This window comes from Halolactibacillus sp. JCM 19043 (assembly GCF_001310395.1).
Lineage (GTDB): Bacteria > Bacillota > Bacilli > Bacillales > Amphibacillaceae > Halolactibacillus > Halolactibacillus miurensis.
This window is the reverse complement of record NZ_BAXD01000003.1, coordinates 115,343-165,652: the sequence shown is the minus strand read 5'-3', so window position 1 is coordinate 165,652 and position 50,310 is coordinate 115,343. Positions and strand designations below refer to the sequence as shown.

The window sequence follows — 50,310 nt, the reverse complement described above, 5'->3', positions numbered from 1 at the left end:
CCAACGCTCAGGATGAGCGTGATAAGACTTCTGTGTTAACCGGCCGCGTGCGAGTTTTTTACTACCGAACACACACCCGTCACTTTGTTTGTCAGTTGTGTCTGTTGTTCTTCGTATCGGTCTTTCTTAAAGTTCAATTGGCCCAAGCGAGACTTTAGGTGTTTGATCTCAACATCAAGGTGTTGATGTTCAAAATCATAGGCGCAGTAAAATAAGCGGGTGGAATGCTTATATGTCACAACAAAAAAGGCCCCTTTTTGTTGTTCACGTGATGTCTTGTTGAACATCGGTGTTCCTTTGACAAAAGAGCCTTTTATTTTTTGAAGTGTCGTCAAGCGCGCCTTCGTCGCTTTTATTTTTCTTTTAACGGCGCTGATTTGTTCTTTTTTATTATGCATGTACACGTTCTTTAATTCTTTTTGTGCAGATAGAAGCGCGCGTCCTTCTTGAACAGCGCTGTTCGCATAATAATCATTTAATCCGTAACGTTGCTTTAACCGTTGATGGATGGAAACAGAACTTTTTGCTTTCGAGCCCCTAAGCTCCCGGACATCCGCTTGATAGCGAAAATGTTTGGCTTGATTAAACACCCGAAGGGTGTGAGTCATGGACATAACAAAATCAGGGTCGATTTTATGCTTATATAAGCGATGTGAAAAAATGGCCTTCATACCCATGATACCCATCCTCCCTTTGTTTTGTGACGGTCACTGTTAGTGCTTTAATTATACCATGTGGAATATATGTTTGTCACTTCAAAAATATTCAAAACAAGCGATTCATCACCCACCTAGTGCTGACGCACTTGAGGAAGGTGTCTTCTCACTCTAAAACGATAAATCTAACTGATTAACCTTTCAGACAGTCAATCTCAGCAACTCTCAACGACACCTAAGTGCCGTGACCTGAAGTTCTTTATCGGTGGTAAACAAATAACGTGTGACCTAGTTAAGTGGTGCATTAACTAAGTCACACGTATCGGTTGTCTCCCTATAAATTTAAACGATAAATAATGAGATGATGACACCAATAACACCAATAAAGCTAATGGCGTGGACAGTTTTAATTGGCATGAGACCATCGTCTTTCATTGCTTTACCAAACATAAAAAAGACAACAGGGTGAACGAGAAACGGCATGGAAAAGATAAACGGAATTAAACTTGCAGACTCGGCACCGAACATACCACCTTGAACGGCCGCAAACAGACCAAAGTGAGAAATCGCACTAGCTTGCGCCATCCCGGTAAATAGAAATGGGATTTGACTAAAACTGAGAAGTAACAGCCCACCAAATACCGCCACTAGCTGCCAGCCAAATGAAAATTGCATTAACGCCTTCACTTCTTTGTTACTTTCATCATTTGCTTTCTTAAGTTGCTTTAAGCTTATTATTGTAAATAACACACCGATAGCAACAATTACTATTGATGGCAATATCCAAAGCGCTCCTCTTTCAGCACTAATGGCTAATACAGAAAAAACGAAGATATGAGCAAAAAACGGGATATTAATCATAATTGGTGCACGTCGGGCAGCTTCTTTGCCTAAATCCCCCGCCGTACAAGCACCCGTCAAACCCGAGTGGGATAGAGCACCGGCCATACCTGGCGCTAAGTTTCTTACATGATTATTTTTCGCAAAATACATGATCAAACTGATACCACCGAACATAAAGAATAGCTGACCAAAGAATCCATAGAGTATTAAACTATTAACCCCCTCAATAGTAAAAGCTTCACTAATCCGCGATCCTCCTACCATAAAATTACTTGCAAGTACGACAGGAATCCCTGCAAAAAGCATGATTTGATTGTGGGACCGAAAGACCATCGGTATAAAAGTGCTCCTAACGATGCCGAGATAATCATCGCAAAGAAAATTTGTGGTAAGGCAATGATTGACTCAATGCCCCCCGCAATCAATGAAGATAAATATAAAATACCGATAATAGCAATAATTTCAATGATTCCTTTGCGGATGTATAACGACTTATTAGTGATTGTAGCTCGATTATCAATGAAGATAACCGCTCCAACGATGCCTATGTAAGCAATCAGTGGATACACATTATTTAACGCACTCGTTGAACCACCAATTAACATTCTACTCGCACTTTCAATTCCAATTAATAAGAAGAAAGATCGAATAATCATTACAATTTGCGTACGTGTTGTCCCTAGCACAGCTTCCTCCTGACTCGGGATCACCATCTCTTCATTTTTTAAAGGCTTATCGGAAAAGATTTTACGCAATTCCTGTCCGCCGACAAAAAATGAAACAACTAAGGCAATAATGGTAGCTGATGCAACCATATTGACCATCGGAAATGCTCCGATACCAGGTTCAGCAACACCTGTTTCTACTAAAATATATCCCATCGACAAACCGAAGATAACAATAATTAAAATCGGTGAGTAACGTGTTCCTGCCACCACAGTTCTTGCGATTAAAACCATCGGAATAATTAAAAAAAGCGTGATCCAGAACTGATTTAGCAAGTTTAAGCTCATAAATTGTTCTAACATAAGTTCCATAACTTACCTCCCTGCATTTGATAAGAAAATACTTATGTAAGCACTTTCTTCGTAAGCATACGAAAAAATGCTGACTTTGTAAACAGAAAATTATAAAAAATGCTAAAAAACTTAAAATTAACTTATTTCAATATATTTAAACATGAAAATAACCCCCTGATACCAGAGGTATCAAGGTGGTTAAATGATTAATATTGTTGCATATATTGTTCACGTTCCCAAGTGTGAACTTGTGTACTCACATATTTCTAAGTATATCGATCAAACATCAATGTCTAAATATGAGGTGCATTTTTATGAAATGACAGATGTTAAAAAATGAGTGATTTTTTTGCGATAATTTGTGGGTGTTTCGTGGGTGCGCCGAAATGATACAAAATATGAGCAAAAAGAAAAACCCTCAATACCAGTGGTATCAAGGGTTTCGTCTGATTAATATTGTTGCATATATTGTTCGCGTTCCCAAGGGTGAACTTGTGTACGGAACATATCCCATTCAATTTCTTTTGATTCAATAAAGTGCTCATAAGAGTGGGCACCTAATGCGTCAACAATGATTTGGTCTTTTTGCAATTCTTCTAAAGCAGCATACAAGGTAGCCGGTAGATCATCGACACCATTTGCGACACGCTCTTCTTTGTCCATCACATAAATGTTACGATCAACTGCTTTTGGTGCTGGTAATTGATTTTCAATACCATCTAAGCCAGCCGCAAGTAAAGCTGCTAACGCTAAGTAAGGGTTAGCTGCAGGGTCAACACTACGTACTTCTACACGTGTACTTAAACCGCGTGAAGCCGGAATACGTACAAGCGGTGAACGGTTAGAACCACTCCAAGCCACGTAACATGGCGCTTCAAAACCAGGCACAAGACGCTTATAAGAGTTTACAGTTGGATTAGTTACCGCTGTAAAACCTTGTGCATGCTTTAGAATACCAGCAATAAATTGATACGCGGTTTCACTTAACTGCATAGGACCATTCTCATCAAGGAAAGCATTCTCTTTCCCTTTGAAAAGAGACATGTTACAGTGCATACCTGAACCGTTTACGCCAAATAATGGTTTTGGCATGAAGGTTGCATGTAAACCGTGTTTCCGTGCAATTGTTTTAACAACAAGTTTAAATGTTTGAATATCATCCGCGTGCTTCACTGCGTCAGAGTATTTAAAGTCAATCTCATGTTGGCCAGGGGCAACCTCGTGGTGTGATGCTTCGATTTCAAAGCCCATTTCTTCAAGCTCTAAAACGATATCACGACGACAGTTTTCACCAAGATCGGTTGGCGCTAAATCAAAATAGCCACCTTTATCATTTAATTCAAGTGTTGGCTCGCCTCTTTCATCGAGTTTGAATAAGAAGAATTCTGGTTCTGCACCAATGTTGAATGTAGAAAAGCCCATCTCTTCCATCTTCTTAAGGTTACGCTTTAAGTTTGCACGTGGGCAACCTAAGAATGGTGTCCCATCTGTATTATAGATATCACAAATGAAACGCGCCACTTTACCTTTTTCTGATGTCCAAGGGAAGATAACAAATGTATTTAAATCTGGATACAACTTCATATCAGATTCTTCAATACGTACGAATCCTTCAATTGATGATCCATCAAATACCATTTCGTTATCTAACGCTTTGTTAATTTGGCTGACCGGAATCTCTACGTTCTTAATCGCACCTAAAAGGTCAGTAAACTGTAATCGAATAAACTTAACGTTTTCTTCTTCAACTTTTTGTAAAATCTCTTCTCTTGTAAAACTCTTTGCCATGGTTGTCCCTCTCCTTTAATTGATCTTTATTGACGGAAGAACCTTGATAGCTCTCCCTGACGCAATGAGGCTTTTCCATATCGACCGGTATGTAACAGTTCTTGACGTAAGTACTTACGCAATTCTTTATCAGATAAATCCGCTTGGTCTTTGACCGGCTGATCAATCTGATCTGTTACTGGAAGTTCTTTCAATTGAAGCACCTGCTTAATCCCCGCTAAATTAATGCCTTTTTCAATTAATTCTTTTATCTCTAATAATCGATCAACATCATTAAACGAGAATAGACGTTGGTTCCCTTCTGTCCGCGCCGGGTGAATCAACTGATGTTCTTCATAATAACGAATTTGTCTTGCGGTAAGTCCCGTTAAGTCCTTTACGATACCAATGGAAAATAAGGGTTGCGAACGGCGATCAACTTGACCCATCTACAACACTCCCCTTCCTCTTGCTTTCCATACTTCTATTATACACACGAGAATATAGTTGTCAATCCATGTTAGGTTATTTAACATAAAAATTTTCAGAAAATATTAAACTTTTACTCTTATCCTTATTATTACACTATCTTTTCCTTATTTTCTCGTATCAGTAGGACTTAACACACTAGATTGTCAGATCTCCCGACTCGACAAACCGCATAACCGCCTCACTGACCGCTAACTTCACGTGACTGTATGTGAGCCCCCCTTGCACAAAGGCAGTATAAGGCGCACGAAGTGGGCCATCAGCGGTGAGTTCTAAACTAGCACCTTGAATAAAGGTACCTGCTGCCATGATCACATCACTTTCATAACCGGGCATTGGCGCAGGGTACGGCGTGACATAAGCATTAATCGGTGAGGCATGTTGAATGGCTTGGCAAAACTTCACCATTTGATCGGCTGTTTCAAAAGTAACGGATTGAATTAAATCCGTGCGTTTATCTGTGTATTTAGGTGTTGTTTTAAATCCAGCCAGTTCAAGTAGACGAGACGTAAACACTGCGCCTTGTAACGCCTCACCGACGACATGAGGTGCTAGGAAGAACCCTTGGAACATTTCTTGCAAGACACCGAGCGTGGCCCCTGTTTCCTTACCTAGACCTGGGGCAGTTAGACGATTGGCTGCTTTTTCAATCAGATCTTTTCTACCAGCAATGTAACCACCGATGCGGCTAATGCCTCCCCCAGGGTTTTTGATTAATGAACCCGCAATCAAATCAGCATCGACTTCTGTCGGTTCCATTGTTTCAACGAACTCACCGTAACAGTTATCAACGAAAACAATGATCTCTTCATTTATAGCTTTAACAAATTGAATCATTTCTTTAATCGCCTCAATTGTAAACGATGGACGCTCCGCATAGCCTCTGGAGCGTTGAATGGCTACGACTTTTGTCTGCGGTTTAATCGCATATTTAAGCGCCTCATAATCAATCGCATGAGACGACGTTAAGGGAATGGATTGATAATGGACACCAAAGTCCATAAGGGAACCCGTATCTTGTCCACGCGTCCCAATCACTTCTTCTAACGTATCATAAGGATCCCCCGTCATATAAATGAGTTCATCCCCTGGTCGTAAGATGCCGAACAATGCCGTTGTAATCGCATGGGTACCAGAGATTAGCTGAGGTCTCACAAGGGCGTCTTCTGTTTTAAAGACATCGCGGTAGACCGCTTCAAGTCCATCACGCCCCATATCATCATAGCCATAGCCTGTCGTTGCCTGAAAATGCACATCGGCAATTTTATTGTCCCGAAAAGCATTAAGCACCTTTAATTGATTTGTTTCGACAATCTGCCCGATCGCTTGGCGAATATCTTTAATATCGTCTTCTGTCTGTTTAATTAAGTGTTCAATCATAACTAAAACTCGCTTTCTTCTTTACTTTTTGGTAACAGCGGATGACCTTCTGGTAAATAAACCGTCAGATGATACTGTTCTGTTTCTTCATTGAAGACAATCGCTTCAACGATGCCCTCTGTTTGAAGTTGTTGCAACCTTTTTCCTTCATCCTTGTCTAGGACAATCTCTTCTAATGAAAAGAGTGTTTTAATAAGGCTTTCTGTTTCATTCAGGATGCGCTTATGATCTGCTTGTTCAAAAGCACTGATCGTTAAAGCAGGTTTTTCAAATGGAATAAACGTCGTCTGTAATAAATCTTTTTTATTATATAAAGTCAGCATCGGTATGTGCTCAGCCCCTAAATCTTCAAGGAGGCGTTTGACTGTTTCTTGTTGCTGGTAATGATCAGGATGAGAAGCATCAACGACATGATAAATAAAGTCCGCCTCTAACACTTCTTCTAGCGTCGAGCGAAAAGCCGCAATTAATGCCGTCGGCAAGTCTTGCATAAAACCAACCGTATCTGTAACAATGGCTTGAAAACCGGATGGTAACTTCAGTTGACGCGCGGTCGTATCAAGCGTCGCAAATAATTGGTTCTCTTCAAACGTCTCACTTTGGGTTAAGCGATTAAACAACGTTGATTTACCAGCATTCGTATAACCGACAATCGCCATTTGAAACACTCGATTGGATTCACGACGTTTACGATATTGGTGTCGCTGATTTTTAACTGTTTCTAATCGACGCTTTAAATCATCGATCCGGCGCATAATGTGTCTCCGGTCTGATTCGAGTTTCGTTTCACCAGGCCCGCGCGTCCCAATCCCGCCCCCAAGTCTTGAGAGCGATTGACCTTGACCATGTAGTCGCGGCAACAAATACTGATATTGCGCCAATTCCACTTGAAGCTTCCCTTCATTCGTTTTAGCGCGACTTGCAAATATATCTAAAATCAGTTGCGATCGGTCAATAATTGGCACATCAATATACCCTTCTAAGTTTCGCACTTGCGAACTTGATAATTCATTATTCGCAATCACTAAATCGATGTTTTCAGATTCAATTAACGCCCTTACTTCTTCGATTTTACCTGTTCCTATATATAAACTCGGGTGAATACGATCTCTCTTTTGCGTCACCACATCAACGACTTCCCCTTTAGCCGTCTCTGTCAATGATATTAATTCTTCAACTGAATACATAAACCGTTCATGATCCATTGTCTTTTTCTCTACCGCAAGAATCAATACGCGTTCTGACATATATTATTCCTTCTTTCTTATGGGAGTTAGTTACATGGAAAGAGAGCGCTTTAACAGCGCTCTCGAATGATTAAGAATTATTCTGTTTCAATCTTGACATTTTTCGCTGGTGAGAATGTTGAAATTGCATGTTTGAAAATCAACTGTTGCTTACCTTCTGTTTCAAGTAAAACCGTGAAATTATCAAACGATTTAACTAATCCTCGTAATTGGAAGCCATTCGTTAAGAAAACCGTTACTTGAATATGGTCTTTTCTCAGTGCGTTTAAGTATTGATCTTGAATGTTAACAGATTGTGCCATGTAAATTCCTCCTCTTTTTCTCTCTCTATTATACTATAATTCTAGGTCGATAGTAAAAATCCTGCTAAATCTTTAAGAATTTTTTGAAAAACTTCATTTTTCGTTTCAGGTGTGATCGCATACCAATCGACAACCATCTTATTCCTAAACCACGTCAACTGTCTTTTGGCATAACGACGTGAGTTTTGTTTTAATAAGTCAATCGCTTCAGCTTGTGTCAGTTGACCTTCAAAATACGGAATCAATTCTTTATAGCCAATCGCTCGCATAGATGGTGCATTTTTTAAGCCTAAGTCATAGAAATAGCGTGCTTCTTGGAACAACCCTTGCTCAACCATCTCATCAACACGGGTATTAATCCGCTCATATAAAAGCGTACGATCCATATCAAGACCAATAAGGATGACGTTATATGGCGATTCCTCTTGTTGATTTTGTTGATATTCAGACATCGTTTGCCCTGTACGGTCATACACTTCAAGCGCACGAATCACACGTCGCACGTTATTTTTGTGGGTCTTTTTTGCTTGTTGTGGATCAACTTCTACTAACCGATCATACACAGCGTTAATTCCTAACTTTTCAATGTCGGCTTCTATTTTTCGTTCATATGCCGGGTCCCGCTTTTCCTCTGATAACGCGTAGTCACGAATGATACTATCTAAATACATACCCGTCCCACCTGCAATGATGGGTAATCGCCCTCTACTTCTAATATCGGTGATTAACTCGGTCACTTTTGATTTAAAATCAAACACCGAAAATCCTTCATCTGGCTCAAGGATATCCAGGAGATGGTGGGGAATGTTTTGTTGTTCTTCTGGTGTTACTTTTGCGGTCGCTATATCCATTCCGCGGTACACTTGCATCGAGTCCCCACTGATCACTTCCCCGATAAAACGTTTAGCGATGTCAATCGATAAGGCTGTTTTTCCTACGGCTGTTGGACCAACGACACACACAATGGTTGGTTTCATTTAAGTACCTCCTACATAATCCGTTTGAACATTTTTTCAAGTTCATACGTTGAAAAATGAATGACAATTGGCCGGCCGTGCGGGCACGTAAACGGATCTTCTGTTTTTCTTAATGTTTCAAGCAACTCAAACATATCATCATAATTTAAGTGATGATTCGCTTTAATCGATTTTTTACAAGCCATCAAGATCGCCGCATCTTCTCTCAACTTCTTTAAATCAATCTTTTCATCTTCAATAATTTGAGCAATAATATCCCGAATCGTCTCTTCTTCAAATCCAGCGGGGAACCAATTAGGATGAGCAGTGATCCGGTACGTTTGTTGACCGAACGGCTCAAAGAAAAGACCAATTGCTTCAAAATCCGTTTGATACTGTTCGATGAGGAGCGCTTCTTGTTTTGAGAAGTCAAACGTCATTGGCACGAGTAACTCTTGTAAAACGGGATCAACTTCAACAATTTTATCCCGGTAATACTCGTATTTAATCCGTTCTTGGGCCGCATGTTGATCGATGACATACATCCCTTGGTCATTTTCTGCGATAATATACGTTCCGTGATGTTGTCCGACCGGATACATCAGAGGCATCCGGCTGTTATTAGCCGCGTCTTCTCTCTCATCTTCCATCATCTGTTCATTTACAGATGATGAATCAACCGTTGCTTCAGGAAGTCGCTCTGTGTTTTCATGAACCGTTTCAGGAAATGCTGTTGCTGCGTGTTGTTCAATATCACGTGTAATGTTTCGGTCATCGCTTGAGTGATCTGTTAGCTCATCTATTTGAGGCACAAAGTTATTCATTCCCGTTTCATCCCGATCAGATTCGTCCACAGCTGCTGAGTCTTGATTGTTTACGCGAGCATTTAGATCACTCACTTGTTTGCGCTCTGTATCTGGTATGTCTGATGAGGTATGATCAAATGAAAAACTCGCTTGTTCAGATACTTCCTTTTTAAGCTTTGGTTTTTTCTCTGTATAATCAGGAATTAACCTTTCCTGTCTAAAAGCATTCTTAATTGCTGTTTCAATCGCTATAAATAATTCTTTTTCTTTACTGAACCTGACATCCAGTTTGGTCGGATGGACATTAACATCGACTAAAATAGGATCCATCTCAATTTGAAGCACGACAATCGGGTGGCGCCCAATGGGAAGAAGCGTGTGATACCCACTTAAAATCGCCTTATTTAATATCACACTTCGAACAAATCGACCATTGACTAATGTCGATAAATATTGCCGGCCACTTCTTGTCACTTCCGGTTTGGCAATGTAACCTGAAATCGTATAGTCCAATGTTTTATGTTCGATGTTTATCATCTTCTTCGCGACATTGACCCCGTAAATTTGTGCAATAATTTGAAGCAAGTCGCCACGACCATTTGATTTAAAAATAACCTTATCATTGTGCGCAAGCGTAAACCGAATGCCTGGATGACTTAAGCTCAATCGATTAATCACATCTGTGATATGACCGAGTTCGGTATGGATGGTTTTCATGTATTTTAAGCGCGCTGGTGTATTGAAAAAGAGTTGGTCAACCGTAATTTCGGTCCCTTTTCTTGCATCTGCTTTTTCACGACTGATTTCTTTTCCCCCTTCATATTGAATAAGGATACCAGCCCCATCACCTGTCGATGTTTTAAGAGTCAGTTTACTGACAGCCGCAATCGAAGCTAATGCTTCGCCACGAAACCCCAGTGTTCGCACGTGAAATAAATCTTGTTCTGATTTAATCTTACTTGTCGCATGACGTAAGAAGGCAACAGAAGCATCACTTTCTGTCATCCCGTCCCCATCATCAGTAACTTTCATTCTCATGAGACCCGCTTCATATACATCGACTTTAATCATTTGACTATTCGCATCAATACTATTTTCTACCAGTTCTTTAATCACCGAGGCCGGTCGCTCCACGACCTCTCCCGCCGCAATTTTATTACTGAGGCATCTGACATTAATTCAATGGCCACAGAATCACTCCTCTTTTTGTAGTTCCTTCTTCAAGTCAAATAAGGCGTTCATCGCATCAATTGGCGTCATCGACATTAAATCCAATTGTTTTAATTTCTTTTCTACCCGTGAGCCTTTTTTATTTTTTGACGTTGATGTTGTTTCAGCAAAAAAGCTTAATTGATCATCTGTTTGAAGGATAGTCATCTCAGCATTATTTTTAACATCCTCTTCATCAACTTTTTGTGACGCCAACTCAAAAGCAGCCGTTTTTTCTTTCACATTGTTTGTTGTCTGTTCAGATTCATTCGATTCTAATAACTGCAGAATCACATTCGCCCGATTAATTAAGGTACCGGGTAAGCCTGCTAACTTAGCTACATGAATCCCGTAACTTTCATCCGCTGGACCTGGTTTAATCTTATGTAAAAAGACAACCTCTCCATCATGTTCTTCTGCGGATACGTGGACATTTTCTAGTTGTGTGAGCGTCTCACTCAGGCTTGTTAATTCATGATAATGCGTGGAAAAGAGCGTTTTTGCTCCAATATGGTCATGCACGTACTCGATAATCGCTTGCGCAAGCGCCATTCCGTCATACGTACTCGTCCCGCGTCCAATCTCATCTAAAAGAATCAGACTGTTGTTAGTCGCAAATTCTAGTGCATGTTTTGATTCTAACATCTCCACCATAAACGTACTTTGTCCACTGACTAAGTCATCGGCTGCACCGATGCGGGTAAAGATTTGATCAAAAATCGGCAAGGTGGCAGATTCAGCCGGCACGAAACAGCCAATCTGTGCCATAATGACCGTGAGGGCAATCTGGCGCATATACGTACTTTTACCAGACATATTCGGTCCAGTAATCAGTAACATATTGGTCTCGCTATTTAGTTTAATATCATTCGGCACATACATACCGTCTGTCATCACTTTCTCGACAACCGGATGGCGCCCCCCAACAATCTCTAAGATGTCTTCCTTAATTAACGTCGGTTTAACGTAACCTTCTTGTTCACTAACAACCGCAAAACTCTGCAGAACATCTAACGTACTCACCTTTTCCGCTAATTGTTGCAAGCGAGGGATGTAAGCTTTGACTTGTTCCCGAAGTTCGTTGAATAACTGCAGTTCAAGTTCTAGACTTTTTTCCTCGGCTTGAAGGATAAGGTTTTCCTTCTCTTTTAATTCTGGTGTAATATACCGCTCGGCATTCGTTAAGGTTTGTTTTCGTTCATATTTTCCTTCAGGTAATAAATGAAGATTCGCTTTTGTGACTTCGATGTAATAACCGAATACACGGTTATAGCCAATCTTTAACGATTTAATCTTCGTCTCTTCTCGTTCTTTTTGTTCTAATGCATTGATCCATTGTTTCCCGTTTCGTGACGCGTCACGGTAGTCGTCCAATTGGGCATGGAAGCCGTCTTTAATGATGCCGCCCTCTTTTAAGGTCATCGGCGGTTCATCTGCTAAACTTTGTTCCAATAACCCGCGCAAGTCACTTAATGGATCTAATGCCTCACCGATAGCTTGTAAGTACGGAGAATGAAACGTCTTTAACGTTTCTTTCACCGTCGGCACACGAGATAAACTCAACGTCAATTGTTGGAGGTCACGTGGATTGATATTGCCAAAAGCCACTCTTCCTGATAGACGTTCTAAATCATAAATCGATTTTAAATCATCCCTCAGAGACTCTCTTTCAATGAATTGATCGAGTAAACCTTCGACCATCGCATACCGTTCACTAAGAGCCTGTCTGTCTAACAAAGGACGTTCTAACCATTTCTTTAAGTAACGCCCGCCCATGGCGGTGACGGTTTGATCTAATACCCATAGTAAGCTGCCCTGTTTACCTTTTTTCATCATCGTTTCTGTTAACTCTAAATTTCGTTTAGAATGCATATCCAAACCGAGGTAACCACTGAGCACGATTTCTTCTGCTGGTTGCACATGGTCAAGTGAACGCTGTTGGGTGGTACTAATATAATGAATAAGCCGAATAATGGCTTGTCTTAATGATTGATGACTAATGTTGACTAATAAATCACCATAAGACGCGCGATCGATTGTCTCAGGTAACTGATGGTGCGAAATGGTTAATTGCAATTCATCTGATAACGTCATGCGTTCTTTATCCGTTAATTGATCAGAGACCACGACTTCTTTGATAGGACGGTTATAAATTTCACTTTTCAGTCGGTCAAAGTGATTCACCGATAGAACGTAAAGTTCCCCGGTTGATAAGTCGATAAAACTGAGCATGTAATCACCCTCTGCTTTGTCGACACTTGCCAAGTAATTGTTCTCATTCTCTAACAGCATGGCTCCTTCCATGACCGTACCTGGGGTAATCACTTGGACAACGTCCCGCTTTACGACACCCTTGGCTGTTTTCGGGTCTTCCACTTGTTCGCAAATCGCTACTTTATAGCCACGCTCAACAAGTGTTTTTATGTAGTTAGTAGAGGCGTGATACGGGATACCACACATAGGAATACGTTCCTCGGCCCCACCATCACGGCTCGTCAGCGTGATTTCTAATTCTTGAGCGGCTTTCGTCGCATCATCAAAAAACATTTCGTAGAAATCACCGAGTCGAAAGAATAAAAAACAATCGTTGTAGCGTGCTTTAATTTTTAAATATTGCTGAATCATTGGTGTGTAACTTGGCATGTATAAAAACTCCTATTCGTTCTCATTTACTGTTTGTATTATAACATATCTAGTGATGTCTTCTCTTCATTTTGAAGTGAAACTAACAAAAAGAAAAAAGCGCACGAAATGTACGCCTTCAAACTGTTATGATTCATTTTGATTATACCAGTGAAAGTGCTCATCATCAATAGAGGCCGGATCAACTCTCACGGATACTTTCGTGTCACCGATGACTTCGACAAGATAACTCTTCTCCACTTCCGCTTGTATCGTACCATCACTCTCATTAATCGTACATTCAATCGAGTGTGGCTGTTTGGTCATCTTCGCATACACTTCCGCTTCTTTGTTTAGTGTATGTCGATCGGTAACAGATAGCGTAACAGGATCTTGATAATTGATATGTTCAGTCACCACTTCTGTTTTAGTCGAATCATTAAACGCATACCATACATTAATATCGAATCCACCGTTGACATCAACGGTATTTTGATTGCGTTGTTTGGCATGATACACATGATTAATGATCCAACACCCTAATATATTATCTGGCTTATGCGGTGTTTTAATCACATGTTTTGAGACTGTTTCTTTTTCCCCTTTACCAATCACCGCTTTTGTAATAATTTCGCGTACATCATTTTCTAAATAACTCATTTGACAACCCCCACATCGTTAGGCTTATATAAGACAGTCTATGCAAGAAGACTAAAAAAGTGCAAAAAAAAAAGATGCCCGTTGGCATCTTACTTATCTAATCATTCACTTGTGTCGATTTCATCGGTCATTTTCTGATTAATTTCCGTCACGAGTGACTGTAAAATCGTATTGACATCGACTTGTGTCTGTTTAAATTCTTCCACAATCGGCAAGGCATCAATTTGTTGTTGAATCTGGTCAATGTCTTGATCAACGCGTTTCGCTGCTTCTGTTTTTCCATAAGCTTGCAGATTGACCGCTTGCTTTTGGAGTTGTTTTATTTGATTGATCATTTGTTTTACTTTCTCGTGCTCATCAAGCGTTTGTTTCACAGCTTTAAAACGTTTGGACGTCATCTAAATCACTGAGTTTTTCGGCAACGCCTTTAGTAAAGGCTAATATATCTTCATCTGTGTAATGCATGTTGTCACCCCATTATTCTGTCACTAATTCACCATATAGTGACCATGTCTTTGCATGTGTTATTCTAACAGGGACAATCTCTCCAATCAAGCTTTTCGGTGCTTTTAGGTTCACTAATTTATTTCGTTTCGTATAGCCCGCTAAGACGTCAGGATTTTTCCGGCTTTCTCCTTCAATTAAAACATCGACAACTTCTCCGATATATCGCTCCATTGCTTTTTTCGATTGTTTATTGACGAGCGTGTTTAATCGTTGAAGACGTTCTTTTTTTACGTCTTCTGGTGTCTCGTCTTTCCAGCGCGCTGCCGGAGTACCTTCTCTTGGTGAGTAAATAAACGTAAAGGCATGTTCAAACCCTACTGTCTCGACAAGCGAGAGGGTGTCTTCGAACTGTTCATCCGTTTCATTAGGAAATCCGACAATAATATCGGTCGTTAATGTGACATCTGGTAGTTTTGCTTTTATTTTTTTGACTAAGTCTAAATAGTCTTCTCGGGTATGACGGCGAGCCATGACCCGCAATATATCGGTACTACCTGACTGAACCGGGAGGTGAATATGATCAAGTAAATTACCGCCCTTAGCTAAGACATCTATTAAGTGATCATCAAAGTCGCGTGGGTGTGAGGTCGTAAAACGAATCCTCGGGATATCAATCTCTCGTAATTCATCAAGCAAATGGCCTAACCTATAATCAAACGGCAAATCTTTCCCATAAGCATTGACATTTTGCCCAAGTAACGTCACTTCCTTATATCCGTCACGTGCTAGTTGTTTGACTTCTTCAATAATATCTTCTGGTAACCGGCTCCGTTCTTTCCCACGCGTATACGGGACGATACAGTAGGTACAGAATTTATCGCACCCATACATAATGTTGACCCAAGCTTTAAGTTTACCTTTCCGCTGTTTCGGTAAATTCTCAATAATGTCACCTTCTTTTGACCACACCTCGACGACCATTGCCTTTTGAAACATCGCTTCTTTTAAAAGTGATGGCAAGCGGTGAATGTTGTGGGTGCCAAAAATCATATCGACAAACGGATGTTTCTGCATGATGCGGTGCACGACGCCTTCTTCTTGTGACATACAGCCACATATACCAATAATGACATCCGGATTTTCTTTTTTAATCGGCTTTAAATGACCGAGTTCACCGAATACTTTATTTTCGGCGTTTTCTCTGATCGCACACGTGTTTAACAGGATCACATCAGCTTCTTTCATCTCGCTAGCTTCGGTATAGCCCATCAAAGATAAGAGTCCCGCCATTACTTCGGTGTCATGTTCATTCATTTGACAGCCATAGGTTCGTATGTAGTAGGTTTGATTTTCGCCAATCAGTCGCATATCTTCTGGAATCGAAAAATCATAATGGATGTCGACATCTTTTTTTAATCGTTTTCTTGCTTTTTTCAAGTTAGGTGGTTCGTACGTCGCGTCGTTATGTAATTGTTGCAGCCGTTCTAAGTGTTCTTTTGTTGTTGGTTTCATTACTTGTTGCTGAGTTTTTTGTTGTTCATTCACTTTATAGGTCGCCTCCAATAACTTACATGTTTTACCTGTCTATTGTACCATGTATAGCTTAAGGGATTAAGGGCTTTCATTATTTGTCACCTTTTTGTCACAAAAGAAAAAGCACCCTTAAAAAGGGCACTTCGTTTAACGTGGTTCAATGATTAATTTCATAGCCGTTCGTTCTTCATTTTCAATCATAATATCCGTAAAGGCTGGCACACAGACTAAATCCATACCACTCGGCGCAACAAACCCCCTGGCGATGGCAATAGCTTTTAGAGACTGATTCAGTGCACCGGCACCAATCGCTTGTAACTCTGCCGATCCTCGTTCACGTATGACGTTAGCTAATGCCCCTGCCACTTTGTTTGGATTTGATTTTGACGAAACTTTTAACACATTCATTATGATAGCCTCCTTATTGTTACTCCCTTCACTATATTCACAATAAGCGGAGACTATACCTATTAGCCGAAGAAAGGTTGGTCATCATTAATTAAAATGCGATCAATTTTCTTCGCTTGACCGGTGTTGTTATCAATATCAATCACAACACCCGATAATTGAGCTTTACCTGTTTTTGTTGCTTCAAAGCGAACCGGTAGCTGCGTTAAGAAACGCTTTAACACAGCCTCACGATCCGTCCCAATAATCCCATCATATGGACCGGTCATACCAACATCTGTGATATAAGCGGTGCCACTGTCTAACAAACGATTATCCGCCGTCTGAACATGTGTATGCGTACCAACAACGGCACTCACGCGACCGTCTAAATACCATGCTAGCGCCAGTTTCTCACTCGTCGCTTCAGCATGGAAATCAACAAAAATAACATTGGTGCGTTTTTTCGCTTCATCAACAAGGTCATCGGCATAGCGAAATGGGTCTTCAAGGGGCGGTAAAAACGTCCGACCTTGTAAATTAATAATCGCTACTTCCGTGCCATTGACATTCACATAGCCAATGCCTTTGCCTGGTGTCCCTTCTGGAAAATTAGCCGGACGCACCATCTTATCAGCGGAATCAATAAAATCAAAAATATCTCTATTATCGAAGGTATGATTACCCATTGTTAAGTAATCCGCACCCCACTCTAAAAATTGTTTGTAGATCTTTTCTGTAATACCCTTACCTGCCGCGGCATTTTCCCCGTTCACGATGGTGAGCTGGGGTTGATACTTTTGTTTTAATTGTGGGAGATACGTTTTAAGCTGATCGCGTCCCATTGAACCTACGATATCGCCAATAAATAAAATTCGCATACATAAACCTCTTTCTTCATTATCTATTTTCACAGGTTTCATTTTATCATAGTCTAAGACCTTACACTACCAGGAAACAAATATGTAAGGAAGTCCCAAATGCTCAATCTTGATGAAACAACCGAATATCAAACAGTAATAATTGGCCGGGGATAAAGGTGATGAGTGGAATAACAAAATAGACAATCACAACCAATAAACCTTCCAGCACGTGTCTTTCAACGAACATATATGTCACAGCTTCCATGAGTACACTAAGACTCATCGCCGCCCCAAAACTGAGTAACAGTTTTAGTTTTTTTCGTGGCACCTTACTTTCAGAAAAGCAAGCGAGACTAATTAGCGCAAGAATCAACAATAACCATATGTACAAAATATCCCCTCCAATTTTAAACCGTTAGATGTAAAAAAGAAGCGATCCTATGACCGCTTCTTTTACTTTCGTTATTTAGCATATTCCACTGCGCGTGTTTCACGAATAACAGTGACTTTGATATGACCTGGGAATGTTAATTCATCTTCAATTCGCTTTCTAATATCGCGAGATAAGCGGGCTGCTTCTAAATCATCAATTTCATCAGGTTTTACCATAATACGCACTTCACGTCCTGCTTGAATCGCGAATGATTTTTCAACACCGTCATAGGATTCTGAAATCTCTTCTAATTTTTCAAGACGTTTAATGTAATTCTCTAATGTTTCACTTCGTGCTCCTGGTCTTGCCGCAGATAAAGCATCAGCTGCCGCAACAAGGACAGCAATGATTGACGTTGCTTCTTCGTCTCCGTGGTGAGAGGCGATGGCATTGACGACAACCTCTTTCTCTTTGTACTTGATAGCTAATTCTTTACCAATTTCAACGTGGCTTCCTTCTACTTCATGATCAATCGCTTTACCGATGTCATGGAGTAAGCCTGCTCGTTTCGCTAAAGTGACGTCTTGTCCTAACTCACTTGCGAGTAACCCTGAAAGATGGGCCACTTCAATGGAGTGTTTCAAGACATTTTGACCGTAACTTGTACGGTACTTCATACGCCCAAGGATTTTAATTAAGTCTGGATGTAAACCGTGAACACCGACTTCAAAGGTTGTCTCTTCACCAACTTCGCGAATATACTCATCAACTTCCCGACGAGCTTTATCCACCATTTCTTCAATACGTGCTGGGTGAATACGACCATCTTGAACAAGTTTTTCTAATGCAATCCGTGCCGTTTCACGACGAACAGGATCAAATCCTGACAGGATAACCGCTTCAGGTGTATCATCAATAATTAAATCGATACCTGTTAACGTTTCTAATGTACGGATATTACGGCCTTCTCGACCAATAATACGGCCTTTCATTTCATCGTTTGGCAAGTTGACAACCGATACGGTTGTTTCTGCGACGTGATCTGATGCACAACGTTGCATAGCAAGTGATAAAATTTCTTTTGCTTTTTTATCAGCTTCTTCTTTTGTTCTGTTTTCTGCCTCTTTGATAATAAGTGCGGATTCATGACTCACTTCTTTTTCGACTCGTTCTAAAATCGTCTGTTTTGCTTGGTCTGCAGTTAAACCAGAAATGCGCTCCAGTTCAGCTTGTTGCTCTCGCAACATCGCATCTACTTTGCTTTCCATTTCTTCAATTTGTTGTTGTTTTTCTGCTAAAGTTGTTTCTTTCTTCTCTTGCATACGTTCACGTTTGTCCAACGTATCATCTTTGCGATCAAGATTTTCTTCTTTCTGCATTAAGCGATTCTCTTGTTTTTGAAGTTCAAGACGACGCTCACGAATTTCCTGCTCCAAATCTTGACGAATTTTGTGATTTTCATCCTTCGCCTCAAGTAATGCTTCTTTTTTCGCAACTTCTGCATTACGATGGCCTTCTTGAACGATTTGCTTAGCTAATTCTTCTGCACTCGAAATCTTTTTCTCTGCAATCGATTTACGAATCCAATAGCCAACAACAATACCGACGATTAGGATAGCCAAACTGGAGATGACGAGAACCAAAATTTCTGTGAAGTTCATGATTTCACCTCCTCTTGCTATTCATTTTTTCGTGTTTAAGTCGGCATGTACTTTTCATAGTCATATGAATGCGTCATTAAGTTTTTGTATAATTCAAAACGAGAATTATACACTTTCCATTCTAATCGTCAAATTTCTTAATGTCAAGAAGGCAAAATGACAATCAGACAGAAATGGCCTTTATTACCATCTATTTTCACGTTCTTTTTTTGATAGGATCCTATCAAAAGAAGGGGGAGCCCCCCTTCTTTTTACTCGTCTTCTGGTAATAGTTCATCCATGGCTTCTACAGGTTCTTCAACGGATGCGGTGCCATCAAAGTTATAATGCGCACGTACCGCTTGATAAATTTCCGCTTTCACTTCTGGATTCTCTTTCAAGAATTGTTTTGAGTTTTCGCGACTTGGCCAAGGCGTTCATCTTTATAGCTATACCAAGCTCCACTTTTTTGTACGATGTCTAAATCAGAGGCAATATCTAACATTTCACCTTCACGTGAAATACCTTCACCATACATAATATCAACTTCCGCTTGTTTAAATGGTGGCGCAACTTTATTCTTCACGACTTTCACGCGGGTACGGTTACCGACATATCATTTCCTTGTTTAATCGTCTCAGCACGACGGACTTCTAAACGAATAGAGGAATAAAACTTCAGGGCACGTCCACCTGGTGTCGTTTCAGGGTTACCGAACATAATCCCGATTTTTTCACGAATTTGGTTAATAAAGATGGCGGTTGTTTTTGATTTATTAATCGCACCAGATAGCTTTCTAAGGGCTTGTGACATCAGACGTGCTTGTAACCCAACGTGGGAGTCACCCATTTCTCCTTCAATCTCAGCTTTAGGAACAAGGGCTGCGACTGAGTCAATAACAACGATATCAACGGCCCCACTACGTACGAGTGCTTCGGCGATTTCTAGTGCTTGTTCACCTGTGTCTGGCTGTGATAAAAGTAATTCATCTGTATTAACACCTAAAGCTTTAGCATAAACAGGATCTAGCGCGTGCTCTGCATCGATAAATGCTGCTGTACCACCCTGTCTCTGTGCTTCTGCAATCGCATGAAGTGAGACAGTTGTTTTACCGGATGATTCCGGTCCATAAATTTCAATAATTCTTCCACGTGGATAACCACCCACACCAAGGGCGATATCAATGGCAAGTGAGCCACTTGAAACGGTTGGGATTTTCTGTTCAGCGCGCTCACCTAACTTCATAATGGAACCTTTACCAAATTGCTTTTCTATTGACTTTAGCGCCATGTCCAGCGCTTTTTTACGATCTTCACTCATCTAATATGTCCTCCTTCAATCAACGTAAATGTTGTGTTTAACTCATTCTATCATAACGTTTTTCACTTCATTACACAAGCAAAAACGAATAAATGTTCTTCCCTTTTATAATTAAAAAAGCGCATGAATTTAAAACATTCATACACTTTTTTACGGTTTTCTCTTTTAATTTGATTCTAAAAAATAATATAACCATTCCAATGCTTTTTTAACGGCCCGTGTTCGTGTCAATTCTCGGTGATTCACAAACGAGAACCTTTCCACCCGGTAATGCGCCTCATCATAGTAAAGACAAATAAAAACGGTACCCGCTTCATGTCCTTCCAGTGGTTCAGGGCCCGCTACTCCGGTAAAGCTCACAGCTAAATCCGTACGTAGCTTATCTTTTGCTTGTTTAGCCATCTCAATAGCCGTTTCTTTACTAACGGCACCAAAAGACGAAAGCGTGGCTTCCTTAACCCCGAGAAGTTGAGTTTTCGTTTCATTACTGTAACTAATGATGCTCCCTTTAAACACTTGGCCAGCGCTGGTATCGAGACAATGGCATCACTAAACCGACCACCGGTCAAACTTTCGGCTGCGGCTAGCGTTAAGTCTTTCTTTACTAACTGTTTCACAACGACATCCGCTATCGTTTCATTATTAAAACCATACATATATTGACCGACTCGCGCTAACAATGATGCCTCACTAACTTCAATTAAATGATTGGCTTCTTCTATTGTCCTAGCACGTGCAGTTAATCGCAGCGCGACTTCACCATCACTCGCGAGCGGAGCAATAGTAGGATTAGATTGTTGCTCAATCAAATATTTTACTTCCATTTCTAATTGCGATTCACCAATCCCGATAAATCGCAACATCTTTGAGACAATCACATCTTGTAACTGAAAGGTCTCTCTTAAGTATGGAAGCACAGTATCTTCCATCATTTTTTTCATTTCAGTAGGGACACCTGGCATGATAATAAACGTTGTCTCGTCATCTATGACGATCATTCCTGGTGCAGTGCCTGCATCATTACGTATCATTGTAGCGCCTTCAATGACATTCGCTTGTTTACGATTGTTCTCAGACATCGTCCGGTTGCGTCTTTTGAAGAATGTTTCAAGTTGTTCTAACGCCTTCTCGTCTTGATGTAGCTCTCGCTTCGTAAAATCACTTAAAACCTCACGGGTTAAATCATCATCTGTTGGACCAAGTCCACCAGTCACAAGTACAACATCAGAACGACTTTTTGCTAATTCAAAACTACGGTAGATTCTGTCGTGATTATCTCCGACGACTTGATGATGGTACACACTAATACCTTGATTAGCCAGCACCTCAGAAATCCACTGGGCGTTCGTATTCGCGATTTGACCAAGTAACAACTCGGTACCTACACCGATAATTTCTGCTTGTAGTTGAGCCATTATTTTGACTCCTTCATCACGTGCCAGTTCTTAATAAAATAATCTAAGCCAGATACGACCGTTAAGATTAAAGCCACATACAATAAAATCGTACCCACAGACACAGTTAAGTTAAGGTATGAAAACGGAAAATCGTGTAATAATAAAAAGGATATGGAGACAAGTTGGAAAGTCGTTTTCCATTTACCCATTTGCCCTGCAGCTAAAACAACTCCTTCTCCAGCTGCCACTAAACGTAAACCTGTCACCGCAAATTCGCGTGATAAAATGATAATCACAAGCCAGGCAGGCGCCATGTTGAGTTCAACAAGTAAGACAAAAGCGGCTGCCACTAAGAGTTTATCTGCCATCGGATCTAAAAACTTCCCTAAGTTCGTGACTAAATGATATTTACGTGCATAGTAACCATCCACCCAGTCTGTACCCGAAGCAATGATAAATAACAGCGCGCTCACTAAGTGAACAACAGGTAACGTCTCCTCGCCAATAGAAATACTACCCCAATCTAAAGGGAGAGTGAGTAACAATATAAAAATAGGGATAAGTAAAATACGTGAAATAGTAATACGATTAGGTATATTCATAAAACATCCTCTTTCTTAAAATAGATTAACCCTCCTTAAAAGTGAGCAACTGATAAGAAGGGTCTAATATTACTCTTGGTCCGGTTCGTAAGCGTCATTGAAATAAATCCACACTTCTTGTACCGTACTCATATTCATCTCTTCTGAAAATTCTAATGGTTTTCCGTTGATTTCAATTGTAATAACACCCGGTTCACCGAAGCGTAAATATGTAAAATCAACATCCGTTAAATCAATCTCTACAGGACTATTACCGGTCGTAAGCATTTGTTCATAAAGAGACTGACCACTGTCATCTTCAATTTGAAGCCAATTTTGATTTGTCGTATCGACACGCATCGTAATCGAATCATCTGGTGTCACATAATGATAAATAGAGGCATTGTTCTCAAACTCTTTTAATTCAAGTACAGGTTCTGTCCCCTCAGGTTGTGCTGCATCCTCTTCATCATCTGATACTGATTCATCGATCGTGTCGTCAGCGTCAGGATCTGTTTCCCCGGTTTGGTCCGTATCGTTATTTTCTGGCGGGATCGTCACCGGATCACCAACCGATGAAGGATTATCTTCTACTGGTGACGTTGGCTCTGCCTCATCCGTTGTCAGAACAAACTCATAAATAATAAACCCAATTAAAAACAGTAACAACAAGACAAAAATAGTCGGTAACAACATTTGAAAAGGTGATTTATCTTTGACGGTCGTTCGCGTACGCGAACGTTTCAATGTTGTAAAATCTCGGGTATCGGTCGATAATGTCTCGGGTAATTCACTTCTGTGTTCGTCCATTAAAGCGTGTGGATCTAATCCGACAGCTTGGGCGTACTCCCTAATAAAAGCGCGCACATAAAAGTTACCAGGTATGAGGGAAAAATCATTTCGCTCAATGGCCTGAATATGGCGCGCTTGTATTTTCGTCGCTATTTGAATATCGTCAATTGTTAAGCCCTTCTCAAGGCGGCGTTCTTTTAATTGTTCTCCAATCAGCATCATTAACACCATCCATTTAGTAAAATCCGTACAAAGTACATACCATCTTCTATAATAAAGGATTTTCAACAAATATGAAAGAGGCGAAAGTGATTTTGCGACTTTTATAATACATTAAATATGCCACCCACCACTTACACCTATAATTTCACCCGTCATATAGCTCGTCTGGTCACTCGCTAAAAAGGCCGTTAATTGACTAACATCCTTCACCGTACCTAATCGTTGTAAAGGAATCTCTTCTATTAAAGATGTTCTTTCTTCTTCGGTCAATGATTGATTCATTTCTGTATCAATAAACCCTGGCGTAATGGCGTTTACACGAATGTTATTCGTGCCTACTTCTTTTGCTAAGGCTTTAACAAAGGCAATCTGGGCACCCTTTACTGTCGAATACGCCACTTCATAACTTGCCCCGTGTTTACCCCAAATAGAAGATATGACAATAATATTGCCTGCACGATTTTGTAGCATCGCCGGTAAAAAGTGTTGGGTTACTTTCCATAAAGCCTCAATGTGCACCGAGAGTAATGCTGTCATATCGCTACTCGACAGATCTGTGAATAAACCGTAACTGGCTTGTCCTTGACTAAAGATAATTACGTCAGGTGTAAACTGCACCTTATTAAGAAATTGTTCAATACCTTCACTAGACGACAGGTCACCTTGAATCATTTCTAGGACAGACTCTTCGGGTAACGATTCAGCCAAAGTCTGCAACCTTGTTTTGTTTTTATTGTAATGTAAGGTAAAACTATTGCCTGTTTCACTTAAATCTTTGACAATTTGCTGACCAATCGCCCCGCTTGCGCCTAGCACTAAAACATGTTTAGGCATGTTCCGCCTCTTTTTTTATAAAGAACGCAGACACATTATCTGCTGTAATCCACTGATGCATAAAGGCTTCTACCTCATCTTTTGTTATAGCCTCTAATGTCGGTAGAAGTGTGAAGTAATCAATGCCCAACAAATGATACTGACTAATAGAGTTCGCAATATTTGACGTAGCATTCATTTCTCGCATGAGTCCTCCAATCATTTTTCGTTTCATGCGAGTGAAGGCTTCCTCACTAAACGTATATGATTTAAAGGTATCCAGTTGTCTTAATACAACGTCTCTAAACTGTTCAACATTGGTAGAATTAGCACCAATCAACGAAAAGGCAAAAGATCCTTGGCGTTCTGTCTCAAATCCTAGACTGCCATCAATAAGATCCAGGTCATATAACTCTTGATAATAAGCACCGGATTTTGAATAAAAGTAATCAAGAATCATCTCGCTAATCAGTTCTTCTTTAATAAATTGGTCGGGGTTCTGTGTAGGCGTTTCTTTGATTCCAATCATACATTTTTCAGTTACAACAGGCATATGTAAGACCGCCTGTTTTTTATATACATGCGCCGACTCCATAACGCTCTCTCGTTTAATTTCTTGCACAGGCTCAAAAGTTTTCTGTTGTTGATTATGACGAATGACCTGAAGCATCTCTTCAGCATCAAAAGCTCCAACTAAACAAAAAGTCATGTTAGAAGGATGATAAAATGTGTGATAACACGTATAAAGGTCATCTTTTGTAATGTTTTGAATAGAATCAACCGTTCCGGCAATATCAATTCTCACGGGATGATGTTCGTACATCGTTTCAATAATACCAAAGAACGCCCGCCAATTGGGTTGGTCATCATACATTTGAATCTCTTGAGCAATAATCCCCTTTTCTTTCTCAACTGAACTATCAGAAAAGTAAGGATCTTGAACAAAGTTAAGTAGAATCTCGGTGTTTTTCTTCACTTCCGTCGTTGTTGAAAATAAATAGGCTGTTTTAGTAAATGATGTGAACGCATTCGCTGACGAACCAAGCGCAGTAAATTCTTGAAAAACATCATGATCTTCTTTTTCAAATAATTTATGCTCTAAAAAGTGGGCAATACCGTCTGGAACTTTAACCATATTCATTTCACCAAGAGGAACAAATTGATTATCAATCGAGCCGTAATTCGTTGTAAACACTCCGTAGGTTTGTTCGAGCTCAGGTTTTGGCACGAGCAGAACATTCAAGCCGTTCTCTAGTGTTTCTTGGTAGACCGTTTCATTGATTTGAGGATAGCGCTTTTTCTCCATACTATTCCGCTCCTTTCTGTGTTAAGAAGTAAGTCGTATCGAGCTCAATGCGATTCGCTACTCTTACAATCGCCTCTTTTGTCACGGCTTCAATATTTGATACAAAATCAATCGTTTTTGTTTTAGAGCTAAATTGTTGGTTATATAACATTTCAACCATGCCGTAAGCTTCGTCAAGATTTTCTTTATATTGATTTGTAATTAATGACTTTGCTTCTGTGATTTGTTCATCAGTGAAATCACCCTTACGCATCGCTTCTAATTGCTCCAAAATAATTGTTTTTGCTTTGTCAAAATCAGCAGGGGCGATCCCACTAAAGACAAATAAAAGCCCTTTGTGACTTTCAAACCGGGAAGCGGCATAATAAGCCAAACTATTTTTCTCACGCACATTAATAAAGAGTTTTGAACTAGGGAATCCACCAAAGATGGCATTAAAGACGTGTAGAGCCGGATAGTCATCATCACTGTAGTGCGTATGTGTTCTAAAGCCAAAGTGCAACTTACCTTGTTGAATGGGTTCTTCTTCAATGATCTCTTTAGGTTCAACCACTGTTTTCTCTGTCGCCTGCATGCTTGGCATCGGCGCATTCGTTGATCGCTCAATATGTTGATCACACAAAGCTTCAACATTAAGCTCTGTTAAGTCCCCAATGACATAGAGGTCAAATGGTTCTTCGTTCATTACTTGTTGATAGTATTGATAGAGATTTTCAGGCGTAATATGGTCAAAGTCCTCTGGATAACCATGAACATGCGTCTTGTACACTTCACCTTCACACATCTCTTCGATCAGGCGCATGTTTGCCAGTTGCATTTTATTATCTTTAATACTGTCAATTTTTTGTCCAAGTGATTGTTTTTCACGCGCAACAATTTTTGGATCAAAACCGTCTGCCACACTTTAGGCGCAAATAGCGCCTCGTTAAAGAATCGAACAGCTTCTTCTAAAATAGGCTCATTGGCTGACAAGTATGAGGGATTAACAACGGACATGCGGGCTGTTAAAATATGCATCTCGCCTTTTTTACTACCATCCATTGAAAAGGTTGATCCGTATAAATCATCTAATTTCTGTCTAAAGGCATTTGACGTAGGATAATTTTCAGTGGCTTGTTGCATGACAAACGGAAGTAAAGCCCGCTTTGTCACATCTTCTCTACTGAGTGGTGCAATAAATTTCGCAACAAAGTGCAACGTCTTAAATTTATTTGATTGAATCATATGTAGCCTATACCCTTGTTTTTCAATAACTGTTTCATTCATCATGAGATAGAACCTCCTTCGTTTATATCAAGCTTAACCAATAAATTGAGTCTTACTCATTTTACCGTAAAATTTCTTTTCAAACAACGAAAAGGAATCATTTGAAAAGGGTTGTTAGTCCTCAACCGTTGAGGACTAACAACCTTTATTCAAAAAAAATCAGATTAACGGCTGCCTTTAATATACGGGTCACCATTTGCTTTAGGTGCTTCTGCACGTCCAATCAGACCTGCGAGAGCAAGAATTGTAAGAACATAAGGAGCAATCGTTAAATAGAACCCTGGTACATTCGCAAGGAAGTCAAAGTTCGCGCCAACAACACTTAAACTTTGAGCAAAGCCAAAGAAGAAGGCTGCGCCAAGTGCCCCAAGTGGATGCCACTTACCAAAAATAACGGCAGCAAGTGCCATGAAACCTTGACCAGAAATAGTAGAACCAGCAAAGCTTAGAGAAATCGTTAAAGCATAAGTCGCTCCACCTAAACCAGCAAGTACACCTGATAAAATAACAGCGATATAACGCATTTTCGTTACATTAATACCATTCGTATCTGCCGCCATAGGGTGTTCACCTACCGCACGTAAACGCAAACCAAATGATGTCTTATAAAGGACGTACCAACCAGCAACCGCAAAAATAATGGCAATAAACGTCGTATAATAAGTGCCATCAAAGAACATCTCACCGAGGATTGGGATATCAGAAAGAACAGGAACAGAAGTTGTATAGAAAGGTTCTGTAATAGAATCTGTCTGACCACGACCAAAAATTTCACGTGTTAAGAAAACCCCTAAACCAACAGCAAGCATATTGATCGCCACACCGCTAACCACTTGATTGGCTCTAAATGAGACAGCCGCGACCGCATGCATAAGAGAGAAAATACCTGAAGCGACAGCCCCTACTAATAGTGACAACCAAGGTGTGAAAGCCCCTAACGTATCAGCCATAAAGATATTGAACACAATACCACTGAAGGCACCAATCACCATTAAACCTTCTAAACCAATATTGACAACGCCGGAGCGTTCACTGAATACTCCACCAAGAGCTGTAAAGATCAATGGAGCAGAATAGAATAATACCATCGGCATCATAGCAATAAATTGATCGATGAATTGCATATTAGTTCTCCTCCTTCTTAAATCGCATAATCACAAGTCGAATCATGTAACTTGCAGCTACGAAGAAAATAATCATCGCAATAACAATTTCGACAAGTTCTGCTGGTACCCCAGATAATGGTGGCATACTTAATGCCCCAACCTTTAAAGCACCGAACAAGAAGGCAGCGAGAACAACGCCAGGTGCTGTGTTAGCACCGAGTAAAGCTACGGCAATACCATCAAACCCTAAGTTAGTAAAGGCACCGTGTGTGTACATATAGCCAAATGTACCGATACCTTCCATCGCTCCACCAATACCAGCCAAACCACCTGAGATCAGCATGGCCAAGACGATGTTACGTTTAACGCTCATACCAGAATATTTTGCCGCATGTGGGTTGAAACCAACCGCACGTAATTCATAACCATAAGTTGTTTTCTCTAAGAAGAACCAGACGAACACAGCAAAAATAATGGACACGATAAAACCCCAGTGAATCTGAGAATAACCGAACATTTCTTGAAGTCCGGGTGTTGCTAACCAAGCAGAGTTGGCAATGCGCTCAGATTGTGATCCGCCATCTGATAATAACGTACGAATCAAATAGTTCGTTGTATGAAGCGCAATATAGTTCATCATGATTGTCACAACAACTTCATGGACCCCACGTGTCGCCTTTAAAATACCTGGCACAAAAGCCCAAAGAGCACCGGCAACAGCAGCGGCTAAAATCGCAAGTGGAATGTGGATGATGGCAGGAAGATCAAAGGCCACCCCTACCCATACAGCCGCAAACCAACCGACAAAGACTTGGCCTCAGCACCAATGTTAAATAAACCGCTGCGGAAGGCAAAAGCGATTGCCAAACCAGATAAAACTAAAGGAATCGTACGACGAATACTTTCACCAATATTATACATACTACCAAAAGCACCTTGGAAAAGAGCCGCGTAACCTTCAATTGGATTATATCCGAAAGCAAGCATCACGATTGCTCCGACTAGAAAACCTAATAGAACCGATAAAATCGGAATTAAAATGTTTAATTTTTTGTTTTCCATCATTTTTCTTCACCTGCTTTCTGACGTGCTTTCTCTTTCGAACTACCGGCCATCAGTAAGCCAAGCTCTTGCTCATTAGTTTCTTCAGGTTTCACTTCAGCAACGATTTGACCATCAAACATAACAGCAATTCGGTCACTGACGTTCATAACTTCATCTAATTCAAATGACACAAGTAAAACGGCACGTCCTTTATCACGCTCTTCGATTAAACGTCTATGAATCGTTTCGATGGCCCCAACATCTAACCCACGTGTTGGTTGAGCAGCAATGAGTAAATCTGGTGAGCGATCCACTTCACGTGCGATAATGGCTTTTTGTTGGTTACCACCAGAAAGCGCCCGCGCTTTCGTCTTAGGACTCGGTGTTCGCACATCAAAATCTTTGATTAATTTATCAGCATGTTCATAAATAGCTTTAAATGATAATACCTTATTTTTAGAGAATGGTTTCTTGTAATACGTTTGTAAGACAATATTTTCAGCAATAGGATAATCTAAAACTAAGCCAAATTTATGGCGGTCTTGTGGAATATGCGCCACGCCAGATTCCGTCACTTTACGAGGAGATAGATTCGTAATAGTTTTACTGTTTAATTTAATCTCTCCAGATTCTGATTTTCTAAGCCCTGTAATGGCTTCAATCAGCTCAGATTGTCCATTACCATCAATACCGGCAATACCGACAATTTCACCTGCTCTTACAGCTAGATTTAAACCTTTGACCATCATAGCTTGACGAGCATCTTTCACTTGCAAATCTTTAATAGAAAGAATGGCTTCTTTTGGTTTAGCTGGTGTTTTTTCTGTTTTAAAGTTAACTTGACGCCCAACCATAAGAGCGGCTAAGTCATCAACGTTGGTGTCTTTTACATTCACCGTATCAATACCTTCACCTTTACGGATGACGGTCACGCGATCACATACCTCCATAATCTCTTTTAATTTATGAGTGATTAAGATAATGGAGATGCCTTCTTTTGTTAAGTTACGCATGATACTAATCAGTTCTAAAATTTCTTGTGGCGTTAAAACAGCTGTTGGCTCATCTAAAATAATCACTTCAGCACCACGGTAAAGTGTTTTTAAAATTTCAGCCCGTTGTTGCATTCCTACTGAAATATCACGTACTTTCGCACTAGGGTCTACACTTAAACCATATCGATCAGACAATTCTTTAATTTCTTTTTCAGCTTGTTTAATATCAACGTAGCCCGCGCCTTTAGTTGGCTCACTACCTAAAATAATGTTTTGCGCGACCGTAAATGGTTCCACGAGCATAAAGTGTTGGTGGACCATCCCGATACCTAACTCGTTGGCGACATTAGGGTTGGTGATTTTAATTTTTTCACCACGAACGCGAATCTCTCCTTTTTCCGGTTGATAAAGACCAAATAAGACGTTCATCAAGGTTGATTTACCTGCCCCGTTTTCACCAAGTAAAGCATGTATTTCCCCTTTTTTAACTTGAAGGTTAATATTATTATTTGCTACAATGCCAGGGAATTCTTTACGAATGTTTAACATCTCAATAACGTATTTTTCCAAAATGTTCACTCCTTATCTTAAGGCTCGTAATAAAATCTCTAAATGAAAAGGGGAGAGTTACTAGCTTTTCATTTAAAGATTTTTAAGTTGGTTACCCCTTTTTAGGGGTAACCAAACTTATCAATTAAAGGTTATTCACAAACTCTTCTAATTCATCATCAGTTTGTGGTGCAACAACTTCGCCACTTAGAAGTTTTTCTTGCCATTCAGCTACAGCCGCTTTGATCTCTTCTGTATAAGCTTCTGTATTTGTTTCAGCGATGGCAATCGCATCGTCTTCAATACCTAATACGAGGTGCTCTCCACCAGGGAAGTCACCATTCATTGCGCGTGCTGCTACTTCTTGAACAGCAACATCTACACGTTTAACCATAGAAGTCAGTGTAACGTTCATGTCACCTTGTTGAACTTGCTCATATTGGTCACGGTCAACACCGATAACCCAAACGCCTGCTTCTGGATCGTTTTCAACACGGTTTCTAGCTTCAGTGAATACACCTAGACCAGTCGCACCTGATGCGTGATAAATTACATCAGCACCAGAAGAGTACATGTTGTTTGCGATTGAACGGCCTAAACCTTCATCAGCAAATGATTCAGCGTACTGAACTTGTACTTCAATATCAGGGTTAACAGATTTAGCACCTGCAACAAAACCAACTTCAAAGCGCTTGATTAGTGGACTTGTAACCCCACCGACAAAGCCAATGTTTTGTGATTCTGATTTAAGCGCAGCTGCAACACCTACTAGGAAAGAACCTTGTTCTTCAGCGAAAGTTACACTGGCAATGTTATCGCCTTCAACAACTTCATCAATAATTGAGAAGTGGCCATCAGGATTTTGGCTTGCTACTTGTTCAACTGCGTTGGCAAGTTGGTAACCTACACCAAAAATTAATTGGTAGTTTTGGTTTACCAAGTTGTTAAAGTTAGGTAAGAAGTCAGCAGCGTTTTGAGATTCAGCGTAATCATATCCTGTACCACGCTCTAAACCATTATCCATAGCGAAGCTTCAATACCTTCCCATGCAGACTGGTTAAATGAACGGTCATCAACACCGCCCTCATCTGTAACCATTGCTAATGAGAAGTCGCTAGAACCTTCTTCTTCATCACTTGAGCCTTCGTCTCCTGTAGCATCGTCATTTTGCTCTGTGTCTTGATCTGTTTGATCATCACTTGACTCATCATCAGTTGAGCCACAAGCACCAAGTACTAATACAGCTGCAAACAAGACTGACAAGATTAACAATAATTTGTTCTTCATTTTGTTACCCCCATTTTATGGTTAAATTTTGACCTGTATTGTTTTAAATTGTTACTAAGTTCTGCAAAAGGCAACTCAATCAATGCGCTTTCTCACAACATGAAATTGGAAAGCATCGCTTTTAAAATAATTAGCGGAGTAAAGAATCGGTTCATGATCTTTCGTGTAGTGCATTTGTCTTAGTAAGAGCAGTGCTTGATCAGGTCGGCAATGAAGTATAGCTGAGATTCTTTCATGGAACCAATCGGTTCAATGAATGTCTCAGCATAATGTATGCGCTTACCTGTATGATTTTCGATAAGTTTGAAGATGGAGTCTTGTGAGTGAATTAATCCAATCGGTACAAGATCATGATCAACTTTATCGATACAATACACCACGGGTTCACCATCTGCTGTTCTTACGCGTTCGACTCTCGCTAATGCTTGGACGTCCAACGAGTTAAAATGTGCTAAATCGCTGGCCGACGGCCTAACGACCTCAGCAGCGACAAATTGCGTTCCCGGTCTCTTACCTGCACGTCTAATCATGTCGGACACACTTCCTAATTCCTCAATGCCTGAAGAATAGATCGGTTTAGGATTAACAAAGATGCCATTTCCTAATCGACGTGTGACCATATTCTCATCAACTAATTGTTCAATAACCGCTTCCATTGTTGTTCGTGACACACGATAATTTGTTGCTAATTCATACAGAGGATGCAACCTTTCATTTGGTGGATAGATATCGTTTTCGATATCTTCTCGCATTTTTGAAAGCGTTTCATTATATTCCTTACTGTCTAAATAATCTTTCGACATGTTTCATCCCCCAGTAACATAAAACAAAATGATCGGTCATTTACAATATACCACTTTAACAATAAGAAATAAACACAAAAATGCGAAAAAGATATCTTTTCTACTAATCGAAATTGTGAAATTAGTCTGACAACTCTTGTACAAGAACCACTCTCGGCTTTGATCCTTCATGAGGACCCACGATGCCGCTTGCCTCCATTTCATCAATTAACCGCGCCGCACGATTGTAGCCAATACGGAATCTTCTTTGTAACATAGACACACTGGCCGTCTGCATTTCTACAACTAATTGCACGGCTTCTGGATATAGTTCATCGTCACTATGACTGGATGAGTCATCCACTTCATCTGGAATCATTTCTTCTTGGTAGTTTGCTTTTTGTTGCTCAATACAATAATCAACAACGGCTTCTACTTCCTCATCTGACAGAAATGCTCCTTGAATCCGGGTTGGTTTGGACGCACCGACTGGCATAAACAACATATCCCCTCGTCCCAACAATTTCTCTGCCCCACCACTATCTAAAATCGTGCGTGAGTCTGTTTGAGATGACACACTAAAAGCAATCCGAGAAGGAATATTAGCCTTAATCACACCTGTAATAACATCCACACTTGGACGCTGTGTCGCAATGATCAAATGAATCCCAGCAGCACGTGCCATTTGCGCAAGACGGGTAATGGCATCTTCTACCTCATTAGAGGCCACCATCATTAAATCAGCTAATTCATCGACTAAGACAACAATATAAGGAAGGAGTGGCTGTTCATCTTCTGGTGTATCCACTGTTTGATTATGTTTCTTAATATAGTTGTTGTAACCTTCTATATTTCTATTTCCCGTATCAGAAAACAAGTCATAGCGACGTTCCATTTCACTTACGACCTTTTTAAGCGCCTGTGCCGCTTTTTTCGGATCGGTTACAACCGGCGTTAGTAAATGTGGAATCCCGTTATAGACGTTTAATTCCACTTTTTTCGGATCAATCATCATTAATTTCACTTGGTGAGGTTTTGCGCGCATTAAAATACTAATAATAATCCCGTTAATACATACACTTTTCCCACTCCCGGTTGCACCGGCAACGAGTAAGTGCGGCATTTTATTTAATTCGTGTACGACTGCTTCACCTGAAATATCACGACCTAATATAAAGGATAAGACGGCTTCATCAGGTAACTGCTTAGCTTCAAATACTTCACGCATGGTCACCATGGATACTTCCTGATTCGGGACTTCGATACCAACAGCTGATTTTCCAGGTATCGGTGCTTCTATGCGGATATCTTTTGCTGCTAGAGCAAGTGCTAAGTCATCATGTAAATTCACAATTTTACTCACCTTTACCCCTGCCTCAGGATACACTTCATATTTCGTGACAGCCGGTCCTACGTGAACCCGTGTCACTTTTGCTTTCACTCCAAAAGAATCAAAGGTGGTTTCTAATTTCCTTACAATCTCTTGAATTTTCCCTTTTTCTTGCGATTTCTTTTTCTGCACCGGTGCCTCTAGTAAAGTCACGGGTGGTAGAACATAGTCCATATTTTCTTTCTCCGTCATCGGCTCTACGTGAAGATCAGTTTCTCCTTCTGTGACGACTTGGTCGGACATTTCTTTAGTCCGCCGATTAATGTCAGCTTTAGGCGTCGAGTTTAAGGAATCTATTTCCTTAAACGGAAAGGTCCCTTGTGATTCAAGCGTATCGTCATGATAATGAACATCAGTAAAGTCTTCAATGACGGGTTCTTTTATATCTTCTTTTGATTCGGATTGTTTTTTTTGTTTTGTTTGTTTGACGGCTGTCGTTCGCGTTTGTTCTTTTTGACCTTTGTTTAAAAGCACTGTTTTTTTCTTTTAGAAAACTAACCGCTGCTGAACCTTTATTCATCACATACTCAAAAAACGACGTTAATGAAAAATCGAACATGAATACAAGTGAAACAATTAATAAAAAGACAGCTAAAAAAAGTGAACCGGTGATCGATAATAATCTGTACGTGAGACTTAGTAGGATGGCCCCTACCATGCCACCACCAAGATTTTGGCTCGTTATGCCACCCAGTCTAAAATCATTAAATTGATCAAACGAATAACCAATGACTGATATGTCTTTAGTGAGAATCCAATCGCGGTAAAGAATAGCATGTGTTAGTAACATAAGTGACGTTAAAAAAACAAACACACCTAAAAAGCGTCTGGAGAATATATCAGGAAAACGTTGTTTGATCATCATATGTAAACCTAAAGCAAGTAAACTTAGTGGGATCAGACTGTACCAAAAGCCGAATAAAAAGCGGAAACTGGTGACTAAAAATAGCGGAATAATTCCTTCGCTTAACGACCAAGCGCCACTTCCAAATACAGCTAATAAAATAAAGCTCAAACCATATAATTCATATTTAAACGTTTCTGATATCGGTTTTCTGGATGTTTTTGATTTGCGTTTTGATTTTGTTTTTTTCTTTGTCATTGTATTCCCTCCCATCCCATCTATTATAGCATAATTTTTCTCATAACCTGTCTAACAAATTAAGCATCTTCACTAACTATACAGGAACACTTATGACACGTATGTCATTGATTTTCACTAACAAAAAAGCGAATCCATTGATTCGCTTTAATGTTGTAACCAAGACTTTTCAGTTAGTTCAAAAGCATCGTGTAAAGCATTAACCGCTTCACACACATCACTTTCCTTTACGAGTACCCAAATGGTCGTATGGCTATCCGCTGATTGTAAAATATCTATTTTCTTCTTTTTCAAACTACGCACAATCCGAGCCGTCACACCAGGTACGCCTGTCATCCCCGCTCCGACCACACTGACTTTTGCGCAATGAGTGGTTTTAACAGGATAATACCCAAGCGCTTGAATGATGTGAATCGCTTTATCACTTAGTAAATCAGGGACAGTAAATCTTAATCCTCCTGGAAACATGTTAATAAAGTCAACAGAAATACCCGCATCTGCTAAAGCACCGAATACATCCGCATGTAGCGTCTCTATATCCGAATCGGTTTCAATTTTAATTTGGGCAATACCTGTGATGTGCGCAATACCCGTAATGAGCCGGTCATTAATATCACGCCCAAGCGCCTGATCAATGGCACCTGTTACAAGCGTACCAACATCGGTCGCATGTGTTGAGCGAACACGAAGAGGTACTTTCCCTTGCATGGCGATTTCAACGGCACGTGGATGAACGACTTTAGCTCCTTGGTAGGCTAAATTAACGATTTCATTATATGTGACAACATCAAGCGTTCTTGCCCCCGGTACAATACGCGGGTCAGCTGTCTTAATGCCATCAACGTCAGTAAATATATCGACATAGTCAGCATTAAGGCTCGCACCAAGCGCTGCCGCTGATGTATCACTGCCACCACGTCCAAGCGTTGTAATATCGCCTTCTCTTGTTTGTCCTTGAAAGCCAGTAACGACAACAACATCAACAGTTTCTAATTCCCTGACTAAGCGCGTTGTGTCCATTTCCACAATTTTCGCTTGGGTAAAGTCATTCGTCGTAATAAAACCAGCTTGTACACCAGTTAAGGCCGTTGACGATACGCCCGATTTTTTTAATTGATTCGAGAACACAACAGCTGATAACACTTCACCACATGACAGCAGTAAATCATACTCGCGGTTTGAAATCGCATGATTAGGATAATCCACTAATGTTAATAACGCATCCGTCGCATAAGGGTCGGGTAGTCGTCCCATTGCCGAGACAACGACGACGACTTTATACCTTCATCTTTAGCCGCTTGTATGTGTTTAATAGCTTGTGTTCTGGCTGATTCATCTCTAACAGATGTTCCACCAAATTTTTGAACAACGATTTTCATATGCCACCTCTAATTTATAACCAATGATTTTTGACGAGTGATTCTGCAATTTGAACAGAATTCCACGCCGCTCCTTTTAATAGGTTATCAGAAACAATCCACATATGATAGCCATTTTCTTGATTTAAATCTTTTCTGATTCTTCCAACAAAGACATCAGGCAGTCCTGCCGCTGCAAGTGGCGTTGGATAGATTTGCTCTTCTGGTTTGTCTTGTAATGTCACCCCATCACTTGATGCGAGCAATGTTTTAATCTCTTCAACTGAAGGTGTATCGTCTAATTCAACGTAGACACTTTCAGCATGTGAAGTGAACACCGGTAACCTAACACATGTCGCTGCAACATTGATCGTCTCGTCATGCATGATTTTTTTCGTTTCATTGATCATTTTCATTTCTTCAAAGGTGTAACCATTATCAGTAAAGACATCAATTTGTGGCAAGGCATTAAAAGCAATTGGGTAATGCTTGTCTTCACCTTTTACCGGTAGTAATTCTGCTTTCATATCATCGCCGTTTAAAAAGTCTTCTGTTTGTGTTTTAAGTTCTTCAATCGCTTCAGCCCCCGAACCGGATACGGCTTGATAGGTTGAGACGATAATGCGTTTTAAACCATATTTAGCTTTTAGCGGCTGAAGAGCCGCTACCATTTGAATAGTCGAACAGTTTGGATTCGCAATGATGCCTTTATGATCTTTAATATCTGCCTCATTAACTTCTGGGACAACAAGTGGAACATTTCCATCCATTCTATAGGCACTCGTATTATCTACGACAACAGCCCCACGTTTAACTGCTTCCGGTGCGAATTTTTTAGAAACCCCACCGCCAGCTGAAAATAGGGCGATATCGATTCCTTCGAATGATTCAGGTGTGGCTTCTTCAACGGTATACGTCTGATTATTATAGGTTAACGTCTTACCTGCTGAACGTTTTGACGATAACAGTTTTAATTCATTGATTGGGAATTGGCGCTTTTCTAATGTTTCTAACATCTTTCTTCCAACGGCACCTGTTGCTCCAACGACAGCGACGTTATAAGTTTGTTGATTTGACATAATTTATTCTCTCCCTTGCAAGCTAGTTCAATTTTAAACTCTATTTTAACATAAATCATTCGATGAAATATATAGATTTTTGATATTTGTGAAAATTAGATCATTTAGTGTTTTGATGTAACACCGGTTGGAGTTGTTTCGACATTAAAGCATGTTCCAACGTCGGTTTAATAAGTGAAAACTCACTCACAATGGAATTCGGTTTTGTTTCTGGATTGTCTTGTGTAAATGGTACAAAATATATATGTTTCGTCTTTAATAATGACATAATGTTAACGCCGTTTTGACCAAGTCCGTCATTGGTTGAAATGGCAAGGACAACCGGTTTATTATTTCTTAATGTGGCTTTAGCCGCAAATAATACAGGCGTATCGCTAATACCTTGACTAAACTTACTGAGTGAAGTTCCTGTCATCGGCGCGATCACCAGTGCATCTAAAGGCGTGCTTGGTCCAAGACCTTCAGCTTCTACCATGGAGGTGACTGGCTTATATTCGGCACACTTTTCTATTTCTGCTAAAAAGTGTGCACTTGAACCAAAACGTGTATCTACTGTTTGAAGGTTATGTGACACAATAGGAATCACGGTATGACCAAGTGATTTAATCTCTTGAATCATCGGTATTACTTGGTCAACGGTACAAAAAGACCCGGTTAACCCAAAGCCAATACGTTTTTTATCCACACATACTCACCCGTCTTTCTATTCGTTTTGACTGAGCTCTTCAATAATCGCTGTCGCAATAATCGTCCCTGCTGTTTTTGGTGCTACCTTTGCCGGTATGCCCAAAGCATGAATGACACGTAATTCACGTTTTTTCGCATAATCAAAATCAACGCCCCCTGCAGGGAAGCCAAGTCGATAATGAGTTGTTCACGTGTGAGCTGATCGAGTACTGTAGATGTTAACATCATGGCAGGGATCGTATTAATGAAAAGGTCAGTTGATTTAATATATGCATCAAGATCCTTTAAGTGAAAGCCATGATAGCCCAAACTATTTGCTTTTGCGATATCTTTTTGTTTTCTTACACCAACAAACACATCGGCTCCTAACTTGAAAAACCTATCAGCAACAATGTCACCGACACGACCGAAGCCTAATAAAACGACGCGTGATTGGTACAGCGTTTTTTTCATGTGCTTGATTGCTAGCATAATAGTGCCTTCAGCCGTTGGCACAGCGTTATAAATAGCGACATCATCTCTGGCAAATATTTCAATAACAGTCACCTCAGAGTCATCAGCCAACTCACGCAGGCGCTTAGAAGCAATACCCGTAAAAACAAACGCCCCTTGTTTCATACGTTTAAAGCTATCTTTTGGTAAATAGAGGCGATCTTGACTGAAACTAGCCATAATCTCATCATCATTTGAAATGCCTGTAATCGGTAGAATGACGGCGTCTAACTCCTCAAAAGGAATTAAATGAAGCGGCACATTCTCATTCGGATAGATTGCATCAAATCCAACAAGATACAAATCAGCTACTTCAGCCAATTTTTCCATACACGCTAAGTAACGCTGGTCACCGCCTAATAGGGCTATTTTTCTTTTTATCATATTCCTTCACCCCCTTAATCATTATAGTGATATATTCAGTATACGTGGTAAACGAGCACACGTGCTTTATCTTTCAATTAAAATAATATCTTGCCCAATCACTCTAATATTCTCCCATGATAACATTAAACTTTGCTCATCTTTTCTTAAACCTAACATCGAATATTTCGGAATCACCAACTGCTGAATCTCGCCATTCATTAAGTTAAACTCAAGGTCTAGTTCTTGAATAAATCCAAGACGCTTTCCTTTATTAGCTTCAATAAATTCCTTCCCTTTTAATGATTCGAATCGCATAGACGTCCTCTCCTTCGTAACAAATGATGATAGATATATATGACAAACCTCTTGTATGTATGTGATGACAACGAACGTTAATTCAAACAACTTTACAGAATATTAGTCTAAAAAAAAGAAGCCCAAAGGCTTCTTTTTTCTATTCACTGATTGACACAGTATTATTTATTGTTTTTTTCTTGTTCTTCAAGAAGCACAGCTTTACGTGATAAGTTCACACGGCCTTGACGATCGATTTCTTTCACTTTAACCATGATTTGGTCGCCTTCTTTTACAACATCTTCTACATTGTTTGTTCGTTCAATTTGCAATTCAGAAATGTGAATCAAACCATCTTTACCTTTGAAAATTTCAGCAAAAGCGCCGAATTTCTCTATACGTTTAACGGTCGCAAGATACATTTCACCGACTTCAACTTCACGTACGATATCTTCAATTAACTTTTTAGCTTTTTCATTCATCGCTTGATCTGTTGAAGCGATAAAGACTTTACCATCTTGTTCGATATCAATTTTTACGCCAGTTTCATCAATGATTTGATTGATTTGCTTACCACTTGGTCCAATCACATCACGTATCTTTTCAGGTTTAATATACATCGTCATAATCTTAGGCGCATACTCAGATAGCTCTGATTTCGGCTCATTGATGACTTCTAACATATGTGAAAGAATATGCATCCGACCGATTTTAGCTTGCTCTAACGCTTCTTTTAAGATGTCACCGCTTAAACCATCAATCTTAATGTCCATTTGAAGCGCGGTTACACCTTTAGCCGTACCCGCTACTTTAAAGTCCATATCGCCTAGGAAATCTTCCATCCCTTGAATATCACTGAGTACAGTGTAATCGTCACCTTGTTTCACAAGACCCATCGCAATACCAGCAACTGGTGCTTTAATTGGGACACCCGCATCCATCATAGCAAGTGTTGAAGCACAGATTGATGCTTGTGATGTTGAACCATTCGATTCAAGTACTTCTGATACTAAACGAATCGTGTATGGGAAGTCTTCTTCAGCAGGAATGACTTTTTCTAATGCACGTTCACCTAGTGCCCCGTGACCAATTTCACGACGACCTGGTCCACGGATCGGGCCTGTTTCCCCAACACTAAATGATGGGAAATTATAGTGGTGCATAAAACGTTTAGATTCTTCTAAGTCTAATCCATCAAGAATTTGCACATCACCTAACGCACCTAGCGTACACACACTTAAAGCTTGGGTTTGACCACGTGTAAACAAACCAGAACCGTGTGTACGTGGTAAGAGATTAACCCGTGACGTTAACGGACGGATTTCTTCCGGACGACGACCATCTGGACGGATTTTTTCTTGCGTAATCAATCGACGAACTTCGTCTTTTACCATTTTATCTAAAATATCTTTGACTTTTTTAATCGTCTCTTCATCAGCATCATTCGCTTCAAAAGATTCAACAATCTCAGTTTTCACAGCTTGAATCGCTTCTTCACGCGCATGTTTTTCCATGACCTGAATCGCTTCATTTAATTTAGGGCGCGCGGTTTCGTTTAATTCAGCAAGAAGTACTTCATCTAAATTAAATAACTTAACGTCCATTTTTTCTTTACCCATTGCGGCGTAGATGTCTTCTTGGAAAGCGACAAGACGTTTGATTTCTTCATGACCGAACATGATGGCTTCTAGCATCACTTCTTCCGGCACTTCATCTGCGCCAGCTTCAACCATGTTGATGGCCTCTTTCGTACCAGCAACTGTTAAATCAATGTCACTTTTTTCGCGTTGTTCAACCGTTGGGTTGATGACAAACTCACCATCGACACGGCCAACAATCACACCGGCAATTGGTCCGTCAAATGGAATGTCAGAGACGCCTAAAGCAACAGATGAACCGATCATTGCGGCAATATCTGAAGGAGCATCTTGGTCCACACTCATCACCATACTAATGACTTGAACATCGTTACGGTAGCCATCTGGGAAGAGTGGACGAATTGGACGGTCAATCAAGCGTGATGTTAAAATCGCACGTTCACTTGGACGACCTTCACGTTTAATGAATCCACCTGGAATTTTACCTACTGCGTATAAACGTTCTTCATAGTTCACCGTTAACGGGAAGAATGGTAGGTCTTTTGGTTCCTTAGAACCTGTTGCTGTTGCTAATACTGATGTGTCACCGTAGTGTACCATACAAGCGCCATTGGCTTGTTTGGCTAATTCACCCACTTCAACGATAAATGGTTTGCCAGCGATTTCTGTTTTGAATACTTGTTTGTTTGACATATAAAAACCCTCTCTTTTATTAAGTATGACCACTCACCGGGGTTAATGAACAATCCTATTGCATCTGGTTTTCAACTTGCTCCATCCTGATCAAAAATTACAGTCCACTATAATCTTTGATCAGAATCGAGCGCAAGGGTTGTTATGTATTAAACTGGGTAGTGGCTAAGTTTTTTATACCTATAGAAAAAGCGGGAAAAATTCCCGCTTTTTGCTTCTATCGACGTAAACCTAATTTTTCAATTAGTTGACGGTAACGTGTAACGTCTTTGTTACGTAGATAAGTTAATAAGTTACGACGTTTCCCAACCATTTTCAATAGTCCACGACGTGAGTGGTGATCCTTTTTGTGTGTACGTAAGTGATCGTTTAAGCTATTGATTTCTGCAGTTAGGACAGCGATTTGAACCTCTGGAGATCCCGTATCGTTTTCGTGTGTTTTGAACTCGTTAATAAGTTCATTTTTACGTTCTTGTGTGATTGCCATCCTGTTCACCTCCTATTGTTTCTTATTAAAAACCCCTATCCCCTAGCAAACGTTGGAGTTATCGTGTTGCCAAGCGGATGGTTTCCGTTTACTAGATTAACCTTTTTCAACGAAAAATGCAAGTGTTAGCTCTTATTTTTTAAAATTATTTGTCGGATTGTTTGTTCGTCTTGCTCAATTTGAGCAACGAGTGAATCAATCCCGTCAAATTTTAATTCTTCTCTTACGTATTGTTGCCATTCTATTTCAACTGTTTTACCGTATAAATCTCCTGCATAATCTAAGAAGTGCACTTCTAACTTCACTTGTTCTTTTGAATCTTCAAAAGTTGGATTGTAGCCTAAGTTAGCCATACCATCGACCTGTTTACCGTCAATCAAGGCGGTAACATAATAGACCCCTGTCTTAGGAAGCGCTTGTGACTCATAGACGCTAAGTTAGCCGTTGGATAGCCAATCGTCCGCCCTCTTTTATGGCCATGGACAACGGTCCCTCTCGTTTTTAAGGGACGAGTAAGTAAGTTTTGCGCTTCATCAACACGCCCAGCTTTTAATAATTCCCGAATGCGGGTAGATGAGACTTTTTCTGTCTGATCCGTAAACTTCTCAACAATGGTCACAGAAAAATGACCTTCAGCATCATCGACAAGGGTGTGGACGTTTCCTCTTCCTTTATGTCCATAACTAAAGTCAAATCCACTCACTAAATGTTTGACATTCAAATCAATAATGAACCGATCGATAAATACTTTCGGTTTTAACTTAGCTAATTCTTTCGTAAATTCAACCACATATAAGAAATCCACACCACATTCATCAAAAATCACAATCTTCTGTTCCATCGTTGTTAAATATTCGACTGCCCCAGGTTGTTTCATTAATACCTCTTTAGGGTGCGGTGTAAAGGTCATAACCGCTAATGCTAATTGTTTATCTGTGGCAATTTGTTTCGCTTCTTGAATAACCCGTTGATGCCCTAAATGCACGCCATCAAAAAAACCGATGGCTAATACAGCGGGTGTCTGTGGTTTATCTTGCGTTTCTGTTGATAATCTTATCACTTCCATAAAAACTCTCCTCTACAGATTAAACCCGCGCAAAGACTTGATGACTGTTTGATCATTCGGATGGGTTTGATAAATGGCTAACAACTCACCATTATGTTCCATCCGATAAGGTGTATCCGCTAAAAAGCCTTCTGGACGTTTGAGCTTTTGACCAAAACCAATCTTTATTTTTGTCTTTTCATCTACTTCCCACACAGGTAAATGCGCGAGTCCTGTTTGTAATGGGTGCAAAATGGTATGTAGGGCTTGTTGTTCTTTTAATTGTTCAAGTTCATCTAATGTTACCGCTTCTTTTAATGTAAACGCAGCAGAACGTGTGCGAATAAGGTGTGACATATGCGCCGGATAACCTAACGCCTTGCCAATATCAACGCATAATGTTCGAATATACGTCCCCTTTGAAACGGTAGCTTCAAATGAAAACCGAGCCACGTCACCCTCTATTCGTATAGAACCAGGTGCTAGTGTCAGTTCTTTAACATGAATCTGACGTGTCGGTCGTTCAACCGGCATCCCCTGTCTAGCATACTCATATAATTTTTTACCGTTTACTTTCACCGCAGAATAGAGCGGGGTTATTTGCGTTGTCTCACCTAAAAATTGTCGTAACACTTTCCGTACTTCGACTTCTTCAAAAGGCTTCAAAACAGGCTGTGTCTCTAACACTTCACCTGTCTGGTCTTCTGTTGTTGTTGAAACACCTAACGTTATTTCAGCTTGATACGTTTTATCCGTATCTGTTAAATAAGGCACCACTTTGGTCGCCTCGCCGATACAGATTGGTAACACACCGCGCACATCAGGATCAAGTGTCCCTGTATGTCCGACTTTCTTTGTATTAAAAATCCGGCGTAACTTCATCACACAATCATGACTCGTAAAGCCAATAGGTTTATCTAAATTCACAATACCATCTGTCATTTTCCAACACTCCTTAGTGTAAAAAACAAAGGAAAACCCTTGTCTATTGTAGCACAAGGGTTCTAGTTTAAGCTATCTTAATCATTTGATTCGTGTAAGTCTCGAATAAGCTTTTCAATTCGATTACCCGTCTCGATCGTATGATCGATTTCGAAGAAGAGTTCAGGTGTTTTTCTCAACCGAATCCGGTGACCAATTTCTGAACGAATAAAGCCTTTGGCTTTTGTTAGTCCAGTCAGTGTCGCCTCTTTCTCATCTTCACTACCTAGAATCGTCAGATACACCGTTGCTTGTTGTAGATCACCCGTTACTTCAACATCAGTAATCGTAACAAAACCAACACGTGGATCTTTAATTTTGCGATTAAGAATATCGCCTAACTCTTTTTTCATTTGCTCTGCTACACGATTTGCACGCAGTTGACTCATATAAAGTCACCTCTAACTTTCAAATATCTTTCTCTTTAGTCATACCACTCACGGTCAATATTTAAACATTCTATGCGCAGGTTTTGATCAAGTAATTGAATGGCTTGATCTATCACCCGCTCACATGGCACGCGAGCATTAGCGACAGTGACAAGACCTAGCATCGTTCGTTGCCAGAGGTCTTGATGATCTAATTCACTGACACTGATATTTAGTCCTCTTAGTTGATGCAGAATACGTTTTAACACATGACGCTTTTCTTTTAATGAATGGGCATCATAAATTTTACAATCCACTTCAACATAAAGTAGCATTAGCGCTTAATTTCTTCCATCACGAAGCACTCAAATACGTCGCCTTCTTTAATATCATGGAAGTTCTTCAGCGTAATCCCACACTCATAGTTTGTGGCAACTTCTTTGACATCATCTTTAAAACGTTTCAGTGTATCAATTTCTCCTTCAAAAACAACCACACCATCACGAATGACTCGTACACCTGCATCACGTGTGATTTTGCCTTCTATGACATAACTTCCAGCAATCGTACCGATTTTAGACACTTTGAACGTTTCACGTACTTCCGCTTGACCAATAACTTTTTCTTCGAACTCAGGATCAAGCATCCCTTTCATCGCTTGTTCAATTTCTTCAATCGCTTTATAAATAATACGGTGTAAGCGCACATCAACATTCTCAGTATCGGCTGCTTTTTTCGCATTATTATCTGGGCGCACGTTAAATCCAATCACAATCGCATTTGAAGCTGATGCTAAAATGATATCTGATTCCGTAATGGCACCAGCACCCGTGTGAATAATATTAATCTTCACACCTTCAACATCAATTTTCTTCAGCGATGCCGCAAGAGCTTCAGCTGAACCTTGAACATCGGCTTTAAGGATGATATTTAAGTCTTTAATATCCCCTTGCTTAATCTTTTCAAATAAGTCTTCAAGACTTACTTTTGATTGTTCGCCGCGACGTTCTTCTAATTGTTTTTGTTGACGCAATTCACCAATTTGACGCGCTGTTTTTTCATCTTCAAATACAACAAACCGATCGCCTGCTTGAGGAACATTACTTAAACCTGTAATTTCAACAGGTGTTGAAGGGCCAGCTTTCTTAATCCGTTTACCTAAATCATTCACCATGGCTCTCACGCGACCAAAGGTGTTACCAACGACAATTGGATCACCGACGCGTAACGTCCCGTTTTGAACGAGAAGGGATGCGACAGCACCGCGGCCTTTATCAAGTTCTGCTTCAATAACTGTACCGTTGGCACGACGATTGGCATTGGCTTTTAATTCTTCTACTTCTGCAACAAGTAGAATCATCTCTAGTAATTCTTCAATACCTTCGCCTTGAAGAGCTGACATCGGTACGAAAATCGTATCCCCACCCCAGTCTTCGGAAATGAGTTCATATTCTGTGAGTTCTTGCATCACACGGTCAGGATTAGCCGCTTCTTTATCCATTTTATTCACAGCCACAATAATTGGCACTTCTGCCGCTTTAGCGTGATTAATCGCTTCAACTGTTTGAGGCATAACCCCATCATCAGCTGCTACGACTAGAATAGCAATATCTGTTACTTGAGCCCCGCGTGAACGCATGCTTGTAAAAGCCGCGTGACCTGGTGTATCAAGGAACGTGATTTTTTTACCCGCATCGGTACGGATTTGATACGCCCCAATATGCTGGGTAATACCACCTGCTTCACCAGCTGTCACACGCGTGTTACGGATAGAATCTAGTAAAGTTGTTTTACCATGATCAACGTGTCCCATAATTGTGACAACGGGTGGGCGTTCTTTAAGATCCTTCTCATCATCAATTTCAATATATTGTGTTAAGTCTGTTTTTTCAACTTCTACTTCTTTTTTAACGGCCATACCATATTCACCTGCGATAAGTTCAATGGTATCTTCATCTAAATCTTGGTTCTTATTTGCCATGACACCTGCAAACATTAACTTTTTAATAATGTCATTGGCCGGTTTGCCGAGCAATTCACCAAGTTCAGTGACATTTAAAGTACCCGAATACGTTAACGCATTGTCATCTTCTTCAACAGTTTCAGCTACGTCTCCTGATACAGCATAATGCTGATTGAGTAACTCTACTTCATCATCTGTCATCGTTGACATGTGATTTGTGACGTCACTTCCTAATTCTTTCAATGTATTGACAACATCTTTACTTGATAATTCGTGCATTTTGGCATATTCATAGACTCTTACTTTAGCCATACAGTCACCTCCGAGTTTTCTAATCGAGCAATGATACTATCTTTTTCGCAAAACCTTGATCGGTTATGGCCACAGCCACTCGTCGTGATTTGCCTACTGCTTGAGAGAGCAAAGCTTCTTCAACAAATGTGACACACGGTATACCATAATGATGTGACTTGTCTGTCAAACTCTTTTTAGTATTTGTACCGATATCCGATGCAAGCAACACGAGCTTTGCTTCTTTTGACCGAATCACTTTTAAGATCTGATCTTCACCAAAAACAATCGCGCGTGCACGTGTAGCTAGGCCTAATAAATTTAAGATTTTCTGATCATTACTCAATGGTTTCACCATTTACTACTTTTTTTAATGCATTATATATAGATTGAAGGTCATTCGTTTGTAAATGACGTTCAAGAACATGATTTTTTTCCGCCTTTTCAATAACAGCTAAATCATTTGCGACATAATATCCCCGACCATTTTTCTTTCCAGACGGGTCAACGAAGATGTCGCCCTCTTTTGTTTTAACGATCCGAATCAATTGATCTTTTTCATACATCTCTTGCGAGACGAGACATTTTCTTAGTGGTGTCTTTCTATTCTTCTTTGGCATCTTAAAACACCTCCTAATTAAATAAATCGTCCATGTCTTCAAATAATGGGCTATGTTCTTCGTTTGTTTCGATGACTTTTAAGTCTTCTTCTGCAACAATACCCAGTTCTTTTGCATCTGATTCACTCTTAATATCAATTTTCCAACCGGTTAATTTCGCCGCCAGACGTGCATTTTGTCCACGTTTACCGATAGCTAATGACAATTGATTATCAGGGACAATGACGGTCGTTGCTTTATTATCTTCATCAACGATGACTTTTGTCACTTTAGATGGACTGAGAGCATTAGAAACATATTTAACAGGATCATCTGAGTATTCTACGATATCTATTTTTTCACCTTTTAACTCATCAACCACTGTTTGAACACGTTGTCCACGCTGTCCAACACATGAACCGACAGGATCAATGTCTTCATCAGCAGCATAGACAGAAATCTTCGAGCGATCGCCCGCCTCACGTGCGACTGATTTAATCTCAACGGTCCCATCATAAATTTCTGGTACTTCTGTTTCAAACAAACGTTTTAACAGACCCGGATGTGTGCGTGACACATAGACTTGCGGACCTTTATTTGTATTCTCTACTTTTGTCACATAGACTTTGATGCGGTCATGCACACGATACGATTCGGTTGTCATCCGCTCAGATTCAGCTAATTTCGCCTCCACTTTTCCTAAGTCAATATAGACAAAGCGTGGATCGACCCGCTGAATAATCCCATTCATAATGTCATCTTCACGCTCTTGGTATTCACTGAAAATCACACTACGCTCCGCTTCGCGGACGCGTTGGGTCACGACTTGTTTGGCTGCTTGTGCGGCAATTCGGCCGAAATCACGTGGCGTCACTTCAACTTCGACAACATCTTCAACTTCGTATGATGGGTCAATTTCTTTTGCTTTGTCAATGGAAATCTCTTCTTGAGGGTCCAATACTTCCTCTACGATTTCTTTACGAGAGAACACTTGCATCTTTCCTGTGTTTTCATCTAACGCTACCCGAACATTACTTGCTGATTTAAAATTCTTTTTATATGCAGAAATGAGGCCGCTTCTAACGCCTCCATTAACAAATCTTTATCAATGCCTTTTTCTTTACTTAAATAATTTAGGGCATCAAATAGCTCTTTACTCACGTTGTTTCCTCCTTTAGTTAAATGATACCGCTAATCGAGCTTTTGCTATTTTCTTATACGGTACGTCTAATGTTTTTTTACGGGTTTTATCCTTGTATTCAATCGTGACGATATCATCTTCAGATAAACCAACAAGGTCTCCCTCAATCGCTTTAAAACCACTGATCGGTTCATAAAACTTTAAGTAGACATGATGGTGCATGAATTTTTGAAAATCTTCACGTTTTTTTAGCGGACGTTCAGCTCCTGGTGATGACACTTCTAAATAATAAGGATCTTTGATTGGATCATCTTCATCAAGAGATTCACTTAAACGTTCAGAGACAAGGCCACATTCTTCAATATCTACGCCGCCTTCTTTGTCAATAAACACGCGCAAATAAAAACTTTTACCTTCTTTAACGTATTCAATATCAACGAGTTCTAAACCTAAATCAGCTAAAATGGGTTCTACTAAGTTTTGGGTTATTTCTGTTACACTCACTTGTTTCGCCTCCTTCAAAATGGTACATCTGTCAATTCATCACGAGTATTTTTACAATGTTAAATCCCTTGCCGTAAGACAAGGGATTGACGTGTACAACATTTAGCTACATGACCATAAAGCAGTGAAAAGTGCCAGGCACTCTTCGTTCACGACCATTAAAATCTAAACCAATCATAGCACAACTTTCTATTGAATTCAAGTTGTGAAGTTGTAAAGAAAGGGAAGGTTTAGAAAAGTGATAGTTGATTTTTTTCTTCCATCCCATTTAAACAACCTTGTTGGTCTAAATATTCTAGCACTGTTTTAGAAATACGGCTTCGTTCTCGTAAATCTTCTTTAGATAAGAATTCACCATCTTCACGTGCTTTCACAATGTTAAGAGCGCATTCGTCCCTAAACCATCAATCGCATTAAATGGTGGCAGTAACCCGTCTCCGTCAACGATGAAATCTGTTGCACTTGATTTATATAAATCTACTTTTTTGAAGTGGAAACCACGCATATTCATTTCAAGTGCTAACTCCAAAACGACAACTAAACTCTTCTCTTTCGGCTGAGCATCGTTTCCTTTTTGATAGATGTCTTTGATTCGATTACGAATCGCCGTTTCACCTTTGATCATCGTATCAATTTCAAAGTCACTCGCACGAACAGTAAAGTACGCCGCGTAAAACAGAATCGGGTGATGCACTTTGAAGTAGGCAATACGAATCGCCATTAATACATAGGCTGAGGCGTGCGCTTTAGGGAACATATATTTAATCTTACGACAGGAATCAATATACCAATCAGGGACATCATTTTTCTTCATTTCCACGACCCATTCATCCTTAACCCCTTTCCCTTTACGCACCGATTCCATAATGGTAAAGGCTAGTGACGCGTCAAGTCCTTTATGCATCAGATAGACCATAATATCATCACGACAACCAATCACCTCAGGTAATTGGCAAATACCTTTATTGATTAGTTCCTGGGCATTACCGAGCCATACATCTGTCCCGTGAGAGAGTCCTGATATAATGACTAATTCAGCAAACGTACTCGGTTTTGTATCTTCTAACATTTGACGAACGAACTTGGTCCCAAATTCAGGTACCCCTAACGTCCCAGTTTCACACATAATCTGTTCCGGCGTCACACCTAAAACATCTGGTGAACCGAAGATTTTCATCACTTCATCATCATCGGTTGGGATCTCTTGCGGGTC

Annotated in this window: 42 protein-coding genes and 9 pseudogenes (1 of these 51 running past the window's edge); all 51 read right to left on the bottom strand. The window is 40.1% G+C overall.

The features are described 5' to 3' along the window. Positions 1-35 precede the first annotated feature (35 nt). Positions 36-677 (bottom strand): hypothetical protein, encoded by a 642-nt coding sequence (locus tag JCM19043_RS03590; protein ID WP_062320044.1) that lies wholly within the window; start codon positions 675-677, stop codon positions 36-38. A 321-nt stretch (positions 678-998) separates the two neighbouring features. Then, a pseudogene (locus JCM19043_RS03585) lies at positions 999-2,536 on the bottom strand (hypothetical protein). A 432-nt stretch (positions 2,537-2,968) separates the two neighbouring features. After that, on the bottom strand, positions 2,969-4,306 hold the full coding sequence (gene glnA, locus JCM19043_RS03580; protein ID WP_062320042.1) for a type I glutamate--ammonia ligase: 1,338 nt from the start codon (positions 4,304-4,306) through the stop codon (positions 2,969-2,971). 26 nt (positions 4,307-4,332) lie between these two features. Further along, on the bottom strand, positions 4,333-4,734 hold the full coding sequence (locus tag JCM19043_RS03575; protein WP_062320040.1) for a MerR family transcriptional regulator: 402 nt from the start codon (positions 4,732-4,734) through the stop codon (positions 4,333-4,335). Positions 4,735-4,912: 178 nt separating this feature from the next. Beyond that, the gene (locus tag JCM19043_RS03570) at positions 4,913-6,154 is read right to left on the bottom strand and encodes a methionine gamma-lyase family protein (RefSeq protein ID WP_062320038.1); all 1,242 of its coding nucleotides are present in this window, start codon (positions 6,152-6,154) and stop codon (positions 4,913-4,915) included. Positions 6,155-6,156: 2 nt separating this feature from the next. Next, positions 6,157-7,401 (bottom strand): GTPase HflX, encoded by a 1,245-nt coding sequence (hflX, locus tag JCM19043_RS03565; protein ID WP_062320036.1) that lies wholly within the window; start codon positions 7,399-7,401, stop codon positions 6,157-6,159. A 77-nt stretch (positions 7,402-7,478) separates the two neighbouring features. Then, positions 7,479-7,703 carry an RNA chaperone Hfq gene (gene hfq / locus JCM19043_RS03560; protein ID WP_062320034.1) on the bottom strand — a complete coding sequence of 75 codons (225 nt, stop codon included), beginning with the start codon at positions 7,701-7,703 and terminating at the stop codon, positions 7,479-7,481. A 41-nt stretch (positions 7,704-7,744) separates the two neighbouring features. Then, a complete protein-coding gene (miaA, locus tag JCM19043_RS03555) occupies positions 7,745-8,680 on the bottom strand; it encodes a tRNA (adenosine(37)-N6)-dimethylallyltransferase MiaA (RefSeq protein ID WP_062320032.1) in 936 nt (311 codons plus the stop codon). An 11-nt stretch (positions 8,681-8,691) separates the two neighbouring features. Then, complete coding sequence (mutL, locus tag JCM19043_RS03550) at positions 8,692-10,599, bottom strand: DNA mismatch repair endonuclease MutL (RefSeq protein ID WP_304438228.1); 1,908 nt, start codon at positions 10,597-10,599, stop codon at positions 8,692-8,694. A gap of 60 nt (positions 10,600-10,659) precedes the next feature. Next, positions 10,660-13,317, bottom strand: a complete 2,658-nt coding sequence (gene mutS, locus JCM19043_RS03545) for a DNA mismatch repair protein MutS (RefSeq protein WP_062320028.1) — start codon at positions 13,315-13,317, stop codon at positions 10,660-10,662. A 126-nt stretch (positions 13,318-13,443) separates the two neighbouring features. Beyond that, complete coding sequence (gene cotE / locus JCM19043_RS03540; protein WP_062320026.1) at positions 13,444-13,956, bottom strand: outer spore coat protein CotE; 513 nt, start codon at positions 13,954-13,956, stop codon at positions 13,444-13,446. A gap of 101 nt (positions 13,957-14,057) precedes the next feature. After that, positions 14,058-14,354: a YlbF family regulator gene (locus tag JCM19043_RS03535; protein ID WP_062320023.1), complete on the bottom strand. Its 297-nt coding sequence runs from the start codon at positions 14,352-14,354 to the stop codon at positions 14,058-14,060. 79 nt (positions 14,355-14,433) lie between these two features. Next, positions 14,434-15,948, bottom strand: coding sequence for a tRNA (N6-isopentenyl adenosine(37)-C2)-methylthiotransferase MiaB (gene miaB, locus JCM19043_RS03530; protein WP_062320020.1), 1,515 nt, complete (start codon positions 15,946-15,948; stop codon positions 14,434-14,436). 135 nt (positions 15,949-16,083) lie between these two features. After that, positions 16,084-16,344, bottom strand: a complete 261-nt coding sequence (locus JCM19043_RS03525; RefSeq protein ID WP_062320018.1) for a stage V sporulation protein S — start codon at positions 16,342-16,344, stop codon at positions 16,084-16,086. A gap of 62 nt (positions 16,345-16,406) precedes the next feature. Beyond that, on the bottom strand, positions 16,407-17,204 hold the full coding sequence (locus JCM19043_RS03520) for a TIGR00282 family metallophosphoesterase (RefSeq protein WP_062320017.1): 798 nt from the start codon (positions 17,202-17,204) through the stop codon (positions 16,407-16,409). A gap of 103 nt (positions 17,205-17,307) precedes the next feature. Beyond that, positions 17,308-17,577 (bottom strand): hypothetical protein, encoded by a 270-nt coding sequence (locus tag JCM19043_RS03515; protein WP_062320014.1) that lies wholly within the window; start codon positions 17,575-17,577, stop codon positions 17,308-17,310. Between the two features lie 71 nt (positions 17,578-17,648). After that, positions 17,649-19,220 carry a ribonuclease Y gene (rny, locus tag JCM19043_RS03510; protein ID WP_062320012.1) on the bottom strand — a complete coding sequence of 524 codons (1,572 nt, stop codon included), beginning with the start codon at positions 19,218-19,220 and terminating at the stop codon, positions 17,649-17,651. Positions 19,221-19,471: 251 nt separating this feature from the next. Beyond that, positions 19,472-20,519 (bottom strand): annotated as a pseudogene (gene recA, locus JCM19043_RS03505) (recombinase RecA). Positions 20,520-20,684: 165 nt separating this feature from the next. Then, the gene (locus JCM19043_RS17260; RefSeq protein ID WP_231631379.1) at positions 20,685-21,035 is read right to left on the bottom strand and encodes a CinA family protein; all 351 of its coding nucleotides are present in this window, start codon (positions 21,033-21,035) and stop codon (positions 20,685-20,687) included. A gap of 8 nt (positions 21,036-21,043) precedes the next feature. After that, positions 21,044-21,934: pseudogene (locus tag JCM19043_RS03500) on the bottom strand (competence/damage-inducible protein A); the annotation flags it as partial. Then, the gene (gene pgsA / locus JCM19043_RS03495) at positions 21,934-22,518 is read right to left on the bottom strand and encodes a CDP-diacylglycerol--glycerol-3-phosphate 3-phosphatidyltransferase (RefSeq protein ID WP_062320011.1); all 585 of its coding nucleotides are present in this window, start codon (positions 22,516-22,518) and stop codon (positions 21,934-21,936) included. The gene pgsA and the pseudogene JCM19043_RS03500, both read right to left, overlap by 1 nt. Positions 22,519-22,587: 69 nt before the next feature. Beyond that, positions 22,588-23,511, bottom strand: coding sequence for a RodZ domain-containing protein (locus JCM19043_RS03490; RefSeq protein ID WP_062320009.1), 924 nt, complete (start codon positions 23,509-23,511; stop codon positions 22,588-22,590). A gap of 111 nt (positions 23,512-23,622) precedes the next feature. Further along, on the bottom strand, positions 23,623-24,345 hold the full coding sequence (gene ymfI, locus JCM19043_RS03485) for an elongation factor P 5-aminopentanone reductase (RefSeq protein WP_062320007.1): 723 nt from the start codon (positions 24,343-24,345) through the stop codon (positions 23,623-23,625). Further along, entirely contained in the window at positions 24,338-25,630 is a 1,293-nt protein-coding gene (gene yfmH, locus JCM19043_RS03480; RefSeq protein ID WP_062320005.1) for an EF-P 5-aminopentanol modification-associated protein YfmH, read from the bottom strand. The genes ymfI and yfmH overlap by 8 nt, the downstream gene beginning before the upstream one ends. 1 nt (position 25,631) lies before the next feature. Further along, positions 25,632-26,531 (bottom strand): EF-P 5-aminopentanol modification-associated protein YfmF, encoded by a 900-nt coding sequence (yfmF, locus tag JCM19043_RS03475; protein ID WP_369813746.1) that lies wholly within the window; start codon positions 26,529-26,531, stop codon positions 25,632-25,634. After that, complete coding sequence (locus JCM19043_RS18575; protein ID WP_369813745.1) at positions 26,423-26,899, bottom strand: hypothetical protein; 477 nt, start codon at positions 26,897-26,899, stop codon at positions 26,423-26,425. Before JCM19043_RS18575 ends, yfmF begins: the two co-directional genes overlap by 109 nt. A gap of 161 nt (positions 26,900-27,060) precedes the next feature. After that, positions 27,061-28,020 carry an ABC transporter permease gene (locus JCM19043_RS03470; RefSeq protein WP_062320003.1) on the bottom strand — a complete coding sequence of 320 codons (960 nt, stop codon included), beginning with the start codon at positions 28,018-28,020 and terminating at the stop codon, positions 27,061-27,063. Between the two features lies 1 nt (position 28,021). Further along, positions 28,022-29,067: pseudogene (locus JCM19043_RS03465) on the bottom strand (ABC transporter permease). Next, positions 29,064-30,590, bottom strand: a complete 1,527-nt coding sequence (locus JCM19043_RS03460) for an ABC transporter ATP-binding protein (RefSeq protein WP_062320054.1) — start codon at positions 30,588-30,590, stop codon at positions 29,064-29,066. Before JCM19043_RS03460 ends, JCM19043_RS03465 begins: the two are co-directional and overlap by 4 nt. Positions 30,591-30,735: 145 nt before the next feature. Then, a complete protein-coding gene (locus JCM19043_RS03455; protein WP_369813744.1) occupies positions 30,736-31,614 on the bottom strand; it encodes a BMP family protein in 879 nt (292 codons plus the stop codon). After that, complete coding sequence (locus JCM19043_RS18570) at positions 31,599-31,877, bottom strand: hypothetical protein (RefSeq protein WP_369813743.1); 279 nt, start codon at positions 31,875-31,877, stop codon at positions 31,599-31,601. Before JCM19043_RS18570 ends, JCM19043_RS03455 begins: the two co-directional genes overlap by 16 nt. 75 nt (positions 31,878-31,952) lie before the next feature. Further along, a pseudogene (locus tag JCM19043_RS03450) lies at positions 31,953-32,629 on the bottom strand (GntR family transcriptional regulator). 172 nt (positions 32,630-32,801) lie between these two features. Then, positions 32,802-34,523: a DNA translocase FtsK gene (locus tag JCM19043_RS03445; protein WP_304438227.1), complete on the bottom strand. Its 1,722-nt coding sequence runs from the start codon at positions 34,521-34,523 to the stop codon at positions 32,802-32,804. Then, the gene (locus tag JCM19043_RS18360) at positions 34,414-35,151 is read right to left on the bottom strand and encodes a hypothetical protein (protein WP_304438225.1); all 738 of its coding nucleotides are present in this window, start codon (positions 35,149-35,151) and stop codon (positions 34,414-34,416) included. Before JCM19043_RS18360 ends, JCM19043_RS03445 begins: the two co-directional genes overlap by 110 nt. Before the next feature lie 147 nt (positions 35,152-35,298). Next, positions 35,299-36,530 (bottom strand): annotated as a pseudogene (gene dapG / locus JCM19043_RS03440) (aspartate kinase). A 14-nt stretch (positions 36,531-36,544) separates the two neighbouring features. Next, complete coding sequence (locus JCM19043_RS03435) at positions 36,545-37,588, bottom strand: aspartate-semialdehyde dehydrogenase (RefSeq protein ID WP_062320001.1); 1,044 nt, start codon at positions 37,586-37,588, stop codon at positions 36,545-36,547. Positions 37,589-37,688: 100 nt separating this feature from the next. Further along, entirely contained in the window at positions 37,689-38,273 is a 585-nt protein-coding gene (locus JCM19043_RS03430) for a dipicolinate synthase subunit B (protein WP_062319999.1), read from the bottom strand. 83 nt (positions 38,274-38,356) lie between these two features. Continuing rightward, positions 38,357-39,151 carry a dipicolinate synthase subunit DpsA gene (locus tag JCM19043_RS03425; RefSeq protein WP_062319996.1) on the bottom strand — a complete coding sequence of 265 codons (795 nt, stop codon included), beginning with the start codon at positions 39,149-39,151 and terminating at the stop codon, positions 38,357-38,359. 66 nt (positions 39,152-39,217) lie between these two features. Further along, the gene (locus JCM19043_RS03420) at positions 39,218-39,448 is read right to left on the bottom strand and encodes a YlmC/YmxH family sporulation protein (protein ID WP_062319994.1); all 231 of its coding nucleotides are present in this window, start codon (positions 39,446-39,448) and stop codon (positions 39,218-39,220) included. A gap of 161 nt (positions 39,449-39,609) precedes the next feature. Then, positions 39,610-41,718, bottom strand: coding sequence for a polyribonucleotide nucleotidyltransferase (gene pnp, locus JCM19043_RS03415; RefSeq protein ID WP_062319993.1), 2,109 nt, complete (start codon positions 41,716-41,718; stop codon positions 39,610-39,612). A gap of 217 nt (positions 41,719-41,935) precedes the next feature. Further along, a complete protein-coding gene (gene rpsO / locus JCM19043_RS03410) occupies positions 41,936-42,205 on the bottom strand; it encodes a 30S ribosomal protein S15 (protein ID WP_062319991.1) in 270 nt (89 codons plus the stop codon). 125 nt (positions 42,206-42,330) lie between these two features. After that, positions 42,331-43,271, bottom strand: a pseudogene (locus tag JCM19043_RS03405) (bifunctional riboflavin kinase/FAD synthetase). A gap of 12 nt (positions 43,272-43,283) precedes the next feature. Next, positions 43,284-44,192, bottom strand: a complete 909-nt coding sequence (truB, locus tag JCM19043_RS03400; protein ID WP_062319989.1) for a tRNA pseudouridine(55) synthase TruB — start codon at positions 44,190-44,192, stop codon at positions 43,284-43,286. Between the two features lie 77 nt (positions 44,193-44,269). After that, a complete protein-coding gene (gene rbfA / locus JCM19043_RS03395) occupies positions 44,270-44,620 on the bottom strand; it encodes a 30S ribosome-binding factor RbfA (protein ID WP_062319988.1) in 351 nt (116 codons plus the stop codon). Positions 44,621-44,655: 35 nt separating this feature from the next. Continuing rightward, positions 44,656-44,934, bottom strand: coding sequence for a DUF503 domain-containing protein (locus JCM19043_RS03390; RefSeq protein WP_062319985.1), 279 nt, complete (start codon positions 44,932-44,934; stop codon positions 44,656-44,658). Further along, positions 44,934-46,874, bottom strand: coding sequence for a translation initiation factor IF-2 (infB, locus tag JCM19043_RS03385; RefSeq protein WP_062319983.1), 1,941 nt, complete (start codon positions 46,872-46,874; stop codon positions 44,934-44,936). Before infB ends, JCM19043_RS03390 begins: the two co-directional genes overlap by 1 nt. Positions 46,875-46,893: 19 nt before the next feature. Beyond that, complete coding sequence (locus JCM19043_RS03380; protein WP_062319981.1) at positions 46,894-47,211, bottom strand: ribosomal L7Ae/L30e/S12e/Gadd45 family protein; 318 nt, start codon at positions 47,209-47,211, stop codon at positions 46,894-46,896. Further along, positions 47,192-47,473 (bottom strand): RNase P modulator RnpM, encoded by a 282-nt coding sequence (rnpM, locus tag JCM19043_RS03375; protein WP_062319979.1) that lies wholly within the window; start codon positions 47,471-47,473, stop codon positions 47,192-47,194. Before rnpM ends, JCM19043_RS03380 begins: the two co-directional genes overlap by 20 nt. 13 nt (positions 47,474-47,486) lie before the next feature. Further along, positions 47,487-48,613 (bottom strand): annotated as a pseudogene (nusA, locus tag JCM19043_RS03370) (transcription termination factor NusA). Positions 48,614-48,626: 13 nt separating this feature from the next. Next, positions 48,627-49,097, bottom strand: coding sequence for a ribosome maturation factor RimP (rimP, locus tag JCM19043_RS03365; RefSeq protein ID WP_062319977.1), 471 nt, complete (start codon positions 49,095-49,097; stop codon positions 48,627-48,629). A 230-nt stretch (positions 49,098-49,327) separates the two neighbouring features. Further along, positions 49,328-50,310: pseudogene (locus tag JCM19043_RS03360) on the bottom strand (PolC-type DNA polymerase III); it runs 3,310 nt beyond the window's last position.

Coding starts and splice junctions, on each gene's coding strand:
- hflX (WP_062320036.1), bottom strand. CDS start 7,401: ATGTCAGAACGCGTATTGATTCTTGCGGTAGAGAAAAAGACAATGGAT.
- JCM19043_RS03535 (WP_062320023.1), bottom strand. CDS start 14,354: ATGACGTCCAAACGTTTTAAAGCTGTGAAACAAACGCTTGATGAGCAC.
- hfq (WP_062320034.1), bottom strand. CDS start 7,703: ATGGCACAATCTGTTAACATTCAAGATCAATACTTAAACGCACTGAGA.
- JCM19043_RS03575 (WP_062320040.1), bottom strand. CDS start 4,734: ATGGGTCAAGTTGATCGCCGTTCGCAACCCTTATTTTCCATTGGTATC.
- JCM19043_RS03460 (WP_062320054.1), bottom strand. CDS start 30,590: ATGTTAAACATTCGTAAAGAATTCCCTGGCATTGTAGCAAATAATAAT.
- miaA (WP_062320032.1), bottom strand. CDS start 8,680: ATGAAACCAACCATTGTGTGTGTCGTTGGTCCAACAGCCGTAGGAAAA.
- JCM19043_RS03570 (WP_062320038.1), bottom strand. CDS start 6,154: ATGATTGAACACTTAATTAAACAGACAGAAGACGATATTAAAGATATT.
- mutS (WP_062320028.1), bottom strand. CDS start 13,317: ATGCCAAGTTACACACCAATGATTCAGCAATATTTAAAAATTAAAGCA.
- JCM19043_RS03380 (WP_062319981.1), bottom strand. CDS start 47,211: ATGGTGAAACCATTGAGTAATGATCAGAAAATCTTAAATTTATTAGGC.
- JCM19043_RS03525 (WP_062320018.1), bottom strand. CDS start 16,344: ATGAATGTGTTAAAAGTTTCGTCAAAATCAAATCCAAACAAAGTGGCA.
- JCM19043_RS18575 (WP_369813745.1), bottom strand. CDS start 26,899: ATGATGAATGAAACAGTTATTGAAAAACAAGGGTATAGGCTACATATG.
- rbfA (WP_062319988.1), bottom strand. CDS start 44,620: ATGAGTCAACTGCGTGCAAATCGTGTAGCAGAGCAAATGAAAAAAGAG.
- pgsA (WP_062320011.1), bottom strand. CDS start 22,518: ATGAATATACCTAATCGTATTACTATTTCACGTATTTTACTTATCCCT.
- cotE (WP_062320026.1), bottom strand. CDS start 13,956: ATGAGTTATTTAGAAAATGATGTACGCGAAATTATTACAAAAGCGGTG.
- infB (WP_062319983.1), bottom strand. CDS start 46,874: ATGGCTAAAGTAAGAGTCTATGAATATGCCAAAATGCACGAATTATCA.
- JCM19043_RS03520 (WP_062320017.1), bottom strand. CDS start 17,204: ATGCGAATTTTATTTATTGGCGATATCGTAGGTTCAATGGGACGCGAT.
- JCM19043_RS18360 (WP_304438225.1), bottom strand. CDS start 35,151: ATGACAAAGAAAAAAACAAAATCAAAACGCAAATCAAAAACATCCAGA.
- glnA (WP_062320042.1), bottom strand. CDS start 4,306: ATGGCAAAGAGTTTTACAAGAGAAGAGATTTTACAAAAAGTTGAAGAA.
- JCM19043_RS03590 (WP_062320044.1), bottom strand. CDS start 677: ATGGGTATGAAGGCCATTTTTTCACATCGCTTATATAAGCATAAAATC.
- ymfI (WP_062320007.1), bottom strand. CDS start 24,345: ATGCCTAAACATGTTTTAGTGCTAGGCGCAAGCGGGGCGATTGGTCAG.
- yfmH (WP_062320005.1), bottom strand. CDS start 25,630: ATGGAGAAAAAGCGCTATCCTCAAATCAATGAAACGGTCTACCAAGAA.
- rny (WP_062320012.1), bottom strand. CDS start 19,220: ATGAACTTCACAGAAATTTTGGTTCTCGTCATCTCCAGTTTGGCTATC.
- truB (WP_062319989.1), bottom strand. CDS start 44,192: ATGACAGATGGTATTGTGAATTTAGATAAACCTATTGGCTTTACGAGT.
- JCM19043_RS03490 (WP_062320009.1), bottom strand. CDS start 23,511: ATGATGCTGATTGGAGAACAATTAAAAGAACGCCGCCTTGAGAAGGGC.
- rpsO (WP_062319991.1), bottom strand. CDS start 42,205: ATGGCAATCACACAAGAACGTAAAAATGAACTTATTAACGAGTTCAAA.
- JCM19043_RS03455 (WP_369813744.1), bottom strand. CDS start 31,614: ATGGATAATGGTTTAGAGCGTGGTACAGGATATGATTACGCTGAATCT.
- rnpM (WP_062319979.1), bottom strand. CDS start 47,473: ATGCCAAAGAAGAATAGAAAGACACCACTAAGAAAATGTCTCGTCTCG.
- pnp (WP_062319993.1), bottom strand. CDS start 41,718: ATGTCAAACAAACAAGTATTCAAAACAGAAATCGCTGGCAAACCATTT.
- JCM19043_RS03420 (WP_062319994.1), bottom strand. CDS start 39,448: ATGCGATTCGAATCATTAAAAGGGAAGGAATTTATTGAAGCTAATAAA.
- JCM19043_RS18570 (WP_369813743.1), bottom strand. CDS start 31,877: ATGAAGAACAAATTATTGTTAATCTTGTCAGTCTTGTTTGCAGCTGTA.
- JCM19043_RS03470 (WP_062320003.1), bottom strand. CDS start 28,020: ATGCAATTCATCGATCAATTTATTGCTATGATGCCGATGGTATTATTC.
- JCM19043_RS03425 (WP_062319996.1), bottom strand. CDS start 39,151: ATGATAAAAAGAAAAATAGCCCTATTAGGCGGTGACCAGCGTTACTTA.
- JCM19043_RS03390 (WP_062319985.1), bottom strand. CDS start 44,934: ATGCTACTTTATGTTGAAGTGGATTGTAAAATTTATGATGCCCATTCA.
- JCM19043_RS03435 (WP_062320001.1), bottom strand. CDS start 37,588: ATGTCAAATCAACAAACTTATAACGTCGCTGTCGTTGGAGCAACAGGT.